Here is a 55,484-nt window from a genome sequence, read left to right on the forward strand (position 1 = left end):
CGATCTTTTCGAACAGCGGCATCTCGTCGGCATAGAGCGGGGCGAAATTCGCGTGATCGCCATCGGCGATCTCTGCCACGCGGGTGGCCAGATCGGCGGAGCCTTCCGAGCCCAACTCCCAATGGCGCGAGAGGATCGCCTCGGCCCCTTGAGCCGCGACATAGTCCTTCACAGCCGCCACTTCGGCGTCGGTATCTGTGACGAAATGGTTGATCGCCACGACCACGGGTACGCCAAAGGATTTCACGTTTTCGATGTGGCGGCCAAGGTTGGCGCAGCCCTGTTGCACGGCCTCGACATTCTCGGCCCCTAGATCGGCTTTCGCCACGCCGCCGTTCATCTTCATCGCGCGCACCGTGGCGACGACGACCACCACCGAAGGCGCCAGCCCCGCCTTGCGGCATTTGATGTTCATAAATTTTTCGGCCCCGAGATCGGCGCCAAAGCCTGCCTCTGTCACCACATAATCTGCCAGTTTCAACGCTGTGGTCGTGGCGATGACCGAGTTGCAGCCATGGGCGATATTGGCGAAGGGCCCGCCGTGGACGAAGGCGGGGTTGTTCTCCAACGTCTGCACGAGGTTCGGCTGCATCGCGTCTTTCAAAAGCACCGTCATGGCCCCATCCGCCTTGATGTCGCGGGCATAGACCGGACTACGGTCGCGGCGGTAGGCGACGATCATCGCGCCAAGGCGCTCTTGCAGATCGGTGAGGTTCTTGGCCAGACAGAGGATCGCCATGACCTCGGAGGCCACGGTGATGTCAAAGCCCGTCTCGCGCGGGAAACCGTTGGGCACACCGCCCAAGGAGGCGGTGATCTGGCGCAGGGCGCGGTCGTTCATGTCGACCACCCGGCGCCATGTGACGCGGCGGGTATCGATCTCCAACTCATTGCCCCAGTAGATGTGATTGTCGATCATCGCCGCCAGCAGGTTGTGGGCGCTTGTGATGGCGTGGAAATCGCCGGTGAAATGCAGGTTCATCTCTTCCATCGGCACCACTTGGGCGTAGCCGCCGCCCGCGGCCCCGCCCTTCATCCCGAAGTTCGGCCCCAGCGAGGCTTCGCGGATGCAGACCGCCGCCTTTTTGCCGATCCGGTTCAGCCCGTCGCCGAGCCCGACGGTGGTGGTGGTCTTGCCCTCCCCCGCCGGGGTTGGGTTGATCGCGGTGACGAGGATCAGCTTGCCGTTCGCGCGCTCCTGCACAGAATCGATGAAGGATTGGCTTACCTTCGCCTTGTCATGGCCATAGGGCAGCAGGTCGTCGCTTGAGATGCCCAGCTTCGCGCCGATCTCTTGAATAGGGCGTTTCGCCGCTTCGCGGGCGATTTGAATGTCGGTTTTGAAAGCCATGAGAATCCCCTGTTGCCGTTGGTGGCGATCTTTATTCTTTAGCCATAGCGCGACAAGCCCCAGACGGGGGGCCGTGTTTCCGACACTCAAAGTTCGCGAAACGGCGCGCGCTTAGCCCAGATGCGGCCAGACCGGCTGGTTCGGCACGAAAAGCCGCAGCGTGTCGCCCAGACTCAACGGCCCCTCCCGCTCGACCCATGCGGTCACGCCGCGTTTGCCTTGGGCGGCGGCTTTGAAGGTTTTGCCATGGCCGGGGGCCTCCACCTCGATCTCACGGGCCGGCAGGTTGCAGGGGCCGTTTTCGATGTCCACGACCAAGGTGGTGCCATGCTCGTTTTGCAGCCGCGACCCCGGCGGGACAAGGGTGAAATCCGGGATCCCTTCAAGGATGATCGAAGCGCCCAGCAGGGTCGGGTCGAGCTTGGGAAGGTCGATGGCGGCGGCGATCTCGGCCATCTCTTCGGCGGAGAGGATGGAGAGTTGACGCGTGTTGCGTATCTCCGTCCCCTTGGCATGCAGGTTGCGCACGCGCACGCAGGCGGGGCGGGTCAGCCCTGCGTGAAAATCACCTTTGATGCCCGCATAGGTCGCAAAGGCCTGCTCCACCGCGACCGAGCGGATGTTTTCGCGGTCCTGAGGGACCATGCCCAGCCAAGTGATCCGGGCGGTATGGTCTGTCTTGCGTAGTTCGGGCATGGGGCGTCCTTTTGGCGTGGTTTGCTATGGCATCCTATGCCTATTGCCGGATCAGATGCACCTTGAAACCGCCCCCGCTCAATGAGGCTTTGGCAAGGGCGCCCGCCGTGTAGACAAGCGCCATCCCGAAAGATTTGAGATAAAAGGGCGAGACATAGCCCGGCCCCATGACAACGCGGTAGGACATATCGCAGACCACCGAAGCCCCCTGCTCTCGGCTGCTTTGCGTCGCGATCTTCACCACGCGGCGCCCATCGTAGAGCGACAGCGGCGCGGGGCAGCTTTTGCCGGTGGCAAGAGCGGCGAAAAGCTCGGGCGGGAAGAGGACGCCGGCAGGCACCGCCTTGGCATCCGACATTTTCGTCATTTCCGATGACGGCGTGATCTTGACCGAGGTGACCTGCCGCCCCGCCCGTTCAATCGCGATATCGCGCGTCTCGCTCCCCCGGTTGGACCCGAGATAGCTCACCGCGGTGCCACGCGACTGGGTGACCGCCTTGAAGCTGCCGTTCTTGATGCCGAAGGGCGCGTTGTCGAGCGACAGCAGGAAGGCCGCGTTCCGGCTTTGCCCGTTGAACTGCAAGGTCCCGAGCTGCCGCCCGCCTAAAGCGACAGCATAGGTCTGCGGCTCGGCCCAGACCGCTCCGGCGGTGAAGGCGAGTAGAAGGGCGAGGGCAGAAAGGATGCGTCGCATAAGACCCGGCTTGTTCCAGAATTCCGTTCCTGTCTAACGCGATGGCGACTGTGAAGCGATAGTGGAATTCCCGGCCCGACCGGAGGGAGTGTCGAAAACGAAAAGACCCCGCCGAAGCGGGGTCTGTCATATGTCGCAGGTCGGATCAGACCGAAGGTTCAGGTTCCATCCCGCCATCCTTCGGCGGGGTCTTCTTGCCCTTCGCCTTGGGGATCGCGGTGACGCTCGGCGCGCTGCCGGTGTCGGAGTTGTCGTCGTCGGAATCCTCTGCCGGCGGCAGGCCGTCCATGACGCGTTTGATCTCATCGCCGGTCAGGGTCTCATATTCCAGCAGACCTTGGGCCAAACGCTCGAACTCCACCTCTTTCTCGGTGATGATCTTCATCGCGCGATCATAGCCGTCTTGGATGAACTGCTGCACCTCTTTCTCGACCAGTTCCTTGGTATTGGCCGAGACGGAGAAACCCGCAGTGTTGCCCTGATAGCCCTGCGCGGCTTCGGAATAGTCGATGTTGCCGACCTTATCCGACATGCCCCATTGGAGCACCATCGCACGCGCCAGCGCCGAGGCTTGCTGGATGTCGCCCGCCGGACCGTTGGAGACCGAGTCCGGCCCGTATTTGTGGATTTCCGCCGCCTTGCCCGCCATGGCCATGGCCAGACGCTGGTGGCATTGGTCCTTAAACATGTTCAGCCGGTCGATCTCAGGCAGGCTCATCACCATGCCAAGCGCGCCGCCGCGCGGGATGATCGTGGCCTTGTAGACCGGGTCGCACTTGGGCAGCGTCATGCCAACCAGCGCGTGACCGGCCTCGTGATAGGCGGTCATTTCCTTCTGCTCGGCGGTCATCACCATCGACCGGCGCTCGGGGCCCATCATCACCTTGTCCTTGGCCTGTTCGAAATCGACCATAGTGACGAAACGCCGGCCGACACGGGCGGCCATCAGCGCGGCCTCGTTCACGAGATTCGCAAGGTCAGCACCCGAGAAGCCCGGCGTGCCGCGCGCGATGATGCGCAGGTCGACGTCCGGCCCCAGCGGGGTCTTGCGGGCATGCACCGAAAGGATCTTCTCGCGGCCTTTGATGTCGGGGTTGGGCACAGTGACCTGACGGTCGAAACGGCCCGGACGCAGCAGCGCGGGGTCGAGCACGTCGCGGCGGTTGGTCGCGGCGAGGATGATGACGCCCTCGTTGCTCTCGAAACCGTCCATCTCGACCAGAAGCTGGTTCAGGGTCTGCTCACGCTCATCGTTGCCGCCGCCATAGCCTGCGCCACGGTGGCGACCGACGGCGTCGATCTCGTCGATGAAGACAATACAGGGGGCGTTCTTTTTGGCCTGTTCGAACATGTCACGCACGCGGCTCGCACCGACACCCACGAACATCTCGACGAAGTCGGAGCCCGAAATGGTGAAGAAGGGCACGCCAGCCTCGCCCGCAATCGCACGGGCCAGCAGCGTCTTACCGGTGCCCGGAGGGCCGACCAGCAGCGCGCCTTTGGGGATCTTGCCGCCGAGGCGGGAGAACTTCTGCGGGTTGCGCAGGAATTCGACGATTTCCTCAAGCTCTTCCTTGGCCTCGTCAATGCCCGCCACGTCGTCAAAGGTCACACGGCCATGCTTTTCGGTCAGCATCTTGGCTTTGGATTTGCCAAAGCCCATGGCCCCGCCCTTACCGCCGCCCTGCATGCGGTTCATGAAGTAGATCCACACGCCGATCAGCAGCGCGATGGGCAAAAGCGACATCAGGAAGGTCTGGAAACCGGATTGTTGCTGGGGGCGCGCTTTGACGGGGATGTCGTTGTCGATCAGAAGCTGGGTCAGCTCGGCATCGCCGGGTTTGATCGTCAGGTAGTCGGCACCATCCGCTTGGCGGAATCGCACTTGCTCACCATCCAATGTCACATTTCGGACATCACCATCCTGTACGGAGGTGACGAATTCGGAATAGCTGACTTCGTTGTTTTGCAGCGACCCGCTGGACCCGCTGAACAGGTTGAACAGCGCCAGCACAAGCAACATCAGGACAACCCAGAAGGCGAGGTTACGAACATTTCCCAAGGGAATTCTCCTAAATTCACATGGCCGCGGGCAAGTCCCGCAACCCAAGGGGCGCCCGTTCGGGCAACCACCATACTAAGATAGACATGATGCGCTCATGTTCAATGCGATAATGGCGCGGTTTTGTTCCATTCCGCGCCGCTTTCGCGCCGGACATGCCATTTCTGGTCCAGCCCGGCAAGGGGCGCGGCAAGCAGCCGCGGGCCCTGCCAGATGGCCGGGGTCGACAGCAAGGCGGCACGGGGTCGCCCAAGGCTGCGCCAATCGGGGCATTGTGCCAGCCCCTCGGGGCCAAGCGCGCGCAATTCGGCCACGGGCGGCAGCCCTTCGGGGGGAATCGCACGCCAACGCCCGTCCCAAAGCTGATCCGCAGGCACGCGCAGATCGCGCACCGCGTTATACTCGCGAAAGATCCAGATTTCACCGCGCCGGAGCAGCGCTTGACAGCCCGCCAGCGTGGCCGCCTGCCCTTCCGCTAGCCCCGCGATCAGGGCGGCCACGGGGCCGCGGCGCGGGGGGTAAGCGCCGCCGTTGATCTGCCCGAGCGCGCGGAGCATCAGGCGGCGGCGGATCTCTTCCGGCTCGGCGAAAAAGGCATCGGCCTGCATCACCTGCGCGCCCGCCTCCATACGCAGGATATCGCCCGCGGCGCGATCGGTTTGGGCGTCCAACGCCGCCCGGGCGGTGGCCATGTTGCGCGCGACCTCGGCCAAAGTCTCTACATCGATGCCAAGCGGCGCGAGGGCATCGAGGCTTTGGCGGGTTTTGATCCGGGCATAGCGCGGGTCATCGTTGCTGGGATCTTCGACCCAGTGCAGCCCCGCCCGCCGCAGATGATCGCGCAGGGCCGCGCGCCGGGCGAAAAGCAGCGGGCGCAGCCATGTGACACCGAACCGTTCGCTGCGCGGTGCCATGGCCGCAAGGCCATCGACCCCCGACCGCCGCGCCAAGCGCATCAGCACCGTCTCGGCCTGATCGTCCGCCGTATGGCCAAGGGCCACGACGGGAAGCCCGCGCCGCACGGCCCAATCGGCCATCAGGCGATAGCGCGCCTCACGCGCGGCGTTTTGAAGATTGCCCTGACCGTCCCAATCGCGCCAGTGCAGGGTCTCATGGGCCAACCCCAGTCGGGCGGCATGGCGCGCGACCATGGCGGCCTCTTCCGCCGCTTCCGGGCGCAGCCCATGGTCGACGGTCACGGTCTCAAGATGGCTGCGCGTCGCCGTCGCCAGCTCATGCAGAAGCGACAGCAGCGCCATGGAATCGCCCCCGCCTGAGACGGCGACGCCAAGGCGGGGCGGCAGCGCGCCGCCCAAGCCCGAAAGCAGCCCCTCGGTCAGCGCTGCATCAGCCGGTGCGGCGGGTGCAGTCATCTGCGGTCAGGAACAACCCAGCGTCTGGCGCTGCGCCTCGGCTTGGCTGACCTGCGGGGCATTCGGGAAGCGCACGGCGACTTCCGAGAGGGTCACGCAGGCCTCTTGGGTCTGCTCCAACACGCCAAGGGCGCGGCCCAGCTCGAAGAGCGACCGCGGGGCCACCGGCCCTTCGGGATCGGTGCTGAAGGCCGCGAGATAGGCGCGCGCTGCTTCGCGGTTGTCGCCCAGACCGGTCAGGGCTTCGCCCCGGCGCATCTCGGCCTCGGCGGCTAGCGGACCGCCGGGGTAGGTCGTATTGAAGGACGCAAAGAGGTCGGCGGCGCTGCGAAAGTCACCCGATGCGAGCGCCTCCTGCGCCCGCTCGAAATCGGCCTTCTCGCTGACCGCCAGCTCTGCTTCGTTGATCGGGGTGATGATGCCGCCGGAAGCGCCCGCATTGCCGTTGCCGGGGGTCACTTCGACCACCTCACGGCCCGCTTCGGGGGCGGGGGACGCTTCGGGGGCGGGGGCTGCCACGGCGGGCGCCTCCCCTCCGCCGAGGGTCGACGTCTCACCCAAAGCGCCCAGATCGCCGCCCTCAAGCTCGACCAAACGGTACTCCAGATCGCCGATCCGGTTGGTGCCATCGGCGACGATCCGGTTGATGCGGTTCTCCATCTCCTCTGTCTTGGAGGTGAGGCGCTGCAACTCGCTCTCCATGGTGCTGACCCGTTCCAGCACCGAATTGCCCCCGGTTTCGACAGAGGCCCCGCCGGTGGTCGACAGCTCGCGGCGCAGCTTTTGCACCTCGACGTTCAGGACGGTCAGTTGCTGGCGGATGTCCGCCAGCGTCTGATCGTTGTCCTGCGCCATAAGCGCGGCGGGGGCGGTCATCAGCCCCATCACGGCCACGAAGATATATCGCTTCAGCACATCAGCCTCCTTGGATTGGTCATTGCTTGGACGGTTGCCGCGATCAGCTGGTCAGCGCGCCGCCAGCCAGCACGGTCACCGCGCGGCGGTTCTTGGCATAGCAGGCCTCGGCCGAGCAGATCTCGATCGGGCGTTCTTTGCCGTAGCTGATGGTCTTGAGCCGCGACGCCGAGATCCCGCGCGAGATCATATATTCGCGCACCGCATTGGCGCGGCGGCCACCAAGCGCGATGTTGTATTCGCGCGTGCCCTGCTCATCGGCATGGCCTTCGATCACGGCTTGGTAATCGGAATTGGCTTGCAGCCATGCGACCTGCCCGTCAAGCGTGGCGCGGCCTTCGTCGGTCAGGGTGGATTGGTCGACCAAGAACAGCACCCGGTCGCCGACGGCCTGCTGGAAATAAGCGGTGGAGGTCGGGTCATTCGCGCTGCCCGGCACCACGCCGGCGTTGACCCCGGCCCCTGCATTTGCCCCGCCCATGCCATCGGCACCAAAGCGGTCAGGGTTGGTACAGGCCGACACGGCCAATGCGGAAATCAAAAGCGTGCTGGTCAGAATGCGTTTCATGGGGTCTGCCTTCTATGTGGTGGCGTTATCGTTGCTGGTATTAACACAGGCGCGGGATCATTGGAATTGCCCGCACCCGTGGGTGGCATGGGGAAACCTTAGTCTTGCAGCGGTGACCACGAGGGGTCAGAACCGCCTTCGGGCGTGCGCACAGGCTTGAGGTTGCGCCCCGAAATATCGACGGAATAGAGCGAGGAGGACCCGCCCGCCCCTTGGGTTTCGCGCGCGAACATGATCACCCGCCCATTGGGGGCCCAAGTCGGCCCCTCATCGAGGAAAGAGGCGGTCAGCAGACGCTCTTCCGAGCCATCCAGCCGCATGACACCGATGTGGAAGCGGCCCTTGTTCTGCTTGGTGAAGGCCACCAAATCCCCGCGCGGCGACCAGACGGGCGTGCCGTAGCGCCCCTCGCCAAAGGAAATCCGCGTCGCCTCGCCCCCGGTGGCGGGCATGACGTAAAGCTGCGGGCTGCCGGAACGGTCACTCTCAAAGACAATCCGGCTGCCATCGGGCGAGAAGCTCGGCGCCGTCTCAATCGCAGGCGTGTTCGTCAGGCGCACCGACTGGCCGCTGTTGATGTCCATCGAATAGATATCCGTGTTGCCGCCTTGGCTCAGCGAATAGACCACCGTCTGACCGCTGGGCGAGAAACGTGGGGCAAAGGCCATGGAGCCTTCGGCGCTTTGCAGCGCGCGGCGTTGGACGGTGCCGATGTCGAGCACATAAATGCGCGGGAAGCCGCTTTCATAGCTGGTGTAGAGCACACGGTCCCCGCTGGGCGAAAAACGCGGCGCCAGCACGATGGAGCCGGAGTCGGTGAGGTATTTCAGGTTCGCCCCGTCATAGTCCATCACGGCCAGACGTTTCTGGCGATTGTCCTTCGGCCCGGTCTCGGAGACGAACACCACGCGGCTGTCGAAATAGCCACCCTCGCCGGTGATCCGGCTGTAAACCGCATCGGCCACCTTATGCGCCATGCGCCGCCAGCCGTCGACGGTGCCGCTGAATTGCAGACCGCCCTGCCCGCTGGCATCCAGCAACTCCTCACCCGAGAAGACGTCATAGACGCGGAACTTCACGTTCACGCTATTGCCGGTGACATTGACAGCCCCGGTGATCAGCGCCTGCGCGTTGATCGCCTTCCAGTCGGCATATTCGACCGGCGCGTTGAAGTCGCTCACGGTGGAGATATAGGCGCTGGCCGGAATCTCGCGGAACAGGCCAGTGCCGGTCAGATCGTCCGAGACGACGCGGGCGATGTCGACGGCCAATTGCCCCGCCTCACCGCTTTCGGGCTGAAAGCTGGGGACGGCAAAGGGCAAGGGTTCGATGGTCGGGTCGTCAATCACGATGCGCAGCGGCTCGGCGCGCGCGGTGTCCGGGGCCGCCGCGAAGACGGTCGCGGCCCCCAGTGCCAGAAGTCCCAGAAGTCTCGTCAGCATGTTATCGGCTCCTCATTGGATCGAATGTCATCTCGATGTCTTGCCACTGGCTGTATTTCTCCTGTGGCAGGTCGTAGCCGCGGCTGCCGCAGCGGATGATTGCACGTTTGGCCGCCTCGAAGGCCTGCCTTGCTGCGGCATCGCCACCGCCCGAAGCGCTGAGCATCCGGATCGACCCGATCACCGGCGTGCCGTCCTGATTCATCTGCAGCCCCACGATCACCGTGGTCCGCGCCGCTTCGGTCGACAGCGCGCCGATGTTCCAGCAGGCCGAGACCGCGACACGCAGGCTCTCGCGCTCGCCCGACGACAGCGGCGGGCCGCTCGGCACCGGGGCTTCGGCCTCCGGCTGGCCCAGGACCTCGCTCAGCGCATCGGCGATGGCGTCGTCGGTCGTGTCCTGCGCGGGTTCCTCGGCGGGCTCCGGCGTGGGCTTCTCCTCAGGTTCCTCCGGGGCCTCGGCCACCTCGACGGGCGGCGGCGGGGCCGGACGGCGACCGGGCGGACGGGCCGAGGCCGCCGGGGCCTGATCGGCCTCGGTCACGATCTCGGTCGTGCTGTCCTCAGGCGTCTGCGCCTCTTGCGGCTCTTCTTCGACGGCAACTTCCGGCTCGGCCTCGGGCTCGGGCGCGACGGCGGGCTGTTCGTCAAGGTCGGGGCGCGCTTCGGGCTCGGGCGGGGCCACGGGCTCGGGCGCCACGCGCGGGGCCTCGCGGGGGCGGGCCTCGGGGGCGATCTCGGGCACCAGAACGGCGGTGTCGCCGATGGGTTCGATAAGCTCGGGCGCGCTGTCGTCCACTTCAGTCTGCGGAGGCAGTTCCAGCTCGGTCACCTCGGGCGGCGTGTCCTCCGGCGGGGTCTCTGTTTGCACCGGCTCGGGCTGTTCGATCTGCGTGTCCGGCTCGGCGGTGACCTCGGGTGCCTCCTCGCTCGGCGCGGGCAACGCGGGCTGAGCCACTTCGGTGGTCGAGGCGGGCGGCTGCTGGGCCGAGACGAGCGCGTCATATTCCGCCGCCGAGATCACCGAGACCTCGGTCATCTCGACCGGGTCCGGCTCGGAAGTGAAGATGTTCCCGAGCAGAAGCCAGCCGATAAGACCCAGATGCCCGGCACCTGATATGTAATGCCCGGTATGCACCGCTCAGCCACCCGACGTGTCGCTGCCGTCCATCGCCGGACCGCCGATGTCGGTCACCAGACCGATGTTGGAAAATCCGCCCGCGTTGAGCGCGCCCATGACCTCCATGACCTGCGCATAGGGCACGGCGCCATCCGCGCGCAGGAAGACCCGGTCGCTGGCCCGCTCCGCCGCGATGGCGCGCAGCTTGGTCACCAGCTGGTCGCGTGGCGTGTCGGTGGTCTGGATCTGCACCGCGCCTTGGGCGGTGACGGTGACGGTCAGCGGCTCTTCCTGCTCGGCTGGCAGGGCCGTGGCGGCGGTCTTGGGCAGTTCCACCGGCACGCCGACGGTGAGGAGCGGGGCCGCGACCATGAAGATGATCAGCAGCACCAGCATCACGTCCACGAAGGGCGTGACGTTGATCTCGGCCATCGGCTGGGCGCGGCCGCGCCGCCGCCCCTTGCCGCCTTGCTTTTTCATGACACCCGCACCCATGGCTTAGCTGTCCAACTGGCGGCTGAGGATGGTCGCGAATTCGTCCGAGAAGGCCTCGTAGGTGCCGAGGATCCGGTCACTGTCGGCGCTCAGCTTGTTGTAAAAGACCACCGCCGGGATCGCAGCGAGAAGGCCGATGCCGGTCGCCAGAAGCGCCTCGGCGATGCCCGGGGCCACGACGGCGAGGTTGGTGTTCTGCTGGGCTGCGATCTCGATGAAGGAGTTCATGATGCCGAAGACGGTGCCGAAGAGGCCAACGAAAGGCGCGGTGGAGCCCACGGTCGCCAGTACCGGCAGGCCCTTCTGCAGGCGCTCCGCCTCCTTGGCGATGGCCACGTCCATAGAGCGGTCGATCCGCGCGGTAGCACCGGGGATGAGCGCGCCATCCTCGCGGTGGGAGCGGCGCCATTCCGACATGCCGGCGGCAAAGATCTTCTCCGATGGCCCATCGGGATCGGCGCCGATGGTGTCAAAGAGACCGTCGAGCGGCTCACCCGACCAGAAGGCCTGATCGAACTGCGCCGCCTCGGCGCGGGCGCGGCGGTATTGGATGGTTTTCTGAATGATGATCGACCACGACCAGAAAGAGGCCCCGATCAGCATGATCATTACAAGTTTGACCGTGACCGTCGCCTTAGCGAACAGACCCCACAGGGAGAAATCGATCCCCTGTGCCAATGCCAGCGTCTCTGCTTCCATTTAACTATGCTCTTTTACTGCCGCCCCTTCGGGGCATTCTGCCTCTGGGTTCTATCTCTGGGCCCTATTTTCCGGCCTCAATTTGGAGCAAAGCTAACGGACTGCAACCGAGATTGCCAGAATTATGGTATCACGCTGCCGGATCGCCGTCCGACAGGCGGAGTTTCGCTGGCAAACGTGTGGGTTTACCGGCTGTCGTCATGCAAACGGCGGTGACCTTGGCGCGAAAGATGACCTTGCCGTCGCGCAGCACGTCTTGGTCGAACACCCAACGCACGGGCCCTTCGGCCTGATGGGTGGTCTGCACCTCCAGCCGGTCGCCAAAGCGCGCAGCGCCGAGGTAATCCGCCTCCACCCGCGTCACGACAAAGACCAGCCCCTCATCGCGCATGGCGCGTTGATCAAGGCCGATCTGTTCGACGATATCAGACCGCGCCCGTTCGATATAGCGCAGGTAGTTGGCGTAATAGACGACACCCGCCATATCGGTGTCTTCATAGAAGATGCGGACCGGGAAGCTATGGCTCATGACGCCACCTGCACCCGCGCGGCAAGGCGCAGCGCGTGGCTAGCATCATTGGCGGCAGGCGGCATCACCGGGTCATAGGCGGCGCGGATCACATCCGCCACCTCGGGGCGCAGCACCAGCGCGTCATCGGCCATCGCCAGCGGGGATTGCTCCTGAAAGGCATCCTCGGACCACAAAAGGATGACCTGCACCGCTTGGCTCAGCGCCAGCACCTGCGCAGACATGTCTTGCAGGCTCTCGTCCATGCGCAGGAAGACGAAAGCCGCCTTGATCGCGCCGTTCTCGTCGAAACGGAAGAAACGGTACTGGTTCGCCCCCGCGGCCTGCAGCCGCTCGACCTGCGCCGCGAGGTCGGGCACCAGCCCATCCATACCCGGCACGTCGAGCAGTTCCGCCCAATCGGCGAAGAAGAACATCATCAGGTTGCTGCCCAACTCCGGGTCGGTTTCGGCCATGTCGTGACCGGCAAGCTTGGCCACCGCTTCGAGCGCGCCTTTCACCACCGGCAGCGCCTCTTCCTCGATCCCAAAGGCCACGGGGGCGATGGGGCGGCCCCAGCGGGCAAAGGCGAACTGCCCGTCGCGGCGGGTGAAAAGGGTCTCGATCTGCTCTGCGGTCATCGTCATCTGGTCTACCTTCGCTCCGAAACGTCAGCCGAAAAGGTCGCTCTGCCCCTTTGGCGCGGCCATGCCAAGATGGCTCCACGCCTTGGCGGCCAACATCCTGCCGCGCGGGGTACGCTGGATCAGCCCCTGCTGCAACAGGAACGGCTCAATGACCTCCTCCAGCGCATCGCGGCTTTCCGAAAGTGCGGCGGAAAGCGTCTCGATCCCCACCGGGCCGCCTTGATAATTCTCAGCCATCAGCCTCAGGTAGCGCCGGTCCGCCCCGTCAAGGCCGAGATGATCGACCCCGAGCCGGGTCAGCGCCATATCGGCCAACTCGCGCGTCACGCGACCATCGCCTTCGACCACGGCGAAATCCACCACCCGGCGCAACAGCCGCCCGGCGATGCGCGGCGTGCCGCGGGCGCGTTTGGCAATCTCGCGCGCGCCGCCTTCGTCCGCCGGGGCGCCGAGCTTGCGGGCGTTGCGGTCGACGATGATGTAAAGCTCGTCCTCAGTGTAGAACTGAAGCCGCGTCGGGATGCCGAACCGGTCGCGCAGCGGCGTGGTCAGAAGCCCCATGCGGGTGGTCGCGCCCACGAGCGTGAAGGGCTGCAATTCGATCCGCACGGTGCGCGCGGCGGGGCCTTCGCCGATCACCAGATCAAGCTCGAAATCCTCCATCGCCGGGTAGAGCACCTCTTCGACCGAGGCGTTCAGTCGGTGGATCTCGTCGATGAAGAGCACGTCGCGGGCCTCAAGATTGGTGAGGATCGCGGCGAGGTCCCCGGCCTTGGCCAGCACCGGGCCGGAGGTCATGCGAAAGCCCACGCCAAGCTCGCGCGCCATGATCTGCGCCAGTGTCGTCTTGCCCAAGCCCGGCGGCCCGTGAAACAGCGTGTGATCCATCGCCTCGCCGCGCTGGCGGGCGGATTGGATGAAGACCGACAGGTTCGCCCGCGCCTCCGCCTGCCCAACGAATTCGCCAAGCATTTGCGGCCGCAGCGCGCGGTCGGTGTCTTCGGGCAGCGGGTCGGGCCGCACGGTGGGGTCGATGTCGGTCATAGGGCCTCGTTATGCCGTAGGCTGCGTGGTTCTTCCAGCGGAAGGTTCACGCACCAACCGCCGCGCGCATTCGTGCTCACCCCTTCGGCGCCAGCAGCTTGAGCGCCGCGCGAATGAGCGCCTTGGTATCGGCCTCGGGCGTCTCGCCTGCCGCCTGCGCCACGGCGCCCGCCGCATCGCCCGGGGCATAGCCAAGGTTACCGAGCGCCGAAAGCGCCTCGGACTGGGCAGAGGCATTGGGGGCGGCAGGTTTCGGCGCGGGGCGCGGGGCAGCGGCTTCGATCACCGCCTCGTCGGCGGCGGCCTCAGTCTCGCCCATGGCGTCGGCCACGGTGCCGGTCATCGCCATGACGCCGGGCGCCTTGTCCTTGAGATCCAGCACCACGCGCTGCGCGATCTTCGGGCCGATGCCCTTCGCGGCCTTCACCGCGTTCCAATCGCCAAGCGCGATGGCGCGGCTCACGCCATCCGGTCCCAGCGTGCCGAGGATCGCGAGCGAGGCCTTGGCACCCACCCCCTGCACCGAGGTCAGTAGCCGGTGCCATTCCTTCTCTACCAGCGTCTGGAAGCCGAAAAGCTGCATCAAGTCCTCGCGCACCACGAGGTCGGTATAAAGCGCGACAGCCTCGCCCACGCCCGGCAGTGCGGCTATGGTCCGGTCGGAGACATAGACGAGGTAACCCACCCCGCGCACGTCGATCAGCACGTGATCGGCAGCGCGGTAGTCGATGCGGCCCGAAAGCTTGCCGATCATGCGCTTGCCCTCGCCACCGCTTGGGCCAAGGTGCTCGCCCCGCCGTGATGCGCGTGACAGATTGCGATGGCCAGTGCATCGGCGGCATCCGGCCCCGCAATCTCGATCCCCGGCATCTGCATCTTAACCATATGCGCCACCTGTCCCTTATCCGCATGGCCGACGCCGACCACGGTTTTCTTGACCTTGTTGGGGGCATATTCGCCCACCGTCAAACCAAACTGCGCGGGCACCAGCATGGCGATGCCCCGCGCCTGCCCCAGTTTCAACGTCCCGGCCCCGTCCTTGTTCACGAAGGTCTGCTCAACCGCTGCCGCTTGGGGCCGCCATGCCGTCAGCACGCGCGTAAGCTGCCCATGCAAGGACAAGAGCCGCGCGCCAAGGTCGTCGCCTTCGGAGTGACAGATGCCATTGGCCACATGGGCGATTCGGCTGCCCGAGACGTCGATCACGCCCCAGCCCAGATTGCGCAGCCCCGGATCTATGCCGATCACCCGTATCATCTCTGCCCCTCGATAAAATTGTTGCTTTTTTGGTGCACTAGCACGAAAGGCGAACATCGCAAAGCCCTGATGCGCGGCGGGCACTTTGCGACAGGCGCTCTGTCGCTTTTAAACCGCGGTGTCGAATTGCGCCTCTCCATGGTTCAAAACCGACATGCCGGGCGGTGAATTTTTCCCGTAATGAGAGTGGGTTAACCCTGTTTTCGACCCATGCAAAAAACGCAAGCCTCACTGTCGTTTTTGAGGGATTGCGCGGGGCGAATTTCGGGCATACTTGCCGAAAATTCCGTTCGGTAAGGAAGGCCACCCGCCCCCCCTGCCGACGCAACCTGAGATCAAACAAAGGACGGCCCCATGGCAGCTTTCGACACCACCCGCACCGCTTACGGCTCCCCCTCGGCCGTCACCCGCATCCTTGGCTTTTTCGGCGCCTTCTTCGCCGCGGTTGAGGCTTGGCAAGACAGCCGCGCCACCCGCAAGGCGCTGTCGGACCTGACCGATCTCGAATTGCAGGACATCGGCTTGATCCGGGGCGACATCGACCTTGTGGCGCAGAACCACTTCGTGCGTTGACCCTACGGGATAGGCACCAGCCCAATTAGAAAAGCCGTAGCGGAGAGCCTCCGCTACGGCTTTTTCTTTACGCAAGAGGCGATGCCCCGTTACCGCATGATCGGGCCGGTCAGCTCGGCCAATGTCTGGGTCACCGGGTCGATGGCCATCATCTTGGCGCCGATCTGCTCAAGGTTCGACCCATTGGCGAGGCGCGAGAGACGTTCGTTATAGGTCACCGGGCCGATCGCGGCGAGGGTGAAGGCTTTAAAGCCGAAAAACACCAGTACGATCAGGAAAAGCCCTGTCATCGGGAACCCCCGGCGGGCGCGTTTCGGCAAGACGGAGATCAACCCGTCGCGTCCGACGCGGGTAACATATCCTCGTTCAAGCTTCCGATGCTTGCGCCCCAGAAGTTCGATCCGTTTCGCGAATTGAGCGTGTCCTTCAGCCATCACAGCCTCCGTAGCAATCCGGCCCCCACCGTTTGCTGCCAATTTGAATAAAGTCCAAATGTGGCAACAAAGCGGCAAAAGGGTCGAATGCAACGAAAATGAGGTGTGAATTATACTTTCGTTTGAAGCGTTAGTGTCGTCCAGTCACCAATGCTCTCGCGGTGGGTCAGATTGATGCCGGATCGTGCATAAACCTCGATCACCTCTTCCGCCTGTTCGTTCAAAATGCCGGAGAGAATCGCATAGCCGCCGGGTTGCAGCGCCCCGGCCATATCGGGCGCCAAAGCGACCAAAGGGCCTTTGAGGATATTGGCGAAGACCAGATCGAAGGGCGCGGCTTCGGACAGCGCGGGATGGTCAAAGCCCGCCGCCTCCACGCAGGCCACGCGGCCCGACAGGTTGTTCGCATCGACATTGGCCTGCGCCACCTCGACCGCGACTTCGTCGATATCGCTCGCCAACACGGTTTCCGGCCAGATGCGGGCGGCAGCCATCGCCAGCACGGCAGTGCCGCAGCCGATGTCGGCCACGTTCTTGCCGTGGAACCCCTCGCCCGCGAGACGGTCCAGCGCGCGCAGGCAGCCCAAGGTCGTGCCGTGATGCCCGGTGCCGAAGGCCATGGCGGCCTCGATCAGCAGCGGCTCGCAGTCCTCGGGCACCTTGTCCGCGTCATGGCTGCCGTAGACGAAGAAGCGGCCCGCCTCCACCGGTGCCAATTCGCGCCGGACATGGGCGACCCAGTCGGTCTCGGGCAGTTCGGAGACGGTGAACTCCTTGGCGCCCATGGCCTTGGCCAGCACGGCAAGTGCTGCGGTATCGGGCGCTTCTTCGAAATAGCCGCCGACTTCCCACAGGCCCGAGCCGTCCTCGACCTCGAAAACACCCACGCCGGTGGGCTCAGGGGTCAGCCGCTCCATCGCCTCGCCCAGAGCATAGGCGGGGTCGCGGCCTTGAAGGGTGGTGAGGGCGGTGAAAGTGGGCATGGCGCGGTCCTTTGCTGCGGTGCGGTTGCGTTTCGCCTAGGGCCGCGCGCGCGCCGGGTCAAGCCATGCTGGGTTTTGCGCCTTATTCGGCGGCCTGAGGCACGACACGTTGAAAGATCGTCTCATGCCCCGGCGCGGGGTGGCGCGGGATCAGCAGCGACAGCATCAGCGACACAGCCGCCATGCCCGCCGCGAGGAAGAACACCGCCGCCGGAGAGGCCAGCCACAAGAGCCCCAAGAGCACCGGCAGGAAGACCGCGGCGATATGGTTGATGGTGAAAGCCACCGCCGCCGTGGGTGCGATATCCGCAGGGTCCGCGATCTTCTGGAAGTAGGTCTTCAGCGCCAATGCGAGGGCAAAGAACATATGGTCGATGACATAGAGCGCCGCCGCGATCACCACGCCCCAGCCGAGGTAATAGACCCCGCCGTAGGCCAGAAAGACCAAGATCAGCCCGATGTATTCCACTGCCAAGGTCCGGCGTTCGCCGAAATGACCCACCGCGCGGCCCATCAGCGGCGCAAAGAGCATATTGGCGACAAGGTTGATGAGGTAGAGCATGGTGATCTCATGCACTTCAAAGCCGAAGCGTTCGACCATCATGAAGCCCGCGAAGACCACGAAGATCTGCCGCCGCGCGCCGGACATGAATTGCAGCGCGTAATAAAGCCAGTAGCGGCGGCGCAGCACCATCTTCTTGTTCTGCACCGTTGGTGCCTCGAACTGCGGATAGGCCAGCATGGCGGTGAGTGCGATGGCGACGGTGACACCGCCGCCGATCATATAGACGATGCTGTAGCTCAGGCTCAGCGTCTCCCACAGCGCCATGATCGCGAGATAGGCCACCAACGTGGCCAGCGAGCCCGCGGCCATGAGCCAGCCGATCATCCGCGGCGCGTCCTCGATCTTCAGCCATTGCAGTTGCAGCGACTGGTTCACCGTCTCGTAGTAGTGGAACCCGATGGAGCTGAGCATGGTGATCGTCAGGATGCCGCCCATGGAGGGGAAATAGGCCGTGACCGCCGTGGCCGCGCCCAGAAGCGCGAGCGAGACCAGCCCCAGCACCTGTTCGCGCATGAAGAGCAGAATGGCGATGACGCCGATGGCGAAAAACCCCGGGATCTCGCGCACCGTATGCAACAGCCCGATGTCAGACCCGTCGAAATCGGCGACCTCGATGACGAAGTTGTTGAGCAGCGCCGACCATGTGTTGAAGGCAATCGGCATGGCCAGCGCCATGAGAAACAGCAGGGCCACGGGACGGCGCCAGAACGGCAGGCGCTTGGCCTCTTCGAGGGTGATAAAACGGGTCATGGCAGATCAATACGCCGCAGTATTCGGGTTGGCGAGAGAAAACGAGCGGAGCCGGTCAGCGCCAGACCGGGGGCTGGCGCTCAAGAGCTCTCAGTCGGGCACTTTATGGAAGCAACTCATATAGAACGGTGGTCAGCCGCCACTCCGTTAGCGAAAGCGCCAGCCCGAGGGCCGGTCTGGCGCTGCCCGGCGGCCTTACGGCCTTGATTCCGGGCTGTTGCGATCACCGCAGTTGTCATGCCAGCCAGCCTAGTAAAAACTCTGCGGGTCGATATCCACCGCCAGACGCAAATCCCCCTTAAGCCGCAGCCCACCGACCCAGCGGCCCAGCGCCTCCTGCAGCGCCACGCCCTTGTCCGCCTTCACCAACAACCGCACACGATGCCGCCCGCGCACCCGGGCGATTGGCGCGGGGGCGGGGCCGAAAACCTGCGCCCCTACCGCACGCAAAGGCCCGTCATGCCGCGCCAGATGGTTGCCCAGATCGAACACCGCCGCCGCATCGCTGCCGCTCAGGATGATCCCCGCCATACGCCCGTAGGGCGGCACCCCGGCTTGGCGCCGCTCTCCGGCCTCGGCGGCCCAGAAGGCCTCCTCCTCGCCCGCCAGAATGGCCCGGATCACCGGATGCTCGGGCTGATAGGTCTGCAACAGGGCCGCGCCCGGCGCCTCGGCCCGGCCCGCACGCCCCGCGACCTGCCGCATCAGTTGGAAGGTCCGCTCCGCCGCGCGCAGGTCCGACCCGGTGAGTCCGAGATCGGCGTCGATCACCCCCACCAACGTCAGCTTGGGAAAGTTATGCCCCTTAGCCACCAGCTGCGTGCCGATAATGATATCCGCCGCCCCCTCGGCGATGCCTGCGATCTCGGCCTTGAGCGCGCGGGCCGAGCCGTACATGTCAGAACTCAGCGTCGCGATCCGCGCCTCGGGCCAGAGCGCTGCCGCTTCTTCGCCCAGACGCTCCACCCCCGGCCCCACGGGCGCGAGCTTGCCTTCGACCCCGCAGGAGGGGCACGCCTCGGGCATCGGTTTACTCTCGCCGCATTGATGGCAGACGAGGCGCTTGAGAAAGCGGTGTTCGACCATCCGCGCATCGCATTGGTCGCAGCCGATCTGCTCGCCACAGGCACGGCAAAGCGTGACCGGCGCATAGCCGCGGCGGTTGATGAAGAGCATCGCCTGTTCGCCGCGCGCCAGCCGCGCGTCGACCTCGCGCTTCATCTCGCCCGAAATCCATTTATCCCCCGGCAGCCCCGCCTGCCGCATGTCGATCGCGCCCATCTGCGGCATCACCGCCGGGCCGAAACGCGAGGTCAGTTCCAGCCGCCGGTACTTCCCGGCCTCGGCATTGGCCCATGTCTCGAGGCTCGGCGTGGCGCTTGCGAGCACCACCTGCGCGCCGCAGATCGAGGCCCGCAGCACCGCCATGTCCCGCGCATTGTAGAGCACGCCGTCCTCCTGCTTGTAGGAGGTGTCATGTTCCTCGTCCACGACGATCAGCCCGAGGTTCTGAAACGGCAGAAACAGGGCCGAGCGCGCGCCGATCACCAGCTGCGCGTTGCCCTGCCCCACCATGCGCCAGATGCGGCGGCGTTCCGTCATCGTGACGCCGGAATGCCACTCGGCGGGCTTGGCGCCGAAACGCTCTTCGACACGCTCCAAAAACTGCTCGGTCAGCGCGATCTCGGGCAGCAGCACTAATGCCTGCCGCCCCGCTTGCACCGCAGCTGCCACGGCTTCGAGATAGACCTCCGTCTTGCCCGAGCCGGTGACCCCGCGCAAAAGCGTCGTGCCGTAGGTCTCGGACTTGATCCCCTCGCGCAGCACCGCCGCCGCCTTGGCCTGATCCTCGGTCAGCGCCTTGCCCGGCAGCGAGGGATCAAGCGGGCGGAACGGCAGGTCGCGGGGGCTTTCCTCCTCGCGCACGGCGCCTTGGTCGACGAGGCCCTTCACGACCGAGGACGTCACCCCGGCCATCTCCGACAACTCCTTCAGCGTGAAAGCCAGATCGCCATATTCCTCCAGCACCGCCATGACCCTTTGCCGCGCATCGGTCATGCGCGACGGCACGCCCTCACCGGCCCGGTAGATTTTGCGCATCGAGGGCGGATCGCCCAGCCCCGGCGCACGGGTTGCCAACCGCAGCATGGCGGGCAGCGGGGTCAGCGTATAGGCTGCGGACCGTAGCAGAAACTCGCGCATCTCCTCGCGCATCGGCGGCGCGTCGAGCACCCGGATCACATGGCGCACCTTGTTGATGTCGTAATCCCCGGCCCCCGGCCCCCAGACCACACCCATCACCTTGCGCGGCCCCAGCGGCACCTCAACAAAGGCCCCTGCATGGCAACCGCCCTCGGGCGCGCGATAATCCAGCGCGCGGCCCAAAGGCTGGGTGGTCATCACCGACAACAACTCACCATGGTGGTAGAATTCAGCCATACCTGCTGCATGCTCCGTGTCGCTTGGGGGAATTGAGGCTTTAAGCATCGCAGATCATGCGGTAAAGCCAAGGCAACGAATTGACCCGATAGCGATCACATTCCAACCCGGAAGGAAAGCCCATGAAATTCTTCGTAGATACAGCCGAGATCGACGCCATCGCCGAACTCAACGACCTTGGCATGGTCGACGGCGTGACCACCAATCCCTCTCTGATCCTGAAATCGGGCCGTAACATCCTTGAAGTCACCAAAGAGATTTGTGACCTCGTCGATGGCCCCGTTTCCGCCGAAGTCGTGGCGCTGGAAGCCGACGCGATGATCGCCGAGGGCCGCAAACTGGCCGAGATCGCCGACAACATCACAATCAAATTGCCGCTGACATGGGACGGGCTGAAAGCCTGTAAGGTTCTGTCGGGCGAAGGTCACATGATCAACGTGACGCTCTGCTTCTCGGCGAACCAAGCGCTGATCGCGGCCAAGGCGGGCGCGACCTTCATCTCGCCCTTCATCGGGCGTCTCGACGACATCAACCTCGATGGCATGGACCTGATCCAAGACATCCGCATCATCTATGACAACTACGGGTTTGAGACGCAGATCCTCGCCGCCTCCATCCGCAGCGTGAACCACATTCTGGACGCCGCACGCATCGGTGCCGACGTGATGACCGCGCCGCCCGAGGTGATCAAGAAACTGGCCGCGCATCCGCTGACCGACAAGGGGCTGGAGCAGTTCATGGCCGATTGGAAAAAGACCGGTCAGAACATCCTCTGATCCAGCCTTAACGCGCGAACATCAAACCCCTTCCGCCCGTGGCGGAGGGGGTTTTTCTTTGCCTTAGGCCGCACTGCCTTCGACAGTCAGGTGATCGCCCGACCACAGGCCCGGACGCACCTCGGCCTCGGCCGCGCCTGCGCGGATGCGGCGGCATTGCCCCACGGGGATCGCCGGGGCTTGCAAGACCAGATCCATGCCCTGCGCCGCCGTCTGGGGCGGCAGGGCCGCATGCATCCCGTCCAATGCCACCGACACATCGCAGGGCAGATAGACGCTCGCCCCGCCCACGCCGGTATCCTCTTGCCAGGGGGTCAGCGGCGCGCCGACGGCGCCGACACAGCAGACGGCGGTTTGCAATTCGATCGCCCGCGCCCGCGCACAGCTGAACACACGGTTATAGCCGGTGATCATGTCGGTCTTGGCCGGAATGATCACCAGATCAAGGTTCAATTCCCCCAGCTTCGACCAAAGCGCGGTATATTCCGCATCGAGACAGATCGCGATGACACAGCGCAAACCGTTCCACTCGAACAGGTTGATCCCCGTGCCCGCGATGGTCACGCCGCTGGCGCCATTCGCCTCAAGCGGGGTCAGGCTCAGCTTGTTCTGCACTTGCAGCCCGCCATCGGGGGTCAGGAACCACGCTTGATTGAGGTAACCTTCGGGCGCATCGACCGAAGGGAAGGCCACGGGAAAGGTGCCGGGCAGCAGGGCCACGCCGGTTTGCTCAACCATGCGCCGCATCGGGTCGAGCGCCAGCGTGGCGGTCTGCGCGAGCCAGCCAAGCTGCTCTTCCGCAGGCAAGTCGGCGGGGGCGAAACTCAGCCACTGCGCGCAGCAGAACTCGGGCATCACCAAAAGCTGCGCCTCACGCGCGGCGGCCTGTTGCAGGCGCGCCTCGACACTGGCGAGCCAGCTTTGCAGCGAGTCCGGCGCGACCTGAAGGTTGGCGGCCCAAAGATCGACAGAGACATGTTCCATGTAAGATTTCCTCTCCCGGCAAAGACCTGTTCCACCGCATCCGGGGATATGCGGCAGGCTTCGATCAGCTACGCGTGGCCCTACGGCTGAAATCCGCGCGTCGACCGGGGCCAACACGTCTGCGCCGCTTTTGTTCCGCCGGGCTTCGTTCTACATCCCGGCCTGACGCAAGGCGGCAACAAAGACCGCAGGCGGCAGGACCCGTGACCAATTGGGGGGCAGATCTTGACGCCCCAGCATGCTATGACACTGCAAACCAAAAAGAGACGCCCATGAGCAGCAGCCCCAAAATCGACGACGCCCTGCGGGAGGCGATCATCTCAGCGCCCGATGTCATTCTTGACGACAGCGACGTGATGCAGGCGCTGATCGCGGCGAATGAAAAGGCCATGGGCGGCAATATCGTCGATCTGCGCGGCATCGCGATGGAGCGGCTGGAAACCCGTCTCGACCGGCTGGAGGACACCCACCGCAGCGTCATCGCGGCGGCCTATGAAAACCTTGCCGGGACCAATCAGATCCACCGCGCCATCCTGCGCATGCTCGACCCGGTGGAGTTCGAGGCTTTCCTGCGCGATCTCGGCGGCGAAGTGGCCGATATCCTGCGCGTCGATGCGGTGCGGCTGGTGTTGGAATCCACCCAAAACGACAATGACCCTGCGGTGCAGCGCTTGGGCGATGTGCTGAGCGTGGCCGAACCGGGGTTTATCGACGACTACCTTAGCCAAGGGCGCGGCGGCATGGTGCGGCAGGTGACCCTGCGCGCGCTGCAAGACGGATCCGAAGCGCTCTATGGCAGCAAGGCGGGGTGGATCCGGTCCGAGGCCTGCCTCAAGCTTGATTTCGGCCCCGGTCGGCTGCCCGGCCTGTTGGTCATGGGCGCCGAAGACCCGCATATGTTCGGCCCGCAACAGGGCACCGATCTGCTCACCTTCTTTACCGGCGTGCTGGAGCGTTCCATGCGCCGCTGGCTGTCTTGAGCGAGAAGGCAAATCCGCTGCTGATCAGCCCCGCTGCGCGGGACGCGCTTCAGACGTGGTTGGAACACCAAAGCGCGCTGAAGGATGCGGCGGAGAATACGATCATCGCCTACCGGGGCGATGTGACCGAATTCCTCACCTTCATGACGCTGCATAAGGGCGACACCCAAGGTCTGGGAGCGCTGGCGAAAATCACCATCAGCGATATGCGCGCATGGATGGCCCGCACCCGCAGCGGCGGGGCGGGGTCACGGTCAGTCGCGCGCAAGCTCTCGGCGGTGAAAGCCTTTTACCGCTGGCTGGCCGAGCGGGAGGGGTTCGAGCCCACTGCCGTTCTGCTCGCCCGGTCGCCGAAGTTCACCAAGAAACTGCCCCGCCCGCTGGCCGAAGACGCCGCCCGCGCGCTGATCGACTGTGTCGAGACCCAAGCCCGCGCGCCATGGGTGGCGGCGCGTGACGTGGCGGTGCTGACCCTGCTTTGGGGCTGCGGGTTGCGGATTTCCGAGGCGCTGGCGCTTAAGGGCGGCGATGCCCCCCTGCCCGCCAGCCTGCGCATCCTTGGCAAAGGCGGGAAGGAACGTGTCGTGCCTGTCTTGCCCGCCGCCCGCGCCGCGGTCGAAGACTACCTCGCCCTCTGCCCGCACCCGCGTGAGGCGCAGGCCCCGCTGTTTCGCGCCATCCGCGGCGGTGGCTTGGGCGCGCGCGCCGTGGCGCAGGTGATGGCCGATGCGCGGATGCAACTGGGCCTGCCCGCCAGCGCCACGCCCCACGCCATGCGCCACAGCTTTGCCACCCATCTACTGGACGCGGGCGGCGATCTGCGCGCCATTCAAGAGCTTCTGGGCCATGCCTCCCTCTCGACCACGCAGGCCTATACCGCCGTCGATACCGCGCGGCTGATGGAGGTCTATAACAACGCCCATCCCAAGGGGGGCCGCTGAGCCCCTTGCACCCCGCGCGTCAATCGCCATATTGGGGCCAAGCGAGGACGACCTCCCCCATTTGGGCAGCCACTCGGGACGACCCGACCAATACCGGGACCACCCCATGCGCAGCACCGCAGACCGCATCCGCCACGCCCTTAGTTTTGAGATCATCGCCCTGCTGATCGTCACCCCCGCCAGTGCTTGGCTCTTTGACAAGCCCATCGGCCATATCGGCGTCGTCGCCGTGGTCAGCGCCAGCATCGCGACGGGGTGGAACTATGTCTACAACCTCGGCTTCGACCACGCCCTGCGTCGGTTGCGCGGCACGGTGAAAAAGACGGTGCCGATCCGCGCGCTTCATGCCGTGAGTTTCGAAATCGGGCTGCTCTTCGTGCTCTTGCCCTTCATCGCGTGGTATCTTGAGATTTCCCTGCGCGAAGCCTTCTTGATCGACGTGTCCTTGGCGGTGTTTTACCTGATCTACGCCTTCGTCTTTAACTGGATCTACGACGTGCTCTTCCCCGTCTCGGAACCCGCAAACGCGTCTTAATCTGCCCTGAGGCGGCGGACGAATTCCGCCGCCGCTTCCGCAGGATCACGCGCCCCATCGGCCACGGCATCGCTGAGCCGCGTCAGATCGTCCTTGGCCTGCGGGGTCTCAAGCTGGGCCAGAAGCCGCTGCTTCACGTCCTGCTCGAACCAATAACGCGCCTGTGCGGCGCGGGTGCGGTCCCAGAACCCGTTTTCCCGGCGCCAGTCGGTCAGTTCCTGCAAAGCGACCCAAGTCTCCTCCAGCCCGTTTTCCTCCAACGCGGAGACGGCGGTGGCACGCGGAAAACCCTCGGGGTCCTGCGGGCGCTTGCGCAGAAGGCGCAGGGCACCGGCATAGTCGGCGCGGGTGCGCGCGGCGGTGGATTTCAGATCGCCGTCGGCCTTGTTGATGACGATGAGGTCGGCAATCTCCATGATGCCGCGTTTGACGCCCTGCAACTCGTCCCCGCCCGCCGGCGCCAGAAGCAGCACGAAGGCGTCCGACATCTCGGCCACCACGGTTTCCGACTGGCCGACGCCCACGGTCTCGATCAGCACCACGTCGAAGCCCGCCGCCTCGCAGAGCCGCACCGCCTCGCGCGAGCGGCGCGCGACGCCGCCGAGATGCGTTTGGCTGGGTGAGGGCCGGATGAAGGCATTGGGATCACGGCTCAGCCGGTCCATCCGCGTCTTGTCACCGAGGATCGAGCCGCCGGTGCGCGCCGAACTGGGGTCCACCGCAAGCACCGCCACGCGTTTGCCCTGCCCCGTCAGCATCATGCCGAAGCTTTCGATGAAGGTGGATTTGCCCACACCGGGCGTGCCCGAAAGGCCAATGCGCAGCGCCTGCCGGTCGGTGGGCAGCTTCGCCAACAGCTCCGCCGCCGCCGCGCGGTGATCGGCGCGGCCTGATTCCACCAAGGTGATCGCCCGCGCCAATGCGCGGCGCTCTCCTGCTATGATGCCTTCGGCCAGATCGTCGATATCCATGGGGCAACTTTTGCGGGGGCAGCGTGGAATTGTCCATCCCCACCCTTGGCGCGGCGACGGCTTTGCCCGATAACCGCGCCATGTCCAACGCTGATTTCGCCCTGCCCATCGACGCCGTTTTGCCGGATGTAGTCGCCGCCCTGCGCGACACGGGCCGCGTCGTGCTGCAAGCGCCCCCCGGCGCGGGCAAGACGACGCGGGTGCCGCTGGCGATGCTGGAGGCCGGGCTGACCCCAGGCCGCATCCTGATGCTAGAGCCGCGCCGCCTTGCCGCCCGCGCCGCTGCCGCGCGCATGGCAGAAAGCCTTGGCGAGGAGACCGGGCAGACCGTCGGTTTTCGCGTGCGCGGCGCCTCGGCAGTGTCCAAGGCCACGCGCATCGAAGTCGTCACCGAGGGCATCCTGACCCGCATGTTGCAGGACAACCCCGACCTGCCGGGCGTCGGCGCGGTGATCTTCGACGAATTTCACGAGCGCTCGCTCAACGCCGATCTCGGCCTCGCACTGGCGCTCGAAGTCGCGGGCGCGCTGCGCGACGACCTGATGCTGGTGGCCATGTCCGCCACGCTCGACGCCGCCCCGGTGGCCGCGCTGATGGAGGCGCCGATCGTGACCTCCGAGGGGCGCAGTTTCGAGGTTGAACCGCGCTGGCTCGACAAGCCCATGGGCAAACAACGGCTAGAGAACGCCGTGGCTGACCTCACGCTGAAGGCGCTGTCGGAATCGCCCGGCTCCGCGCTGGTCTTCCTGCCCGGCGAGGGGGAGATTCGCCGGGTCGAGGCGCTTTTGCGCCCCGCCCTGCCAGCAGATTGCACTCTCGCCCCGCTTTTTGGCGCGCTTGATTTCAAGGCGCAGCAGACCGCCATCGCGCCCGCGCCCTCGGGCCGCAAGGTGGTGCTGGCGACCTCCATCGCCGAGACCTCCCTGACCATCGAAGGCATCCGCATCGTCGTCGACGCGGGCCGCGCGCGGCGCGCGCTCTTCGATCCGGCCTCGGGCATGTCCCGGCTGGTGACCGAGCGGGTGACCCGCGCCGAGGCGACGCAGCGCGCGGGCCGGGCCGGACGCCTCAACACCGGGGTGGCCTACAAGCTCTGGACCCGGGGCGAGGAAGGCGCGCTGGCGGCCTTCCCCCCGGCCGAGATCGAGGCCGGCGACCTCACCGGTTTCGCGCTGGAACTGGCGCTCTGGGGCGCGCAGGCGAGCGAGTTGAGCTTCGTCACCCCGCCCCACGCGGGCCGTCTGGCCGAGGCGCAATCGGTGCTCCAGATGCTGGGCGCGCTCGACGGCAGCGGGCGCATCACCGAACATGGCCGCGCCTTGGCGAAACTCCCCCTTCACCCTCGACTGGCGCATATGGTGGCGCGCGGCGGCCCTCGCGCGCCGATGCTGGCGGCCCTTCTGGCCGAACGGGACCCCATGCGCGGCGCACCCGTCGACCTTGCGCTGCGGATGGACGCGCTGGCCGGAAAACGCACCGCCACGCCGCCCCATGCGCCCACGCTAGCGCGCATCAAGGCCGAGGCGAAACGTCTGGCACGCGGCGCGAAAGGCGACGGGCCGGACTCCTTGGGCGTGCTAGCGGCCCTCGCCTACCCCGACCGCGTCGGGCTGCGCCGCAAGGGCGAGGCACCACGCTATGTACTCTCGGGCGGCAAGGGCGCCGTGCTGCCAGAGGCCGACCCGATGGCGGGCGCGCGGTTCTTGGTGGCCACCGACCTTGACGGCGACCCGCGCGAGGCGCGTATCCGGCAGGCGGCGCTGATCTCGGACGCCGAGTTGCGCGCTACCTTCGCCGATCAAATCCGCTGGCAGGATGTCTGCCTATGGTCGCGCCGTGAGGGGCGTGTGCTGACCCGCAAGCAGGAGGTCTTCGGTGCGCTGGTTCTGGAGGACCGCACATGGCCCGATGCGCCCGCCGATGCTGTGGCGGTCGCGATGCTGGACGGTGTGCGGCAATTGGGGCTGAACCCCGGCAAGTCGGCGGCGCTGTTTCTGGCCCGCGCCCGGCTGATGCCCGCGCCCTTCCCCGATTTCACCGAAGCGCATCTGATGGAGACGCTGGAAGACTGGCTGCTGCCGCATCTGACGGGCGTGCGAAGCAGCGCCGATTGGAAAGGGTTCGACATCACCCCGGCGCTCAAAGCCCGGCTGAGTTGGGAACAGCAACAAGAGTTGGACCGCTCGGCCCCTGCCCATTTTGAAACCCCGCTCGGGCGGCGCGTGGCCATCGACTACAACGGTGAGACCCCCGGCATCGCGCTGCGTTTGCAAGAGATGTTCGGCGTAACACGGCACCCGACGGTGGGCGGTCAGCCATTGCAGGTCACCCTGCTGTCGCCCGCGCAGCGCCCGGTGCAGGTCACGATGGATATCCCCGGCTTTTGGGCAAGCTCCTATGCCGATGTGCGAAAGGACATGCGCGGGCGGTATCCGCGTCACCCGTGGCCCGACGACCCCACGGTGGCGGACCCGACCCTGCGCGCCAAACCGCGCGGCACCTGACAGGGCAACACGCGCCGAAAGCGGCGCGCGATCCGTTCGGGTGAGACCTATCTGTTAAGCCGCGACGAACTTCAGCGAGACGCCGTTGATGCAATGCCGCTTGCCCGTGGGCTCTGGCCCGTCATCAAAGATATGGCCCAGATGGCTGCCACAACGGTCGCAATGCACCTCGGTCCGGCGCATGAAGAAACTGTTGTCGGCCATGGTCTCAACCGCATTGTCGAGCGGCTGATAGAAGCTCGGCCAGCCGGTGCCGCTTTTGAACTTGGTCGCCGCATCGTAAAGCGGCTGATCACAGCCCTTGCAGATGAAGGTGCCGGGGCGTTTCTCGTCGTTCAGCGGGCTGGTATAGGCCCGCTCCGTATCGCCTTCGCGCATGACCGCATATTCCAAATCGCTCAACATCGCGCGCCATTCGGCCTCAGTGCGGGTAATCTCGAAATCGCCCTCGACATAAGCGGCCAAAGCGCCGCGCGCGCCGAACCCGATGGCGGTGGCGCCCAGAAAGGTCGATGTCAGAAAATGACGTCTGTTCATGGTGTTACTCCTCGCGTTCGGGTGGGATAGCGCCGGGCCAGCATGGGGGTACTGGCCCGGCAACAGGCCTAAGGGTTGCCTCTTATTTGGGAACCAACACGCTGTTTACAACGTGAATCACCCCGTTGGACTGGTTCACATCTGCGATAGTCACGCGCGAGGCATTGCCGCTTTCGTCGATGATATAGACGTTGCGGCCCTTCACCTGCGCCGAAAGCGCATCGCCGGACACGGCGTTGAAGTGGTAGAACCCATCGCTGGAGGCGCGTGCCTTGGCGGCGATGTCGGCGGCGGACCATTTACCGGCCACCACATGGGCGGTCAGCACTTTGGTCAGCATGTCCTTGTTCTCGGGCTTGAGCAGGGTCTCGACAGTGCCCGCAGGCAGCGCGTCAAAGGCGGAGTTGACCGGGGCGAAAACGGTGAACGGCCCTTCGGAGGCCAGCGTATCGACCAGACCGGCAGCCTTGACGGCGGCGACCAGCGTGGTGTGATCGGCGGAGTTCACGGCGTTTTCGACGATGTTCTTATTCTCGAACATGGGCGCGCCGCCCACTTCGGGATTGGCGGCGATGGCACCGGTGGCCAGCAGAGCGGCAGTGGCGGTGGCGGCGGCGAATGTCTTGAGCGTCTTCATTGGATTTCCTCCCTCGAATGCCCCCCGTTGTGGGCGGCGATACTGGACCCACGGGGCAGACGTGAGAGGAGTTTCAGAATGGTTCAGAAAATTCGCAACAAAATCATAACGCGTTGTAAGGGATGTGAAAAATGAAACGCCCTGCTCGGTCAAAGCAGGGCGTTTCGGGGGTTTAGAGTTCCGCTACAGCACCAGCGGCCATGACCTCCCCAGTGGGGACACCGCCGGGTGCGCCGCCGGGCGGCTCATCGGTGATGGCCAGCGTGATCTGCGCCGCCTCGGGCGCCAGATCGGCGGGCAAGGTCACGCGGTTAACCTCCCCCTCAGGCAGCACGCCCAGAGAGATCGGCGCACGATCCGGCAGGATTGCCCAAAGCTCCAGCACGCGGCCCGCGGGCGCGTCGCCCGAGACGCGGCGCAGCGCGATATCGCCGCGCGACATGTCCATGACGGCCAGCAATTCCAGCGCGCTGTCCTCGGCGGCCATGCGGGTGGCATAGACCTCGGCCGGGGGCTGCATCGGCGGCTCGCGCAGCATCGGCAGGGCAAGGAAGGCCACGGTGGCCAAAGCCGCCACCGAAATCCCCTGCCACAGCCAGAGCCGCTGCAACAGCGGCACCTGCCGCGCGAGGAACAGCCGAGACATCAACGCGCGGCGCAGCTTTGCAGGCGGGGCGACAGGGGCGATATCGTCGGTCATCGCCACGAAACGCTCCTGCCAATCGGCCACCCTGCGGGCAAATTCACGGTCTTGCATCAGGCGGGCGCGTGCCGCGGCACGGTCTTCGCCTTCCAAAAGGCCCAAGGCCATTTCGGCGGCCAGCAGGTCGTCGTCTTCGGGCGGGGTGATGGGGGTGTCGCTCATACGCTCATACACTCCCGCAGGGCCATCAAACCACGGCGCAGCCATGTGCGCATGGTGTTGAGCGGCACGTTGAAACGCTGCGCAAGCTCGGCATAGCTATCGCCATCAAGGTACGCCCCGCGCACCGCAGCACCGCGATCCGCTTCGAGATCATCCAGACAGTTGGTCAGGCGCTTGGCCTCTGACGCGGCAACGGCGGATTGTTCGGGGCTCGGCCCCGGCGCGGCAAGCTCCAACCCCGGTGTGTCGATATCCTGATGCCCCTTGCGGGTGGCGCGCAAACGGTCGATCGCGGTGTTGCGCGCAATGGTGATCAGCCACGTCATCGGCGACAGGCCATTGGCCTGATAGCGGTCGGAATTATTCCAGATTTTGACGAAACTGTCCTGCATGGCATCCTCTGCTGCGGCGCGTGTATCCAACACACGCAGGCAGACCCCGAATAGTTTCGCCGACACCCGATCATAAAGCGCCTCAAAGGCGGCACGGTCCCCCAATGCGACCTTTGCAATCAGACGTTCAATCTCTTCACGGTCGCTGTCCAAGGGCCACTCCTTTGGGCGGTCATCTGTGTTGCGGCATTGCGCTCATGGTGCGACAGCCGCAGTAAAAGTCAACCCTGCCTCATTCATGGGCACAGGCGCAACCCATCGCCGCTAAACGAAAATTCGCGCCACCGTTCACAAAGATTGCAGGCTCTGGATGCTTAGGCTACCCACGATTCAGAGGGGAATGCGCAAAGGGAGACTGTGCATGCAAAACGCGCTTGAGACGTCCTATGACGTGGTGATCGTGGGCGGGGCCATCTATGGCTCGGCTTTGGCTTGGTGGCTGACCAACACGCCGGGGTTCGACGGCGAGGTGCTGGTGGTCGAGCGTGATCCGACCTATGAATTCGCCTCGACCAGCCATACGAATTCCTGCATCCGCCAGCAGTTCAGCGCCCCCGTGAACATCCAGATTTCGCAATTCGGGGCCGAGTTCATCAAAAACTTCCGCCACTTCATGCATGACGATCCCGAGGTGCCTGAACTGGCGCTGCAAAGCTTTGGCTACCTCTATCTTGCCGACACGCCCGAGTTTGCCCAGACCCTGCGCGAGGCGCAGGGCATCCAGACCTCCATGGGCGCGCATACCCAGCATATGACCAAGGATGAGATCGCCGCGCGCTATCCCTTCTACATGCTCGACGATGTGATCGCCGCCAATCACAATACGGTGAATGAGGGCTATTTCGACGGCGGCACGATGTTCGACTGGTTCAAACGCATGGCCACTCGCCGCGGCGTGACCTTTGTGCATGACGAGGTGACAGGCATGGTGCTGAACCCTGCGGGCAGCGCGGTGGATGCGGTGACGCTGAAGTCCGGCGCGACGGTCTCCTGCGGGACGGTGGTCAATGCCTCCGGCCCCCGCGCGGCGGCGACGGCGCAGATGGCCGGGATCACCCTGCCCGTGGTGCCGCGCAAACGCTACACCTTCATCTTCGACGCCGCCGAGCCGCTTGAGATGGACCTGCCGCTGACCATCGACCCCAGCGGCGTGCATATGCGCCAAGAAGGCAAATATTACATGGCCGGCTGCCCGCCAGAGGATGACTATGACGCGGCCTATGATGATTTCACCTTCGACCATTCGATCTGGGAAGAGAAGGTCTGGCCCACCATCGCCACCCGCGTTCCGGCCTTTGAGCGGGTCAAGGTGATCAATGAATGGGTCGGCCATTACGCCTATAACACTGTCGACCAGAACGCGATTTTGGGGCGGCACGACAAGGTCGCGAACTTCGTCTTCATGAACGGCTTTTCCGGCCACGGCTTGCAACAGGCCCCCGCCATCGGGCGCGGCACGGCAGAGTTGATCACCCATGGCGGCTACCGCACGCTCGACCTCACGCCGCTCGACTACGCGCGGATCGTGCGCTCCGAGAAATTCGTCGAAAGGGCCGTGATATGAAACTGCGCGAGAACAGCTTCCTCAAGGCCATCCGCGCCGGGCAAAAGCAGCTTGGCCTCTGGGTCTCCCTCTCCAACGGCTATGCGGCCGAGGTGGTGGCCCATGCGGGCTATGACTGGGTGATGCTGGATATGGAGCATGCGCCCAGCGACATGGCCTCGGTGCTGGGGCAGTTGCAGGCGTTCTCGGGCAGTGAGACCACGGCGATGGTGCGGCCCGACTGGAACGATGCGGTCAAGGTCAAACGGCTGATGGACCTCGGCGCACCGGGGCTGCTGTTTCCCATGGTGCAGACACCCGATGAAGCCCGCGTCGCCGTGGCCGCCTGCCGTTATCCGCCCCGCGGCATTCGGGGCGTGGCCGGGCTGAACCGCGCCAACCAATTTGGCCGGGTCGCGGATTACAATACCGAGGTCGAGAACCAGACCGCCATCCTGATCCAGCTTGAAACCCGCGCCGCCGTCGAAAACGCCGCCGCCTTTGCCGAGGTTGAGGGGATCGACGGCATCTTCTTTGGCCCTGCCGATATCGCCGCCGACATGGGCCATCTGGGCCAGACCCTGCACCCCGAGGTCTGGGAGGTCATCCGCCCCGCTGCCAAACTCTTGATGGACAAGGGCATTCCCGTCGGCACGCTGGTCACCGACCCCGAGTTCGCCGCCCAACTGCTGAACGAAGGCTTCACCTTTGTCGCCTGCGGCACGGATGTGGGCCTTTTGGCCCAAGGCGCCGATGCCCTGCGTGCGAAGGTGCGCGATAAGATTTCTGAGACGTGAAAGGAAGATGTTATGAAATTTAAGAAACTGGTCCTGACAGGCGCCGCCGGTCGGCTTGGCTCCTACCTGCGCGAGCCGCTGGCCGCGATGTGCGAAGAACTGGTCAGCTCCGACATCGCCGAGGACATCGGCAAGCTTTACGACGGTGAGCGTTATCAAAAGGCCGATCTGGCGAGCTACGACCAAGTCGCGGCCCTGATGGAGGGCGCTGACATGGTGGTGCATTTCGGGGCCATCGTGGATGAAAAACCCTTCATGGAACTGCTCGGCCCGAACTTCGTCGGCTCTTACAACGTCTGGGAATCGGCCTATCAGGCCGGGGTGCGCCGCGTGGTCTATGCCTCTTCGATCCATGCGGTGGGGATGCACAAGAAGGCCGATTTCATCGGTATCGACGCGGCCCACAAGCCCGATACTTTCTACGGCCTCGCCAAATGCTTCACCGAAGACCTCGGCTCCATGTATTGGGATAAGCGCCAGCTTGAATCCGTGCATCTGCGCATCCTGAGCGCGGCACAGGTCAACAACTCCCGCGCGCTCGGCTCTTGGCTGTCCTATGACGACCTGATCCAATTGGTGACCCGCGCTGTCGATACGCCTTCGGTCGGCTTCTCGGTGATCTACGGCGTGTCGAACAACGACCGCGCCCCAGTGGACAACTCGAAAGCCTCCTTCCTCGGCTACCGCCCGAAGGACAACGCCGAGCAATTCGCCGAAAAAGTGCTGGCCGAAGAAGGCCCCGTCGACATCACCGACCCCGGCCAGATGTGCCACGGCGGCCCCTTCGCCAAGGTCGATCTGGGCGAAAGCGGCATCGCGCAGATGACCATCGTCGACGACAAGAAAGAGACCTAAACGGCCAAATGAAAGGGACCGTCATGAAACTGCAAGACCTCGATATCATCGTGACGGCCCCGCCCGCCCCCGGCTGGGGCGGGCGCTATTGGATATTGGTCAAACTGACCACCGACACCGGCATAACCGGCTGGGGCGAATGCTATGCCGCCAGCGTCGGGCCCGACGCGATGCGCGCGGTGATCGAAGATGTCTTTGCCCGCCATATGCAGGGCGAAAACCCCGAGAATATCGAGTTGATGTTCCGCCGTGCCTATTCCGCGGGCTTTACCCAGCGGCCAGACCTGACCGTCATGGGTGCCTTTTCAGGGCTTGAGATCGCCTGTTGGGACATTCTGGGCAAGGACCGTGACCGCCCGGTGCATGCGCTGATCGGCGGGCGCACCAATGACCGGGTGCGCGGCTATACCTACCTCTACCCGCTGCCGCATCACAGCATGGCGGATTTCTGGACCTCGCCCGAGATGGCGGCGGAATCGGCGGCGGATTGCGTGGCGCGCGGCTATACGGCGGTGAAATTCGACCCCGCTGGCCCCTATACGCTGCGCGGCGGGCATATGCCTGCAATGTCGGACATCAGCACCTCGGCGGCGTTCTGCAAGGCCATCCGCGAGGCGGTGGGCGACCGCGCCGACCTGCTGTTTGGCACTCACGGGCAGTTCACCACCGCGGGCGCAATCCGGCTGGGCCAAGCGATCGAACCCTATAGCCCACTGTGGTACGAAGAGCCGATCCCGCCAGACGCGCCTGAGCAGATGGCCAAGGTCGCGCGCGGCGTGCGCGTCCCTGTGGCCACGGGCGAGCGGCTGACCACCAAGGCCGAATTCGCGCCTTTGTTGCGGGCGGGCGCGGCGGAGATCCTGCAACCGGCCCTTGGCCGCGTGGGCGGCATCGCGGAGGCCAAAAAGATCGCCACCATGGCCGAGGTGTACAACGCGCAAGTGGCGCCGCATCTCTATGCCGGACCGGTGGAATGGGCCGCGAATGTGCAGCTTGCCACCGCGATCCCGAACATCCTGATGTGCGAATGTATTGAGACCCCGTTCCATGACCAATTGATCAAAGGGTCGATCCGGGTGGAGGACGGCTTCATCACCGCCCCCAAAGCGCCCGGTTTGGGGATCGAAGTGGATGAGGCGCTGGCCCGCGCGCATCCTTACACAGGCGATGGCCTGCATCTGGAGATGCGCGAAGAGCCTTGCGATTATGTGAATGGGAATAATTTCCAAGGCGGCGCACCCGCGGATAGCCACTAAGGGCCATCGCCTGCGGCTTGTTCCGGGCCGGGTGGCAAAAGCTAACCCTACCTCAGCAAGTCCCGCGCCGCAGCGACAATCCCCTCGCGCGAAGGCAGCGTCGCCGCGTAGGCTGGCCCCGTGGCGATGAAACTGTCCTCCGCCGTGAGCCGCGCAAACCGCTCAATCCCACGCTCCGCCATCAGCGCCATCAGCGCCTCGGCCTGCCCGCCCGTCCGACGACACTCGTCCACGATCAACACCGGACGATCCCCGATCGCCTCGATCAAAGCCTCCTCCGGCAAAGGCGCCAACCAACGCAGGTCGATTACCCGCGCATCGACACCCGCCCCGGCGAGATCCCGCGCCGCTTGCTGGCTCAGGTAATGCCCGTTGCCGTAGCTCACGATCGCCAGATCGCTGCCCGCGCCCGTGACGCCGACCTCGTCCAGCCCGATCCGCCGGTCAGGCGCCGGATAGGTCCGCATCCAGCCGCCATCCCCGGCCTCCATCAGATCGCGCATCGGGTAAAGCGCGATGGGCTCGACAAAGACCACCACCCGCTGCTCCTCACGCGCCAAGCGGTGCGCCTCGCGCAGCATCATCGCCGCGTCGTCCCCTGCCGAGGGGCAGGCAATGACGATGCCCGGAATGTCGCGCAGCACGGCCAGCGAGTTGTCGTTGTGGAAATGCCCGCCAAAGCCCTTCTGATAGCCCAGCCCCGCGATGCGCAGCACCATCGGGTTGCTCCACTGCCCGTCCGAGAAGAAGGGCAAAGTCGCCGCCTCGCCGCGCAGCTGGTCCTCGGCGTTGTGCAGATAGGCGAGGAACTGGATCTCCGGCATCGGCACGAAACCGTTGTGCGCCATGCCGATGGCGAGGCCGAGGATGCTCTGCTCATCCAGCAGCGTGTCGATCACCCGACCGGGGCCAAAACGGTTCTGCAGCTTCTGGGTGACGCCATAGACCCCGCCCTTGCGACCTACATCCTCGCCCATCAGCATGGTCTCGGGGTGCGAAAGCATCAGGTCGTGCAGCGCCCAGTTGATCAGCCGCGACATCGGCTGGGGATTGTCCATCTGCCCCATGTCGCTGCCAAAGGTGTCGGCCCGCGCCTCCGCGCTCGGCCCGTTGCTGGGCGCGCAGTCGCGCTTGGGCGGCACGATGCTGGCCATGACATCCGATGCCGTTTTCAGGCGAGGGCGTTTCACGACCTCGTCAGCCGCCCTCGCGACCGCCTCTTGCGTATCGCGGTAGATCGCCAGCGCCTCCTCGGCAGACGCCCCAGCCTCCACCAGCAGCCGCGCGGAATGCAGCAGCGGATCGTTGGCCTCATCCGCCTCCACCTCGGCGCGGGGCAGATAGGAGGTCGCCACATCCGCCCCGGCATGGCCATAGAGCCGCACGGTGCGCAGATGCAGGAAGGCAGGCTTGCGATGCACCCGCACCCAATCCGCCGCTTCCTTCGCCGCCGCATAGGCCGCATGCAGGTCAAGCCCGTCACCCTCGAAATACTTCAACCCCGGCCGCGCCGACATGGAGGCCTTGATCCAGCCCGTGGGCGTCTTGGTCGAAATGCCGATGCCGTTGTCCTCACAGACAAACAGCAGCGGCAGCGGCACGCCCTGCACAGCGGTCCAGCAGGCGGCATTGATCGCGCCCTGCGCGGTGGAGTGATTGGCCGAGGCGTCGCCGAAGCTGCACATGGCAATGCCGTCGCGCGGCAGGATCGCATGCTCGGGCCGGTGCCGCCGCGCCATGCCGATGGAATGCGCAGCCCCTACCGCTTTCGGCAAATGGCTCGCGATGGTCGAGGTCTGCGGCGGGATCATCAGTGGGCGCGAGCCCAGCACCTTGTGCCGCCCGCCGCTGGTCGGATCCTCCGCCGAACAGGCAAAACTGAGCAGCATGTCGCGCATCATGTCCTGCCCGCCCGCCTGATCGGCGCGGGCGATTTGGAAGGCCGCATCGCGGTAATGCAGGAAAGCGATGTCATCGACGCGCAGCGCCGCCGCCACAGCTGCCATCCCCTCGTGGCCGGAGGAACCGATGGTGTAGAACCCCTGCCCCTCCTTCTGCATGACGCGGCTTTGCAGGTCGAGCGCCCGGCTCAGCACCTGTGCGCGGTAGAGCTGCTCCAACTGGTCGCGCGCCAGCGCCTTTTCGGAATGGGTGGAATCGGGAAAATCCCCCGCCGCAACGCGACGGAGGAAGTTCTCATGAACGATGGCAACGCGGTCCATGGGGCCTCTTGAAATAGAGATTAATCGCTCTCGGCGAAAGCATTTCGGCCAGAAAGAAAGGCGCCGCCCCTCTTTCTGGCCATAAGTATTTTCGGTGGCCGGGGGAGTGCCCCCCGAAGCCAGTGTTTAGAAGAACGCCTGCAGGCCGGTCTGGGCGCGGCCCAGGATCAGCGCATGCACGTCATGGGTGCCCTCGTAGGTGTTCACCGTCTCAAGGTTCATCATGTGGCGGATCACTTGGAATTCGCCCGAGATGCCGTTGCCGCCGTGCATGTCACGCGACATGCGGGCGACGTCGAGCGCCTTGCCGCAGTTGTTGCGCTTCACGATTGAGATCATCTCAGGCGCGGCGTTGGCGGCATCCATCAAACGACCCACTTGCAGCGAGCCCTGAAGGCCGAGCGAGATTTCGGTCATCATGTCCGCGAGTTTCTTCTGGAACAACTGGGTCTGGGCCAGCGGCTTGTTGAACTGTTTGCGGTCGAGACCGTATTGCAGCGCGGCGTGCCAGCAGAATTCGGCGGCGCCCATCGCGCCCCAGGAGATGCCGTAGCGGGCGCGGTTGAGGCAGCCGAAGGGGCCTTTCAGACCCTGTACATTCGGCAGCAGCGCGTCTTCGCCAACTTCGACACCGTCCATGACGATCTCGCCGGTGATCGAGGCGCGCAAGGAAAGCTTGTTGCCGACCTTCGGCGCGCTCAGACCCTTCATGCCTTTTTCCAGCACAAAGCCGCGGATCTTGCCGTCATGCGCCTCGGACTTGGCCCAAACCACAAAGACATCGGCGATGGGGGAGTTCGAGATCCACATCTTGGAGCCGGTCAGCTTGTAACCATTCTCGGTCTTCACGGCGCGGGTCTTCATGCCCGCAGGGTCGGAGCCCGCATCGGGCTCGGTCAGACCAAAGCAGCCGATCCATTCGCCCGAGCAGAGCTTGGGCAGGTACTTCTGGCGCTGCTCTTCGGAGCCATAGGCATAGATGGGGTACATGACGAGGCTCGCCTGAACCGACATCATCGAGCGGTAGCCGCTGTCGACACGCTCAACCTCACGCGCGACGAGACCGTAGGACACATAGCTGCCGCCGAGACCGCCGTATTCCTCGGGGATGGTGACGCCGAGAAGGCCCATCTCGCCCATCTCGCGGAAGATCTCCGGGTCGGTCTTTTCCTTAGCAAAGGCTTCGATGACGCGCGGTTGCAGCTTTTCCTGCGCATAGGCGCGGGCGCTGTCACGGATCATCCGCTCGTCTTCGGTCAACTGGCTGTCGAGGCGGAAGGGATCCTGCCAGTCGAAGGTTCCAAGATCGGGTTTGTCCTTGGCGCGCAGCTTGGGGGCGTCAGCGGTCATGATGCATCCTTTCGGGTGATGTGATTTGCGGCAGTATTGCAAATCGGCGGCGCGAACTCTATCGCTGCTTTGTCCTGAGTTCATGAGAAAAAGTCATATGATTGCGCCGCGCCGCTTCCTGCCTTCGATCTCGGCCCTGCTGTCTTTCGAGGCGGTCGTGCGGCTCGGCACCGCCACGGCGGCGGCGCAGGAATTGAACCTGACGCAGAGCGCGGTGAGCCGTCAGATCAAGACGCTGGAGGAACAGCTGGGCGTGACGCTGATGATCCGTCAGGGGCGCCGTCTGACCCCGACGCAGGCGGGATTGGATTATGTAACGCAGGTGCGCGACATCCTGAACCGGCTGGCGCAGGCCTCGGTCTCGGCCCGGACGAACCCCACGGGGGGCACGCTTAATCTGGCGATCCTGCCTGCCTTCGGGATGCATTGGCTGGCCCCGCGCCTGCGCGATTTCGCGCGGGACCACCCGGAGGTGACGGTGAACCTATCGACCCGGCTGCGGCCCTTCGCCTTCGCGGGCAGCCGATTCGACGCCGCCATTCATTTTGGTCATGAAGATTGGCCCGGCGTGCGCTACCTGCCGCTTTTGCCGGAAACGGTGGTGGCGGTCTGCGCGCCCGATCTGCTGCCCGCACCCTTGGAGGATGCACGCGACGTGCGCCATCTGCCGCTGCTTCATCTGGAGACCCGCCCGCGCGGATGGGCGCGCTGGCTGTCCTCGCTCGGCGTGACGGATGAGCCGCCGGGCGGCATGATGTTCGACCAATTCTCGACCATGGCGCAGGCGGCGATTCACGGGCTGGGGGTGGCGCTGCTGCCGACCTTTTTCGCCCGCCCCTACCTGCGCGACGGGCAATTGGTGCTGGCCGCTTCACCCACCACGCAAAGCATCGGGAACTACTACCTCGTCTGGCCCGACGACCGCGATGAGACGGCGGCGCTTGCGTCATTCCGTGGCTGGCTCGCCCAGCAGGCGGAGCCTGCGACGGCGGGGTGAGCCGCGCAAGGCTGGCCCAAGTTATGCCGCATTTACCTTGTATGAAACCGGCTAACCCGCCCGCATCGGGCGTTCCAAAGGAGCAGATGATGCTAAGTTCATACCGCAAAAGCACCGGCGCTCTGGCCCTTGCCCTGAGCCTCTGTGCCGCTGGCGCCATGGCCGAAAGCCGCAACGTGCTGATCGTCGACGGCGCCTATTTCCCATCGCTGTCCCATGTGCAGCCAGGCGATCAAGTGGTCTTCACCAATAACGCCACCGGCAGCCATACGATCACCGGCGAGGATGAGGTTTGGACCAGCGGCCCGATCCCCGTGAACGGCAGCTACACGCTCGACATCACCGCACAGACTCCGACGCGTTTCAGCGGGCAGACTTTGGAAGAGCCTGCTTTCGAAGGGGCGATCAGCTTCGACTGAGCCCGCACCAGCATGAGCTACTCAAAGCCCCGCTTGCGACAGCGGGGCTTTGTCGTTTCAGCGCTTGGCTTTACTGGGCAAAAACGCGGTCCATATCAGCGAAACCCTTGACTTCGATCGGATTGCCCGACGGGTCGCGGAAGAACATGGTCGCTTGCTCGCCCGGCTCCCCTTCGAAACGCAGCGAGGGTTCGATCACGAAGTCGACCTCTGCGCCCTTCAGCCGCTCCGCCAGCGCCTTCCAATCCTCCATCCGCAGGACGACGCCCAGATGCGGCATCGGCACCATATGCTCACCGACCTTGCCGGTGGCCTCTGTCTTGAAAGGCTCGCCCAGATGCATGGAGATCTGGTGGCCGAAGAAGGAATAATCGACCCAAGTCTCGGTCGAACGGCCTTCGGTGCAGCCCAGCACATCGCCGTAGAAGGCGCGGGTCTCATCAAGGTCGCGGACGTTATAGGCAAGGTGGAAGGGGGTGAGCATAGCGGTCTCCTGTTTGGTTACCGCATGTGTATCCCTTGGCGGGAAAGGTGCAAGGGGCTGGCTTGCGGGGGGACGCGCAGCTTAGGCAACAGCCCGGAAACAAGGGCGTAGGCCCGGCAACTCGTAAACAAAAAGGGCGCGCTCCGCTGGACGCGCCCTCCCGCTTAGGCCCGAGGCCCTTACTTCATTTTGATGCGGCCATCGGTGTAGGGCTTGTAGCTGCCGTTCTTCGCCAGATACTCTGCCGTCACATCCGCCAGATCGGGGCCGAAGTCATAGGCATTCTCGGCGTCCTTGAACATCGCGTAGCCGTCGCCGCCATTGCGGACATAGTTGTTGGACACGGCGCCATAGGTCTTTTCGGGATCAATCGGTTCGCCACCCACCATCACATTGCTGATGCGGCTGCCGGGCTCGGCCTTGGGATCAAAGGTATAAGACATGCCCGCCACCTGCGGGAAACGGCCCGCGCCGTCTTCCAACTGGCTCACCCCGTTTTCCAAGGCTTCGATCAGGGTCGCACCGCTGATCTGGAAGGTCGAGAGCGTGTTCTGGAACGGCAGCACGGTCAGCACCTCGCCCATGGTCACCTCACCCGCGTCGATGGAGGCACGCAAGCCGCCCGCGTTGGAGATCGCCACGTCGATGCCCTGATCCTTAACCCGGTCCAGCATCGCGTCAGAGACAAGGTTGCCCATGGCGCACTCCTGCGCACGGCAGATGTCACGGCTGCCTTCGATGGTTTCCGACGTCTCGGCCACGACCTTCTGGCGCAACTCCTCCAGCGGGGCGGCGCGTTCGGCCACCAGATCGACCGTCGCCTGATCCTCTTCGACAGAAGCGTCAAGCAGGATTGGATCGCCGGAGATCGAGGTCACCTCGCCCGCATCGTCGAAGGTGACATTCACCTCGCCCAGATATTTGCTGTAGGCATAGGCCTGCACGATCGGCACGTCGTTGACCATGGTCGGGTAAGCGCCCTCGGCCCGTTCCTCGCTGTTGCTCAGAAGCGTATGAGAATGGCCGCCGACGATCAGGTCGACGCCGGTCAACTCCTCGGCCAGCCGCTTGTCGGCGGCAAGCCCCACATGTGTGAGCAGGATGATCTTGTTAACCCCGTCCTCAGTCAGCGCGTCGATCTCGGCCTGTGCCGCATCCGCTGCGGGAGAGAAGATCACCTCCGCCCCGGGCGAAGAGGTTTCGGGCGTGTCCTCGGCCAGCACCGAGACGATGCCGATCTTCTCACCGCCGACCTCAAGCACCGTGGACTTCTCGATCTCGCCGGTCAGCCCCTCGACACCGCTCACGTCGATATTGGCCGAGACAACGGGGAAATCGACCTGTGCCACGAAATCGGCCAACCCCTCGGGGCCGTCGTCAAACTCGTGGTTGCCCACGGCCATCACGTCATAGTCGAGCTTCGACATGAACTCAGCCGCCATGTCACCCTTGTAGCGCGTGTAGAAAAGCGAGCCTTGGAACCAGTCGCCCGCATCCAGCAGCAGGTGGTTCTCGCCCGCGCGTTCGCGGGCGGCTTCGATGGCGGTAACCATCCGCGCGACACCGCCAAAGCATTTGCCCTCGGCATTGTCCTCGGCGCTGCAGGGGCCGTCATATTTGCTGATCGGCTCGAACCGGTCATGGAAATCATTGGTATGCAGAATGGTCAGATTATACTCTGCCGCCGCCATGCCGCTGGTCAAAGCCAGCGCGGCGGTCGCGGTCAGGAATCGTTTCATGATAGTTCCCCTGTTGCTTGTTATGCCGGTATCGTGGCGCGGGGTTTGGCCCGTGTCAAAGGTCATATGACCTGCCCTATGGTCACCCGCGGGTCTTGACCCCGCCCCGCCCGGCGGGCATCAGAAGCCATGCTGATTTTCAAAATATTCCGCGCGGACGAATGGGCTGCGCTGCGCAAGAACGGGGTCTCGGACGGGGCGCCTATCGATGTTACCGATGGCTATGTGCACATCTCCACCGCCGAACAGGCCGCTGAGACTGCCGCCAAACATTTCAAGGGGGAGGACGGTCTGTTCCTTCTCGCGCTTGAGACCGACGATCTGGGTGATGCGCTGAAATGGGAACCCTCGCGCGGCGGTGCGCTTTTCCCCCATCTCTACCGCCCGCTCAAGATCGAAGACGTGGTCTGGGCGCAGCCTTTGCCGTTGATCGACGGCGTGCATGAATTCCCCGCCGGATTGGACGAGGCGAGCGCGTGACGCCGCTGCTGGAAAGGCTGGGCCTGCGGGCGCTGCACCGGGTCGATCCCGAAGCGGCCCATGGTCTGGCGATCCGCGCGCTGCGAGCGGGGCTTGCGCCCGCGCCGGGGCCGCAGACTTCGGCGCGGCTGCACACCACGCTTGCCGGGCTGGACCTGCCGAACCCTGTCGGGTTGGCGGCGGGGTTTGACAAGAATGCCACCGCGATCGCCCCCCTCTCCCGCGCCGGTTTCGGCTTTGTCGAAGTGGGGGCCGCCACGCCCCTGCCCCAACCCGGCAATCCGCGCCCGCGTCTCTTTCGCCTGACCAAGGATCGCGCCGCGATCAACCGTTTCGGCTTTAACAACGAGGGGATGGAGGCGATCTGCGCCCGGCTTTCGCGCCGGGGTGCGGGGGTGCCGGTGGGGCTGAACCTTGGTGCGAACAAGACCAGCAAAGACCGCGCCGCCGACTTTGCCCGCGTGATGACCGCCGCGCGCAATCACGTGGATTTCGCGACGGTCAATGTCTCGTCCCCCAATACCGAAAAGCTGCGCGACCTTCAGGGTAAAGCGGCACTCTCGGCCCTGCTCGAAGGGGTGATGGACGTGCGCGGCGCCACGCCGGTTTTCCTGAAAATCGCCCCCGACCTTAGCGAAGCCGAGATTGAGGATGTGGCCGAGGTTGCCCAAAATTCGGGCGTTGCTGCCATCATCGCGACCAATACCACGCTTGACCGGACCGGCCTTGCCAGCGCCCATGCAGGCGAAGCGGGTGGTCTGTCGGGTGCGCCGCTGTTCGACCGCTCGACCCGCGTCTTGGCGCGGCTGGCGGGGCTGACGGATATTCCGCTGATCGGCGTCGGCGGGGTGTCGGACGCGCAGACCGCCTATGCCAAGATCTGCGCCGGAGCCTCTGCCCTGCAACTTTACACCGCGCTGGTCTTCGGCGGTCTCGGACTGGTGCGAGAGATCACCACCGGGCTGGATGCACTCTTGGCCCGCGATGGTTTTGCCAGCGTGGCCGAGGCCGTGGGCAGCAAACGCGAGGACTGGCTATGATCACCCTATGGCACAACCCGCGCTGTTCGAAATCGCGGCAGACGCTGGCGCTGATCGAAGCGGCGGGAATGGAGGCAACTCTCCGCCGCTACCTCGAAGACGCGCCGACGCAGGCTGAGATCATTGCCGCCCGCGACGCCCTTGGCCTGGCCGCGATCGAGATGATGCGGACGGGCGAAAAGCTGTTCAAAGAGTTGGACCTGACCAAGGACAGCCCCGAAGAGACGCTGATCGATGCCATGGCCGCCCATCCGATCCTGATCGAGCGCCCCATTGCCTTTGCCCAGAACCGCGCCGTGATCGGCCGCCCGCCCGAAGCGGTGCAGGCGCTGCTCTAGCCCGCCGCGCGTTCCAACGCCGGGTAGCGCAGCGCCAGCGTGATGCCGCGCACCACGAAGGACACCAAAAGCGATATCCAAAGCCCGTGATTGCCCAGGCTCGGCACCAATGCCTGCGCGGTCACGGCATAGATCAGAAACGACACAAGCATCATATTGCGCATGTCGCGCGACCGCGTGGCGCCGATGAAGATGCCGTCGAACATATAGGCCGCACAGCCCAGCAGCGGTGCCGCGACCATATAGGGCAAATAGACCCGGGCAAGCTCTTGCACCTGCGGGGCCTTGGCCATCAGGTCGATAATCGCGCCGCCGCTGGCGGCAAAGACCACCGCCAACAGCAGGCTGACCAACAGCGCCCAAGCGGAAGTCAGCACCGCCCCGCGCCGCAGCACATCACGCTGCCCCGCCCCGTAGGCCCGGCCAATGATCGCCTCGGCGGCGAAGGCGAAACCGTCCAGCCCGTAGGAGGTGATCATCAGGAATTGCAGCAGCACCTGATTGGCCGCCAAGGTCACATCGCCCAAGCCCGACCCCATGAAGAGAAAGGAGACAAAGATCGCCTGCAACAAAAGCGAGCGGATCAGGATATCGGTGTTCACCTGCATCATGCGCGTCCAGCGCGGCCCGTCAAAGACCTGTGCCCAATCGCGCCACGCCACCCCCGCGAAAGCCGCGCGGCAGAACCACAGGCCCAAGGCCGCCCCGCTCCACTCCGCGAGGAAGGTGGCGATGGCCACGCCCTCCACGCCCCAGCCGAGACCCAGCACGAACCACAGATCCAGCAGAATGTTCAGCCCGTTCATCCAGACCTGCAACACCAGCACGGCGCGGCTGCGCTCCTGCGCGATGAGCCAGCCGGTGATCGCATAGATCGAGATGGCGGCGGGCGCAGACCAGATGCGGATCGCCATATATTGCCGCGCCAGCCCCTCGACCTCGGGCGATCCAGGAGCGATTTGGAACGAGGCCCAGAAAAGCGGCCATTGCAATGCCATCAAGGCCAGCCCCGCCCCCGCGCCGATCAAAAGCCCGCGCGTCAGCAATGCGGCGACCTCGCCCTCTTCGCCATTGCCCGCCGCCTGCGCGGTGAGGCCCACGGTGCCCATCCGCAGAAAGCCGAAAATCCAGTAAAGCGCCGAGAGGATGATCGCCCCCAGCCCCACCGCGCCGATGGGGGCGGCGGCGCCCATCTGCCCCACCACGCCGGTATCGACCGCGCCGAGGATCGGCACGGTGGCGTTGGAGATGACAATGGGAACGGCGATCTTGAGCACGCGGCGGTGGGTCACCACATCACGCGCCGCCAGCGTGCCACGCTCAACCGCGCGCACCTCTGCCTCGGTCAGCGGCTCGGTCTCTGATTGCGGCTCAGCCACGCCGTTGCGGCATCAGGAAATGGCCCGTGGCCTGCGCGAAAATACGGCTGCGGTTGTCCTGCCACGCTTCGACATGGACACTTGCGTAACGCCGCCCCGACCGGTTGATCCGCGCCCGCGCATAGGCATCGCGCGGCAGACCCGAGCGCAGGTAGTCCACGGTGAAATCGATCGTCTTGGGCAGCCGGGGCAGGTGGTCGGCATCCAGATTGTCCAGATCAAGCGCGCCGCTCTCCATATCCTCCCAGATCAGCCCCCAGCTGAGGGTGATGATCGCGGTCGCCTCAAGAAAGGCCGCCGTGGCCCCGCCGTGCAGGGCAGGCAGGATCGGGTTGCCGATCAGTTGCTCGGAAAACGGCATGATGCCGGTCAGCTCATCGCCACAGCGCTCGAACTCGATGCTCAGAAAACGGATATAGGGCACGCCTTCGACCATGGCGCGCAGCACCCCGTCGCGGCGTTGCTTGATGACCTGAACCGGCTCCGGCTTGCGACGTGTGGTCATGTGTGCCCCTCCACGGTGAAAGTGCCGGTCGCTGTGGCGACAAGGTTGTCGGCGTCCTCATCCGTCGTCGTGGCCCGCACGAAGGCCACCGAACGGGTGACGTGATAGCAGGTCGCGCGGGTGATGATCGTCTGCCCCGGGGTGGCCGCGCGCAGATATTCGATCCTGAGATCCATCGTGGCAGTGGCCGCGGGGTTGCTGGGGTGGCTCATCACCGCGGCCCCGCAGCAAGTGTCCATCAGCGCCGAGACCGCCCCGCCGCTGATCACCCCGGTCTGCGGGTCGCCGATCAGTTTGTCGTCATAGGGCATGGTGATCACGGCAGAGCCATCGCCCAACTCCTGCAACTCCATCCCCAGTGCCATGGAATGGGGCAGCGCCTGAATGAACTGTCGCGCCAGCTTTAATTTGTCGGACATGCAACCCAACCCTCTGCCTCTGGTTTTGTCCTTTATCAGGGCGAGATAGCCAAAGGGCAAGACCGCCTGTTGCGCATCCCCGCGCGTGACCATAGTTTGCCGGAAGGGAGAAGATGCTTTGGACGATGAACGCCTGACATTCAAAGAGATGTGCGCGGCATTTGACGTGACGCCACGCACGTTGCGCTATTACGAGTATATCGAATTGCTGCAACCGCACCGTGAGGGGCGCTCGCGTTTCTATGGCCCGCGCGAACGGGCGCGGATGAAGCTGATCCTACGTGGCCGCAAGTTCGGCTTCGCGCTGGAAGATATCCGACAGTGGCTGTTGATCTATGAAAAAGAGGGGACCGAGGCGCAGATGCGCACTTGGGTCACCATGGCCGATGGGCAGTTGGAAGAACTGGCCGAGCAGCGCCGCCAGTTGGACGAAGCCATGGCGGAATTGCAAAAACTGCGCGACGAAACCGCCGCGGCCATCGCCTCGGACAAGAGCTGAGCGGCGGGCTCAGCGGCTGTTGCGCTGCGCCAACTGCCCGATGAGCATCTGCAAATCCGCCGTGATCCGGATGAGATCGGACACCACATCCGCGCTCGCGTCTCCGGCCAGATCGAATGCGCCGTTTTCGATGGTCTCGGACGCGCCTTTCAGTTCTGCAACCACGCGCGCGCGCGTTTCTGCCACAGAACCGCTTTCAGCCCCGCTACCTGTCTGCTCTTGTTTTTCTGACATGCCTGGTGCCTCTTTAGGTCGAGCGCCCGCACCTACAGCCCCCACGACGTGGGGTCATGTCACGCAGTCACGCGACAGCGACGCGAGGTCAACCTTGCCCTAGGGCGCGCCCTCTTTCGGGCGGCGCAGCAGCCCCGCCCCCAGCCCGCGAATGGCCGCGGTCGTGCGGTCATTCACCTCAAGTTTGGAGAAAATCCGCCGCACAATCGTATCGACCGTATGGGGCGAAATCCCAAGTATCTCTGCAATGACCCCGTTACTTTTGCCCGTGGCAATCCACTCCAACACCTCGACCTCGCGCGGGGACAGGCCGAAGTCCCGCGGCGATTGGCTTTCGGCCAAGACGCAATAGCGCAGATGCGCGATCTGGGCGGCGCTGAGAAGTTTGTACAACGCCTCCGGCGACAGACGCGCCTGTTTGGCGGCAAACCCCAGTCCTACCACGGCGGAATCCCTGCCCGGGCCATGCACCCTAAGCGAAATGCCGTCATTCGGGTAGCGCCGCATCAATCCTTTCATGTAGAGGCCTTCCGCAGAGGTAAGCCGCGCCGTGCGGGCCACATCCGACCAGTAAATCGGCATCACCTGCTGCCGGGCCAGCGCCTCGACCGGGCTTTCGCGCAATTTCTCCACATCCAGAAATTGCGAATGCCACTGCGCCCCCACCGCGCCCGTTCCGTCGAACTTATAAAGGATCGCAGGCGCGCCGGGGCTGTCGCCATGATAGCTGACCAGATCAATTCCAAGACCTTGATAATAGGCAAGGCCGCAAGCCAGAAGACGCGCCGCGGAGGTGGCGTTCTGCGCACAGTGAACCAATCCGTCCAACGTCTCCGGCCCATTTTGATTTAGGTTTGCCATCTCCCACCTGTTCTAATGCCCAGCGCCATGGCGGCGGCGCACGCCCATCATCCTTTCAAACCTAAAGGAAATTACCCTGCGCATAAAGTGACGCAACGTATCACTTACGTCAACGTCAACTCCCATTGTATCAGAAATGACAGCCCCCAACTGAAGTCATGAAACGACGATTGGAGAGTGATGAGATGACTGCCGACACGCTGACCATTCGCCAGATGTGCGACGCTTTCGAAGTGACCCCGCGGACCCTGCGGTTCTACGAAGCGAAAGAGCTGCTCTTCCCATTGCGCGAGGGCCAGAAACGCCTGTTCACCAAAAGCGATCGCGCCCGGCTCAAGCTGATCCTGCGCGGCAAGCGCTTTGGCTTCAGCCTCGAAGAAATTCGCCAGTTGCTCGACCTTTATCATATGGGCGACCAGCAACAGACGCAGATCGCCGCGGCCTATGAGATCGCCCGCGCCCGTCTGGCCGACCTCGAGTCGCGCCGCGAAGAGCTGAACGAGGCCATCGAAGACCTCAAGGACCAGTTGAAATGGGGGGAAAAGATGATCGCCTCCATGAACCAACCCCGCCGCGCCGCCGAATAACCCCGGCGACGCCGCCCCTCACATCCATAAAAAGACGACCCGGAGAGCAAAGATGCCCAGTTACACAGCCCCCACCAAAGACCTGCAATTCGTTCTGCACGACGTGCTGAAGGTGACCGAAAGCAAGACCCCCGGCTATGATGAGCTGGAGCCTGATTTCACCTCCGCCATCCTAGAAGAGGCGGGCAAGCTCACCTCCGAAGTGCTCGCCCCGCTGAACGTCGTGGGCGACAAGGAAGGCTGCCGTTTGGAAAACGGCGTCGTCTACACGCCCAAGGGGTTCAAGGAAGCCTTTGAAAAGGTGAAAGAAGGCGGCTGGCCCGGCCTTGACATGCCCGAAGCCTACGGCGGGCAGAACATGCCTTACGTCCTCGGCACCGCCGTGGGCGAGATGTTCTCGGCGGCGAACCAAGCCTTCACCATGTACCAAGGTCTGACCCATGGCGCGGCCTCGGCGATCCTTGCCCATGGCACCGACGCGCAGAAGGACACCTACCTGCCCAAGATGGTCTCCTGCGAATGGACCGGCACCATGAACCTGACTGAGCCGCATTGCGGCACCGATCTGGGCCTGATGCGCACCAAGGCGGCCCCGCAGGACGATGGCAGCTACAAGATCTCTGGCCAGAAGATCTTCATCTCCTCGGGTGAGCATGACATGGCCGACAACATCATCCACCTCGTGCTGGCCAAAATCGAAGGCGGGCCTGAGGGCATCAAGGGCGTGTCGCTCTTCATCGTGCCCAAGTTCATGGTCAACGAAGATGGGTCTTTGGGGGAGCGTAACGGCGTCTCCGTCGGCTCCATCGAAGAGAAAATGGGCATCCATGGCAACTCGACCTGCGTGATGAACTACGACGGCGCCACTGGCTATCTGCTGGGGACCGAACACAAGGGCATGCGCGCCATGTTCACCATGATGAACGAAGCCCGCGTCGGCGTCGGCATGCAGGGTCTGGCTCAGGCCGAGGTGGCCTATCAAAACGCGCTGGAATACGCCAAGGACCGCCTGCAGGGCCGTGCCGTCACCGGTGCCGTCGCCCCCGAAAAACCCGCCGATCCGCTGATCGTGCACCCCGACATCCGCCGTTCGCTGATGGACCAGAAAAGCTTTGTCGAAGCCGCCCGTGCCTTCATCCTCTGGGGGGCCACGATGATCGACGCGGCGCACCGCGCCGAGGATAAGGACGCCGATGGCCTCGTCTCGCTGCTCACCCCGGTCATCAAGGGCTTCCTGACCGACCAAGGCTACGACATGACCGTGAAGGCGCAGCAGGTCTACGGCGGCCACGGCTATATCGAGGAATGGGGCATGTCCCAATTTACTCGCGACGCCCGCATCGCCCAGATCTACGAAGGCGCCAACGGCGTGCAAGCGCTCGACCTCGTCGGCCGCAAGCTGGCGCAGGACGGTGGCAAGCACGTGATGGCCTTCTTCGACCTGGTAAAGGGCTTCATCAAGGAGAACGCCGGTCAGGATGCCGAGTTCGACGCCGCCTTCCTCGACCCGCTCAAAGCGGCCAGCAAGGACCTGCAATCGGCGGGCATGTACTTCATGCAGAACGGCGTGAAGAACCCCAACAACGCGCTCGCGGGGTCCAACGACTTCATGCACATGTTCGGCCATGTCTGCCTTGGCCTGATGTGGGCAAAGATGGGTCTGGCAGCGAAAGAAGCGCTGAAGAACGGCAACGGCGACGCCGCCTTCTACGAGACCAAGCTGGCCACCGGGCGCTACTATATGGCGCGCCAACTGCCCGCCACGGCCTTGCACCTGACCCGCATCCAATCGGGCGCGGATACGGTCATGGCGCTGGAGGCCGCAAACTTCTAAAACGGGGGGTGGGGGCAAGCCCCCCACCCTGCCCAACACCCGGAGAGACCATGCCCAAACGCTTCCGCCTGACCCGCCGCTTCCCCGTCGCCATGACCGAGGAGGGCTACCGCAGGCTAAAGAAGTTCAGCACCGACGCAGGTCTTGATGAGGGGGAAGCGCTGTCGTTCCTGTTCGAGAATTTCAACTCGGTCATGAACGAGGAAAACCTGATTGCGCGGCTGCGCCTGTTCAACGCCGAACTGGACGCCCGCAAACGCTGAACCCTTGGGGAGGGGGCCAGAAGATGCAGACCAAAACATCCAGCTGGATGACCGAAGAACACCAGATGATCGCCGACATGACGGCGCAGTTCATCAACACCGAATGGGCGCCGCATTTCGAAAAATGGCGCAAGCAGGGCCAGATGGACCGCGACACATGGGCGCAAGCCGGTGAACTCGGCCTGCTCTGCCCCTCGGTGCCCGAAGAATACGGCGGCGCTGGTGGCGACTTCGGCCATGAGGCCGCGATCCTGATCGAAGGCTCGCGCGCCAACCTCGCCTCTTGGGGCCACGGCATCCACTCCGGCATCGTGGCGCATTACATCCTCGCCTATGGCACCGAGGACCAGAAAAAACGCTGGCTGCCTAAGATGGTCTCGGGCGAGCTGGTCGGCGCACTGGCGATGACTGAACCCTCGACCGGCTCGGACGTGCAGCGCATCAAGACCAAGGCGATCCGCGAGGGCAACGCCTACAAACTCTCGGGTCAAAAGACCTTCATCACCAACGGCCAGCACGCCAATCTGATCATCGTGGCGGCCAAGACCGACCCCAAGGAAGGCTCCAAGGGCGTGTCGCTCGTCGTCGTGGAAACCGACAAGGCCGAAGGCTTCCAACGCGGCCGCAACCTCGACAAGATCGGCCTGCATGCGGCGGATACTTCCGAGCTTTTCTTCGACAACGTCGAAATCCCGCCCGAAAACATCCTCGGCCAGAACGAGGGCCAAGGCTTCTACCAAATGATGCAGCAACTGCCGCAGGAACGGCTGATCATCGGCTGCGGCGCGGTGGGCGCGATGGAAGGCGCAGTGGCGCGCACGGTACAATACTGCAAGGAACGCGAGGCCTTCGGCGGCCCGCTGACCCAGTTCCAGAACACCCGCTTTCAACTCGCCGAGGTCAAAACCAAGACCGCGGTGGCCCGCGCCTTCCTCGATGAATGTATCGCGGAACACCTGCGCGGCGAACTCAGCGTCGACAAGGCGGCGATGCAGAAATACTGGCTCACCGACACTCAAGGCGAGGTGCTGGATGTCTGCTTGCAGATGCACGGCGGCTACGGCTTCATGCAGGAATATGCCGTGGGCGAAATGTGGGCCGACGCGCGGGTGCAGCGCATTTACGGCGGTACCAACGAGATCATGAAGGAACTGATCGCGCGCAACCTCTGACCGCGCGCGGGTTGAAACACCGGCGCAGAGGTATTTGAAAAAGGATGAAGATAAGGCGCCCCCTGCCCCCTTCATCCTTTCACAAATACCTTCCGACATTTCAGCGGGCGCCGACAGAAGAGGAGGAATGACAGGTGACCATACAGCTTTATTGCTTTGGCGAATCGGGCAACGCCTACAAGGCGGCGCTGGCGCTCGAATTGTCGGGGCTCGACTGGGAGCCGGTGAAGGTGGACTTCTTCGGTGGCCAGACGCGTCAGCCCGATTACCGCGCGCAGATCAACAACATGGGCGAGGCACCGGTGATGATCGACGGCGATCTTCGGCTCACCCAATCGGGCGTAATTCAGGATTACGTCGCGGAAAAGACGGGCAAATTCGGCGGGCGCGACGCGACGGAACGGCGCGAAATCCTGCGGTGGGTGCTATGGGATAACCACAAGCTTAGCTCCGTTGCCGGGATGACCCGTTTTCTGATGAACTTCCTGCCCGAAGACAAACGCCCCGCCGAGGTCATCGCCTTCAACCAGGGCCGGCTCAAGGCGGCCTACGGCGTGCTGAACGACCATCTCGACGGCCGCGATTGGATCGCGGGCGACGACATCACCAACGCGGACCTCAGCTGCTGCGGGTATCTTTATTACCCCGAGCCTTTCGGTTTCGACCGCAGGGACTGGCCCCATATCGACGCGTGGCTTACGCGTCTGAGCGAAACACCGGGCTGGAAAGCCCCCTATGATTTGATGCCCGGCAGCCCTGCTGACCGCGCCTGACCCGGAGGACATGACATGACCCAAGACGTATACATCTACGACGCCCTGCGCACCCCGCGCGGCAAGGGCCGCAAGGACGGCGCCCTGCACGAGGTGACCTCGCTGCGGCTCTCGGCCCAGACCCTGAACGCCGTGAAGGAGCGCAACAACCTCGAAGGCCATGCCGTCGAGGACGTGATCTGGGGCAACGTCACCCAGGTGATGGAACAGGGCGGCTGCTTGGCACGCTCGGCGGTGCTGGCCTCGGACCTTGATGAGCGCATCCCGGGTCTGGCCATCAACCGTTTCTGCGCCTCCGGGATGGAGGCCGTGAACCTCGCGGCGAACCAAGTGAAGGGCGGCGCTGGCAATGGCTATATCGCCGGTGGTGTCGAGATGATGGGCCGCGTCGCCATGGGCAGCGATGGTGCCGCGATCGCCGTGGACCCGACGCTGGCGATGGAGAAATACTTCGTGCCGCAGGGCATCTCGGCGGATATCATCGCCACCGAGTTCGGCTTTTCGCGGGACGAGGCCGACCAACTGGCCATGCAGTCCCAGCAGCGCGCCGCGCGGGCCTGGGAAGAGGGGCGCTTCGACAAATCCGTCATCACCGTGCGCGACCAGAACGGTCTCGCGATCCTCGACCGTGACGAATACATGCGCCCGCAGACCGATATGCAGAGCCTTGGTGGTCTGAACCCCGCCTTCCAGCAGATGGGTGAGGTCATGCCCGGCTTCGACAAGGTCGCGCTGATGAAATACCCGCATCTGGAGAGGATCAACCACATCCATCATGCGGGCAACTCGTCGGGCATCGTCGATGGTGCCGCCGCTGTCTTGATCGGCAACAAGGAGTTCGGCGAGCAGCATGGGCTGAAGCCCCGCGCCCGCATCCGCGCCACCGCCAAGATCGGCACCGATCCCACCATCATGCTGACCGGCCCGGTGCCGGTGACCGAGAAAATCCTCAAGGACAACGGCATGACCATCGGCGACATCGATCTGTTCGAGGTCAACGAGGCTTTCGCCGCCGTGGTGCTGCGCTTCATGCAGGCCTTCGACGTGGATGACAGCAAGGTCAACGTGAACGGCGGCGGCATCGCCATGGGCCACCCCCTGGGCGCCACCGGCGCCATGATCATCGGCATCCTGCTCGATGAGATGGAGCGCGCCGACAAAGAAGTGGGGCTGGCCACGCTCTGCATCGCGTCCGGCATGGGTGCCGCCACCATCATCGAGCGCGTGTGAGCCGCGAAGGGAGCAAGAGAATGACCGATTTCACAATGAACAAGGATGCCGAAGGCATCGCCACCATCACTTGGGACGTGCCGGGCAAGAGCATGAACGTCATGTCCTTCGACGGCCTGCGCGATCTGGAAAAGCATATCGACGACGCGCTGGCCGATGACGCCGTGAAGGGCATCGTCATCACCTCCGGCAAGGAAGGCTCCTTTGCCGGGGGCATGGACCTGAACCTGCTGGCCAAGATGAAGGAAGACGCGGGCGACGATCCGGCCAAGGGTCTCTTCGAGGGCACGATGCAGATGCACGCCCTGCTGCGCAAGATCGAGCGCGCGGGCATGGACCCCAAGACCAACAAGGGCGGCAAGCCCGTGGCCTGCGTAATCCCCGGCACCGCCGCGGGCATCGGGCTGGAACTGCCGCTGGCCACGCACCGCACCTTTGCCGCCGACAACCCCAAGGCGCGCATCGGTCTGCCGGAGATCCTCGTGGGCATCTTCCCGGGCGCCGGTGGCACCACGCGGATGGTGCGCAAGCTAGGTGCCATGGCGGCCTCGCCCTTCCTCTTGGAAGGCAAAATGGTCGCCCCTGCCGCCGCGCAAAAGGCTGGGATCATTGATGAGGTTAGCGAAGACCCGATGGCCGCGGCCCGCGACTGGGTGCTGAACGCCAAGGATGCCGATTTGGTCAAACCTTGGGATGCCAAGGGCTATAAAATGCCCGGCGGCGCGCCCTATCATCCGGCGGGTTTCATGACCTTTGTGGGTGCCAATGCGATGGTCAACGGCAAGACGCAGGGCGTCTATCCGGCGGCCAAGGCGCTTTTGTCGGCGGTCTATGAAGGGGCGCTGGTGCCCTTCGACACGGCCCTGAAAATCGAGGCGCGCTGGTTCACCAACGTGCTCATGAACCCGTCCTCGGGCAATATGATCCGCTCGCTCTTCCTCAACAAGGAAGCGCTGGAGAAAGGCGCGGTGCGGCCCGAAGGCGTGCCGGACCAGCGCGTGAAGAAGCTGGGCGTTCTGGGCGCGGGCATGATGGGTGCCGGCATCACTTTGGTCTCGGTTCAGGCCGGGATTGAGGTTGTGTTGATCGACCAGACGCAGGAGGCGGCCGACAAGGGCAAGGCCTATTCCGCGAGCTATTTCGACAAGGGCATCGCCCGCAAGAAATCGACCGAGGAGAAGAAGGCCAAGGCGCTCGATCTGATCACCGCGACCACCGATCTCGATGCGCTCAAGGACTGCGATCTGATCATCGAAGCGGTCTTCGAAGACCCCAAGGTGAAGGCCGAGATGACCCAGAAGGTCGAAGCGGTGATCCCCGAGGAATGCATCTTTGCCTCCAACACCTCGACCCTGCCAATTACTGATCTGGCGAAAGCGTCGAGCCGTTCCGAGCAGTTCATCGGCATCCACTTCTTCTCACCCGTTGAGAAGATGCTGCTGGTGGAGATCATCAAAGGCAAGGAGACCGG

58 protein-coding genes (2 of these 58 cut by a window edge) are annotated in these 55,484 nt (G+C 64.4%); 23 read left to right on the plus strand and 35 right to left on the minus strand.

Going from position 1 to position 55,484, the window contains the following annotated elements:
* The 16 genes from ACGYLI_RS02195 to ruvC form a co-directional block, all read right to left on the minus strand.
* On the minus strand, positions 1-1,351 hold the 5' portion of the coding sequence (locus tag ACGYLI_RS02195; RefSeq protein WP_394416752.1) for a formate--tetrahydrofolate ligase. The gene continues 326 nt to the left of window position 1, outside the view; the window shows 1,351 of its 1,677 coding nt (coding positions 1-1,351); it begins with the start codon at positions 1,349-1,351; the stop codon falls past the left edge of the window.
* 111 nt (positions 1,352-1,462) lie between these two features.
* A complete protein-coding gene (locus tag ACGYLI_RS02200; RefSeq protein ID WP_394416754.1) occupies positions 1,463-2,047 on the minus strand; it encodes an MOSC domain-containing protein in 585 nt (194 codons plus the stop codon).
* 40 nt (positions 2,048-2,087) lie between these two features.
* Positions 2,088-2,741, minus strand: coding sequence for a hypothetical protein (locus ACGYLI_RS02205; protein ID WP_394416756.1), 654 nt, complete (start codon positions 2,739-2,741; stop codon positions 2,088-2,090).
* Positions 2,742-2,886: 145 nt separating this feature from the next.
* Positions 2,887-4,803, minus strand: a complete 1,917-nt coding sequence (ftsH, locus tag ACGYLI_RS02210; protein ID WP_394416758.1) for an ATP-dependent zinc metalloprotease FtsH — start codon at positions 4,801-4,803, stop codon at positions 2,887-2,889.
* A gap of 101 nt (positions 4,804-4,904) precedes the next feature.
* The gene (gene tilS, locus ACGYLI_RS02215; RefSeq protein WP_394416760.1) at positions 4,905-6,176 is read right to left on the minus strand and encodes a tRNA lysidine(34) synthetase TilS; all 1,272 of its coding nucleotides are present in this window, start codon (positions 6,174-6,176) and stop codon (positions 4,905-4,907) included.
* 6 nt (positions 6,177-6,182) lie between these two features.
* Positions 6,183-7,061 (minus strand): tol-pal system protein YbgF, encoded by an 879-nt coding sequence (ybgF, locus tag ACGYLI_RS02220; protein ID WP_394417131.1) that lies wholly within the window; start codon positions 7,059-7,061, stop codon positions 6,183-6,185.
* A 73-nt stretch (positions 7,062-7,134) separates the two neighbouring features.
* On the minus strand, positions 7,135-7,659 hold the full coding sequence (gene pal, locus ACGYLI_RS02225) for a peptidoglycan-associated lipoprotein Pal (protein ID WP_394416762.1): 525 nt from the start codon (positions 7,657-7,659) through the stop codon (positions 7,135-7,137).
* Between the two features lie 98 nt (positions 7,660-7,757).
* Positions 7,758-9,101 (minus strand): Tol-Pal system beta propeller repeat protein TolB, encoded by a 1,344-nt coding sequence (gene tolB / locus ACGYLI_RS02230; protein ID WP_394416764.1) that lies wholly within the window; start codon positions 9,099-9,101, stop codon positions 7,758-7,760.
* A gap of 1 nt (position 9,102) precedes the next feature.
* Positions 9,103-10,239 (minus strand): energy transducer TonB, encoded by a 1,137-nt coding sequence (locus ACGYLI_RS02235; protein WP_394416766.1) that lies wholly within the window; start codon positions 10,237-10,239, stop codon positions 9,103-9,105.
* A 3-nt stretch (positions 10,240-10,242) separates the two neighbouring features.
* Positions 10,243-10,716: a protein TolR gene (gene tolR / locus ACGYLI_RS02240; protein WP_209218187.1), complete on the minus strand. Its 474-nt coding sequence runs from the start codon at positions 10,714-10,716 to the stop codon at positions 10,243-10,245.
* Positions 10,717-10,719: 3 nt separating this feature from the next.
* Positions 10,720-11,415, minus strand: a complete 696-nt coding sequence (gene tolQ, locus ACGYLI_RS02245; RefSeq protein WP_394416768.1) for a protein TolQ — start codon at positions 11,413-11,415, stop codon at positions 10,720-10,722.
* Between the two features lie 130 nt (positions 11,416-11,545).
* Positions 11,546-11,944, minus strand: a complete 399-nt coding sequence (locus ACGYLI_RS02250; protein WP_322345035.1) for a YbgC/FadM family acyl-CoA thioesterase — start codon at positions 11,942-11,944, stop codon at positions 11,546-11,548.
* Complete coding sequence (locus ACGYLI_RS02255) at positions 11,941-12,564, minus strand: hypothetical protein (RefSeq protein ID WP_394417133.1); 624 nt, start codon at positions 12,562-12,564, stop codon at positions 11,941-11,943. The genes ACGYLI_RS02250 and ACGYLI_RS02255 overlap by 4 nt, the downstream gene beginning before the upstream one ends.
* Positions 12,565-12,594: 30 nt before the next feature.
* On the minus strand, positions 12,595-13,614 hold the full coding sequence (gene ruvB, locus ACGYLI_RS02260; RefSeq protein WP_394416770.1) for a Holliday junction branch migration DNA helicase RuvB: 1,020 nt from the start codon (positions 13,612-13,614) through the stop codon (positions 12,595-12,597).
* A gap of 76 nt (positions 13,615-13,690) precedes the next feature.
* Complete coding sequence (gene ruvA / locus ACGYLI_RS02265; protein WP_394416772.1) at positions 13,691-14,368, minus strand: Holliday junction branch migration protein RuvA; 678 nt, start codon at positions 14,366-14,368, stop codon at positions 13,691-13,693.
* Positions 14,365-14,871: a crossover junction endodeoxyribonuclease RuvC gene (ruvC, locus tag ACGYLI_RS02270; RefSeq protein WP_067263543.1), complete on the minus strand. Its 507-nt coding sequence runs from the start codon at positions 14,869-14,871 to the stop codon at positions 14,365-14,367. The genes ruvA and ruvC overlap by 4 nt, the downstream gene beginning before the upstream one ends.
* Before the next feature lie 354 nt (positions 14,872-15,225).
* Here ruvC and ACGYLI_RS02275 point away from each other — a divergent pair, with 354 nt between their 5' ends.
* Positions 15,226-15,444, plus strand: coding sequence for a DUF1127 domain-containing protein (locus tag ACGYLI_RS02275; protein WP_209218191.1), 219 nt, complete (start codon positions 15,226-15,228; stop codon positions 15,442-15,444).
* 89 nt (positions 15,445-15,533) lie between these two features.
* On the opposite strand, the gene ACGYLI_RS02280 is transcribed toward ACGYLI_RS02275, so the two are convergent.
* The 4 genes from ACGYLI_RS02280 to ACGYLI_RS02295 form a co-directional block, all read right to left on the minus strand.
* Positions 15,534-15,878 carry a hypothetical protein gene (locus ACGYLI_RS02280; protein WP_271688065.1) on the minus strand — a complete coding sequence of 115 codons (345 nt, stop codon included), beginning with the start codon at positions 15,876-15,878 and terminating at the stop codon, positions 15,534-15,536.
* Positions 15,879-15,988: 110 nt separating this feature from the next.
* Positions 15,989-16,861, minus strand: coding sequence for a 50S ribosomal protein L11 methyltransferase (locus ACGYLI_RS02285; RefSeq protein WP_394416774.1), 873 nt, complete (start codon positions 16,859-16,861; stop codon positions 15,989-15,991).
* Positions 16,862-16,943: 82 nt separating this feature from the next.
* A complete protein-coding gene (locus ACGYLI_RS02290) occupies positions 16,944-18,176 on the minus strand; it encodes an MFS transporter (RefSeq protein WP_394416776.1) in 1,233 nt (410 codons plus the stop codon).
* A 249-nt stretch (positions 18,177-18,425) separates the two neighbouring features.
* Entirely contained in the window at positions 18,426-20,615 is a 2,190-nt protein-coding gene (locus tag ACGYLI_RS02295; RefSeq protein WP_394416778.1) for a primosomal protein N', read from the minus strand.
* A gap of 122 nt (positions 20,616-20,737) precedes the next feature.
* Here ACGYLI_RS02295 and fsa point away from each other — a divergent pair, with 122 nt between their 5' ends.
* The gene (gene fsa / locus ACGYLI_RS02300) at positions 20,738-21,391 is read left to right on the plus strand and encodes a fructose-6-phosphate aldolase (protein ID WP_394416779.1); all 654 of its coding nucleotides are present in this window, start codon (positions 20,738-20,740) and stop codon (positions 21,389-21,391) included.
* Between the two features lie 63 nt (positions 21,392-21,454).
* On the opposite strand, the gene ACGYLI_RS02305 is transcribed toward fsa, so the two are convergent.
* Complete coding sequence (locus tag ACGYLI_RS02305; protein ID WP_394416781.1) at positions 21,455-22,375, minus strand: nitrilase-related carbon-nitrogen hydrolase; 921 nt, start codon at positions 22,373-22,375, stop codon at positions 21,455-21,457.
* 272 nt (positions 22,376-22,647) lie between these two features.
* On the opposite strand from ACGYLI_RS02305, the gene ACGYLI_RS02310 reads away from it, so the two are divergent.
* The 3 genes from ACGYLI_RS02310 to ACGYLI_RS02320 all read left to right on the plus strand — a co-directional run bounded on the left by ACGYLI_RS02310 (position 22,648) and on the right by ACGYLI_RS02320 (position 24,831).
* On the plus strand, positions 22,648-23,355 hold the full coding sequence (locus tag ACGYLI_RS02310; protein WP_394416783.1) for a DUF484 family protein: 708 nt from the start codon (positions 22,648-22,650) through the stop codon (positions 23,353-23,355).
* Positions 23,352-24,296 carry a tyrosine recombinase XerC gene (locus tag ACGYLI_RS02315; RefSeq protein WP_394416785.1) on the plus strand — a complete coding sequence of 315 codons (945 nt, stop codon included), beginning with the start codon at positions 23,352-23,354 and terminating at the stop codon, positions 24,294-24,296. The genes ACGYLI_RS02310 and ACGYLI_RS02315 overlap by 4 nt, the downstream gene beginning before the upstream one ends.
* A 106-nt stretch (positions 24,297-24,402) precedes the next feature.
* Positions 24,403-24,831 carry a PACE efflux transporter gene (locus ACGYLI_RS02320; protein ID WP_394416787.1) on the plus strand — a complete coding sequence of 143 codons (429 nt, stop codon included), beginning with the start codon at positions 24,403-24,405 and terminating at the stop codon, positions 24,829-24,831.
* On the opposite strand, the gene meaB is transcribed toward ACGYLI_RS02320, so the two are convergent.
* The gene (gene meaB / locus ACGYLI_RS02325) at positions 24,828-25,802 is read right to left on the minus strand and encodes a methylmalonyl Co-A mutase-associated GTPase MeaB (protein WP_394416789.1); all 975 of its coding nucleotides are present in this window, start codon (positions 25,800-25,802) and stop codon (positions 24,828-24,830) included. The two genes, ACGYLI_RS02320 and meaB, sit on opposite strands and share 4 nt — an antisense overlap.
* Before the next feature lie 80 nt (positions 25,803-25,882).
* On the opposite strand from meaB, the gene hrpB reads away from it, so the two are divergent.
* Positions 25,883-28,306: an ATP-dependent helicase HrpB gene (gene hrpB, locus ACGYLI_RS02330; protein ID WP_394417135.1), complete on the plus strand. Its 2,424-nt coding sequence runs from the start codon at positions 25,883-25,885 to the stop codon at positions 28,304-28,306.
* A gap of 54 nt (positions 28,307-28,360) precedes the next feature.
* On the opposite strand, the gene msrB is transcribed toward hrpB, so the two are convergent.
* From msrB to ACGYLI_RS02350, 4 genes are all read right to left on the minus strand, one after another.
* Positions 28,361-28,843, minus strand: a complete 483-nt coding sequence (msrB, locus tag ACGYLI_RS02335; RefSeq protein ID WP_394416791.1) for a peptide-methionine (R)-S-oxide reductase MsrB — start codon at positions 28,841-28,843, stop codon at positions 28,361-28,363.
* A gap of 82 nt (positions 28,844-28,925) precedes the next feature.
* Complete coding sequence (locus ACGYLI_RS02340; RefSeq protein WP_067268384.1) at positions 28,926-29,480, minus strand: fasciclin domain-containing protein; 555 nt, start codon at positions 29,478-29,480, stop codon at positions 28,926-28,928.
* Between the two features lie 172 nt (positions 29,481-29,652).
* Entirely contained in the window at positions 29,653-30,345 is a 693-nt protein-coding gene (locus ACGYLI_RS02345; RefSeq protein WP_394416793.1) for an anti-sigma factor domain-containing protein, read from the minus strand.
* Complete coding sequence (locus ACGYLI_RS02350) at positions 30,342-30,890, minus strand: sigma-70 family RNA polymerase sigma factor (protein ID WP_394416795.1); 549 nt, start codon at positions 30,888-30,890, stop codon at positions 30,342-30,344. Before ACGYLI_RS02350 ends, ACGYLI_RS02345 begins: the two co-directional genes overlap by 4 nt.
* 208 nt (positions 30,891-31,098) lie before the next feature.
* Between ACGYLI_RS02350 and ACGYLI_RS02355 the strand changes: the two genes are divergently transcribed.
* From ACGYLI_RS02355 to ACGYLI_RS02370, 4 genes are read left to right on the plus strand one after another with little or no spacing between them, the layout of a single operon-like run.
* Positions 31,099-32,301 (plus strand): NAD(P)/FAD-dependent oxidoreductase, encoded by a 1,203-nt coding sequence (locus ACGYLI_RS02355; RefSeq protein WP_394416797.1) that lies wholly within the window; start codon positions 31,099-31,101, stop codon positions 32,299-32,301.
* Positions 32,298-33,077 carry an HpcH/HpaI aldolase/citrate lyase family protein gene (locus tag ACGYLI_RS02360; RefSeq protein ID WP_394416799.1) on the plus strand — a complete coding sequence of 260 codons (780 nt, stop codon included), beginning with the start codon at positions 32,298-32,300 and terminating at the stop codon, positions 33,075-33,077. The genes ACGYLI_RS02355 and ACGYLI_RS02360 overlap by 4 nt, the downstream gene beginning before the upstream one ends.
* A 12-nt stretch (positions 33,078-33,089) precedes the next feature.
* Complete coding sequence (locus ACGYLI_RS02365; RefSeq protein WP_394416801.1) at positions 33,090-33,932, plus strand: NAD-dependent epimerase/dehydratase family protein; 843 nt, start codon at positions 33,090-33,092, stop codon at positions 33,930-33,932.
* A 23-nt stretch (positions 33,933-33,955) separates the two neighbouring features.
* On the plus strand, positions 33,956-35,188 hold the full coding sequence (locus ACGYLI_RS02370; protein WP_394411345.1) for a mandelate racemase/muconate lactonizing enzyme family protein: 1,233 nt from the start codon (positions 33,956-33,958) through the stop codon (positions 35,186-35,188).
* Positions 35,189-35,235: 47 nt separating this feature from the next.
* Here the strand turns inward: ACGYLI_RS02370 and ACGYLI_RS02375 are convergent, their stop codons facing one another.
* Positions 35,236-37,410 (minus strand): thiamine pyrophosphate-dependent enzyme, encoded by a 2,175-nt coding sequence (locus ACGYLI_RS02375; protein WP_394416804.1) that lies wholly within the window; start codon positions 37,408-37,410, stop codon positions 35,236-35,238.
* 126 nt (positions 37,411-37,536) lie between these two features.
* Positions 37,537-38,760, minus strand: coding sequence for an acyl-CoA dehydrogenase (locus ACGYLI_RS02380; protein ID WP_394416806.1), 1,224 nt, complete (start codon positions 38,758-38,760; stop codon positions 37,537-37,539).
* A gap of 97 nt (positions 38,761-38,857) precedes the next feature.
* On the opposite strand from ACGYLI_RS02380, the gene ACGYLI_RS02385 reads away from it, so the two are divergent.
* Both ACGYLI_RS02385 and ACGYLI_RS02390 read left to right on the plus strand, forming a co-directional pair.
* Positions 38,858-39,757 carry a LysR substrate-binding domain-containing protein gene (locus tag ACGYLI_RS02385; RefSeq protein WP_067263618.1) on the plus strand — a complete coding sequence of 300 codons (900 nt, stop codon included), beginning with the start codon at positions 38,858-38,860 and terminating at the stop codon, positions 39,755-39,757.
* An 89-nt stretch (positions 39,758-39,846) separates the two neighbouring features.
* Positions 39,847-40,176 carry a hypothetical protein gene (locus tag ACGYLI_RS02390; protein ID WP_394416808.1) on the plus strand — a complete coding sequence of 110 codons (330 nt, stop codon included), beginning with the start codon at positions 39,847-39,849 and terminating at the stop codon, positions 40,174-40,176.
* A gap of 70 nt (positions 40,177-40,246) precedes the next feature.
* Here the strand turns inward: ACGYLI_RS02390 and ACGYLI_RS02395 are convergent, their stop codons facing one another.
* Entirely contained in the window at positions 40,247-40,660 is a 414-nt protein-coding gene (locus tag ACGYLI_RS02395) for a VOC family protein (RefSeq protein ID WP_271688085.1), read from the minus strand.
* A gap of 179 nt (positions 40,661-40,839) precedes the next feature.
* Positions 40,840-42,399 (minus strand): bifunctional metallophosphatase/5'-nucleotidase, encoded by a 1,560-nt coding sequence (locus ACGYLI_RS02400; protein WP_394416810.1) that lies wholly within the window; start codon positions 42,397-42,399, stop codon positions 40,840-40,842.
* A 129-nt stretch (positions 42,400-42,528) separates the two neighbouring features.
* On the opposite strand from ACGYLI_RS02400, the gene ACGYLI_RS02405 reads away from it, so the two are divergent.
* The 3 genes from ACGYLI_RS02405 to arsC are packed head-to-tail and all read left to right on the plus strand — an operon-like array spanning position 42,529 to position 44,257.
* A complete protein-coding gene (locus ACGYLI_RS02405; RefSeq protein ID WP_394416812.1) occupies positions 42,529-42,879 on the plus strand; it encodes a DUF952 domain-containing protein in 351 nt (116 codons plus the stop codon).
* A gap of 5 nt (positions 42,880-42,884) precedes the next feature.
* Positions 42,885-43,919 carry a quinone-dependent dihydroorotate dehydrogenase gene (locus ACGYLI_RS02410; RefSeq protein WP_394417137.1) on the plus strand — a complete coding sequence of 345 codons (1,035 nt, stop codon included), beginning with the start codon at positions 42,885-42,887 and terminating at the stop codon, positions 43,917-43,919.
* Entirely contained in the window at positions 43,916-44,257 is a 342-nt protein-coding gene (arsC, locus tag ACGYLI_RS02415; RefSeq protein WP_394416814.1) for an arsenate reductase (glutaredoxin), read from the plus strand. Before ACGYLI_RS02410 ends, arsC begins: the two co-directional genes overlap by 4 nt.
* Here the strand turns inward: arsC and ACGYLI_RS02420 are convergent.
* From ACGYLI_RS02420 to ACGYLI_RS02430, 3 genes are read right to left on the minus strand one after another with little or no spacing between them, the layout of a single operon-like run.
* A complete protein-coding gene (locus ACGYLI_RS02420) occupies positions 44,254-45,606 on the minus strand; it encodes an MATE family efflux transporter (RefSeq protein WP_394417139.1) in 1,353 nt (450 codons plus the stop codon). The genes arsC and ACGYLI_RS02420 overlap by 4 nt on opposite strands.
* Positions 45,607-45,628: 22 nt before the next feature.
* On the minus strand, positions 45,629-46,141 hold the full coding sequence (locus ACGYLI_RS02425) for a PaaI family thioesterase (RefSeq protein WP_394416816.1): 513 nt from the start codon (positions 46,139-46,141) through the stop codon (positions 45,629-45,631).
* The gene (locus ACGYLI_RS02430; RefSeq protein WP_067261213.1) at positions 46,138-46,560 is read right to left on the minus strand and encodes a PaaI family thioesterase; all 423 of its coding nucleotides are present in this window, start codon (positions 46,558-46,560) and stop codon (positions 46,138-46,140) included. Before ACGYLI_RS02430 ends, ACGYLI_RS02425 begins: the two co-directional genes overlap by 4 nt.
* Before the next feature lie 118 nt (positions 46,561-46,678).
* Here ACGYLI_RS02430 and ACGYLI_RS02435 point away from each other — a divergent pair, with 118 nt between their 5' ends.
* Positions 46,679-47,059: a MerR family DNA-binding transcriptional regulator gene (locus tag ACGYLI_RS02435; protein ID WP_394416818.1), complete on the plus strand. Its 381-nt coding sequence runs from the start codon at positions 46,679-46,681 to the stop codon at positions 47,057-47,059.
* Between the two features lie 9 nt (positions 47,060-47,068).
* On the opposite strand, the gene ACGYLI_RS02440 is transcribed toward ACGYLI_RS02435, so the two are convergent.
* Both ACGYLI_RS02440 and ACGYLI_RS02445 read right to left on the minus strand, forming a co-directional pair.
* Entirely contained in the window at positions 47,069-47,293 is a 225-nt protein-coding gene (locus ACGYLI_RS02440; protein WP_394410299.1) for a hypothetical protein, read from the minus strand.
* A gap of 99 nt (positions 47,294-47,392) precedes the next feature.
* Positions 47,393-48,154, minus strand: coding sequence for a LuxR C-terminal-related transcriptional regulator (locus ACGYLI_RS02445; protein WP_394416820.1), 762 nt, complete (start codon positions 48,152-48,154; stop codon positions 47,393-47,395).
* Positions 48,155-48,339: 185 nt separating this feature from the next.
* On the opposite strand from ACGYLI_RS02445, the gene ACGYLI_RS02450 reads away from it, so the two are divergent.
* The 7 genes from ACGYLI_RS02450 to ACGYLI_RS02480 form a co-directional block, all read left to right on the plus strand.
* The gene (locus tag ACGYLI_RS02450) at positions 48,340-48,741 is read left to right on the plus strand and encodes a MerR family DNA-binding transcriptional regulator (RefSeq protein ID WP_067261195.1); all 402 of its coding nucleotides are present in this window, start codon (positions 48,340-48,342) and stop codon (positions 48,739-48,741) included.
* Between the two features lie 52 nt (positions 48,742-48,793).
* Positions 48,794-50,575, plus strand: a complete 1,782-nt coding sequence (locus ACGYLI_RS02455; protein ID WP_394416822.1) for an acyl-CoA dehydrogenase C-terminal domain-containing protein — start codon at positions 48,794-48,796, stop codon at positions 50,573-50,575.
* A 50-nt stretch (positions 50,576-50,625) separates the two neighbouring features.
* Positions 50,626-50,838 (plus strand): hypothetical protein, encoded by a 213-nt coding sequence (locus tag ACGYLI_RS02460; protein ID WP_067261198.1) that lies wholly within the window; start codon positions 50,626-50,628, stop codon positions 50,836-50,838.
* A gap of 23 nt (positions 50,839-50,861) precedes the next feature.
* Positions 50,862-52,010 (plus strand): acyl-CoA dehydrogenase family protein, encoded by a 1,149-nt coding sequence (locus ACGYLI_RS02465; protein WP_394416824.1) that lies wholly within the window; start codon positions 50,862-50,864, stop codon positions 52,008-52,010.
* A 134-nt stretch (positions 52,011-52,144) separates the two neighbouring features.
* Positions 52,145-52,783 carry a glutathione S-transferase family protein gene (locus ACGYLI_RS02470; protein WP_394416826.1) on the plus strand — a complete coding sequence of 213 codons (639 nt, stop codon included), beginning with the start codon at positions 52,145-52,147 and terminating at the stop codon, positions 52,781-52,783.
* Positions 52,784-52,798: 15 nt separating this feature from the next.
* Positions 52,799-54,013, plus strand: a complete 1,215-nt coding sequence (locus tag ACGYLI_RS02475; RefSeq protein WP_209218222.1) for an acetyl-CoA C-acetyltransferase — start codon at positions 52,799-52,801, stop codon at positions 54,011-54,013.
* A 20-nt stretch (positions 54,014-54,033) separates the two neighbouring features.
* Positions 54,034-55,484: the 5' portion of a 3-hydroxyacyl-CoA dehydrogenase NAD-binding domain-containing protein gene (locus ACGYLI_RS02480; RefSeq protein ID WP_394416828.1), read on the plus strand. Its footprint extends 751 nt past the window's final position; the window shows 1,451 of its 2,202 coding nt (coding positions 1-1,451); its start codon is at positions 54,034-54,036; the stop codon falls past the right edge of the window.

It is taken from the genome of Sulfitobacter sp. 1A13421 (assembly GCF_043557285.1).
In the GTDB taxonomy this organism is placed as follows: Bacteria; Pseudomonadota; Alphaproteobacteria; order Rhodobacterales; family Rhodobacteraceae; genus Sulfitobacter; species Sulfitobacter faviae.

Coding starts and splice junctions, on each gene's coding strand:
- ACGYLI_RS02255 (WP_394417133.1), bottom strand. CDS start 12,564: ATGACCGCAGAGCAGATCGAGACCCTTTTCACCCGCCGCGACGGGCAG.
- ACGYLI_RS02310 (WP_394416783.1), top strand. CDS start 22,648: ATGAGCAGCAGCCCCAAAATCGACGACGCCCTGCGGGAGGCGATCATC.
- ACGYLI_RS02320 (WP_394416787.1), top strand. CDS start 24,403: ATGCGCAGCACCGCAGACCGCATCCGCCACGCCCTTAGTTTTGAGATC.
- ACGYLI_RS02475 (WP_209218222.1), top strand. CDS start 52,799: ATGACCCAAGACGTATACATCTACGACGCCCTGCGCACCCCGCGCGGC.
- ACGYLI_RS02250 (WP_322345035.1), bottom strand. CDS start 11,944: ATGAGCCATAGCTTCCCGGTCCGCATCTTCTATGAAGACACCGATATG.
- ruvA (WP_394416772.1), bottom strand. CDS start 14,368: ATGATCGGCAAGCTTTCGGGCCGCATCGACTACCGCGCTGCCGATCAC.
- tilS (WP_394416760.1), bottom strand. CDS start 6,176: ATGACTGCACCCGCCGCACCGGCTGATGCAGCGCTGACCGAGGGGCTG.
- ACGYLI_RS02380 (WP_394416806.1), bottom strand. CDS start 38,760: ATGACCGCTGACGCCCCCAAGCTGCGCGCCAAGGACAAACCCGATCTT.
- ACGYLI_RS02345 (WP_394416793.1), bottom strand. CDS start 30,345: ATGAGCGACACCCCCATCACCCCGCCCGAAGACGACGACCTGCTGGCC.
- ACGYLI_RS02375 (WP_394416804.1), bottom strand. CDS start 37,410: ATGGACCGCGTTGCCATCGTTCATGAGAACTTCCTCCGTCGCGTTGCG.
- tolB (WP_394416764.1), bottom strand. CDS start 9,101: ATGCTGACGAGACTTCTGGGACTTCTGGCACTGGGGGCCGCGACCGTC.
- ACGYLI_RS02440 (WP_394410299.1), bottom strand. CDS start 47,293: ATGTCAGAAAAACAAGAGCAGACAGGTAGCGGGGCTGAAAGCGGTTCT.
- pal (WP_394416762.1), bottom strand. CDS start 7,659: ATGAAACGCATTCTGACCAGCACGCTTTTGATTTCCGCATTGGCCGTG.
- ACGYLI_RS02385 (WP_067263618.1), top strand. CDS start 38,858: ATGATTGCGCCGCGCCGCTTCCTGCCTTCGATCTCGGCCCTGCTGTCT.
- ACGYLI_RS02295 (WP_394416778.1), bottom strand. CDS start 20,615: ATGGCTGAATTCTACCACCATGGTGAGTTGTTGTCGGTGATGACCACC.
- ACGYLI_RS02340 (WP_067268384.1), bottom strand. CDS start 29,480: ATGAAGACGCTCAAGACATTCGCCGCCGCCACCGCCACTGCCGCTCTG.
- tolQ (WP_394416768.1), bottom strand. CDS start 11,415: ATGGAAGCAGAGACGCTGGCATTGGCACAGGGGATCGATTTCTCCCTG.
- ybgF (WP_394417131.1), bottom strand. CDS start 7,061: ATGGGGCTGATGACCGCCCCCGCCGCGCTTATGGCGCAGGACAACGAT.
- ACGYLI_RS02395 (WP_271688085.1), bottom strand. CDS start 40,660: ATGCTCACCCCCTTCCACCTTGCCTATAACGTCCGCGACCTTGATGAG.
- arsC (WP_394416814.1), top strand. CDS start 43,916: ATGATCACCCTATGGCACAACCCGCGCTGTTCGAAATCGCGGCAGACG.
- ACGYLI_RS02460 (WP_067261198.1), top strand. CDS start 50,626: ATGCCCAAACGCTTCCGCCTGACCCGCCGCTTCCCCGTCGCCATGACC.
- ACGYLI_RS02290 (WP_394416776.1), bottom strand. CDS start 18,176: ATGACCCGTTTTATCACCCTCGAAGAGGCCAAGCGCCTGCCGTTCTGG.
- ACGYLI_RS02305 (WP_394416781.1), bottom strand. CDS start 22,375: ATGGAACATGTCTCTGTCGATCTTTGGGCCGCCAACCTTCAGGTCGCG.
- ACGYLI_RS02430 (WP_067261213.1), bottom strand. CDS start 46,560: ATGTCCGACAAATTAAAGCTGGCGCGACAGTTCATTCAGGCGCTGCCC.
- ACGYLI_RS02450 (WP_067261195.1), top strand. CDS start 48,340: ATGACTGCCGACACGCTGACCATTCGCCAGATGTGCGACGCTTTCGAA.
- ACGYLI_RS02360 (WP_394416799.1), top strand. CDS start 32,298: ATGAAACTGCGCGAGAACAGCTTCCTCAAGGCCATCCGCGCCGGGCAA.
- ACGYLI_RS02445 (WP_394416820.1), bottom strand. CDS start 48,154: ATGGCAAACCTAAATCAAAATGGGCCGGAGACGTTGGACGGATTGGTT.
- ACGYLI_RS02280 (WP_271688065.1), bottom strand. CDS start 15,878: ATGGCTGAAGGACACGCTCAATTCGCGAAACGGATCGAACTTCTGGGG.
- fsa (WP_394416779.1), top strand. CDS start 20,738: ATGAAATTCTTCGTAGATACAGCCGAGATCGACGCCATCGCCGAACTC.
- ACGYLI_RS02390 (WP_394416808.1), top strand. CDS start 39,847: ATGCTAAGTTCATACCGCAAAAGCACCGGCGCTCTGGCCCTTGCCCTG.
- ruvC (WP_067263543.1), bottom strand. CDS start 14,871: ATGATACGGGTGATCGGCATAGATCCGGGGCTGCGCAATCTGGGCTGG.
- ACGYLI_RS02455 (WP_394416822.1), top strand. CDS start 48,794: ATGCCCAGTTACACAGCCCCCACCAAAGACCTGCAATTCGTTCTGCAC.
- ACGYLI_RS02200 (WP_394416754.1), bottom strand. CDS start 2,047: ATGCCCGAACTACGCAAGACAGACCATACCGCCCGGATCACTTGGCTG.
- ACGYLI_RS02355 (WP_394416797.1), top strand. CDS start 31,099: ATGCAAAACGCGCTTGAGACGTCCTATGACGTGGTGATCGTGGGCGGG.
- ruvB (WP_394416770.1), bottom strand. CDS start 13,614: ATGACCGACATCGACCCCACCGTGCGGCCCGACCCGCTGCCCGAAGAC.
- meaB (WP_394416789.1), bottom strand. CDS start 25,802: ATGGATATCGACGATCTGGCCGAAGGCATCATAGCAGGAGAGCGCCGC.
- ACGYLI_RS02285 (WP_394416774.1), bottom strand. CDS start 16,861: ATGCCCACTTTCACCGCCCTCACCACCCTTCAAGGCCGCGACCCCGCC.
- msrB (WP_394416791.1), bottom strand. CDS start 28,843: ATGAACAGACGTCATTTTCTGACATCGACCTTTCTGGGCGCCACCGCC.
- ACGYLI_RS02405 (WP_394416812.1), top strand. CDS start 42,529: ATGCTGATTTTCAAAATATTCCGCGCGGACGAATGGGCTGCGCTGCGC.
- tolR (WP_209218187.1), bottom strand. CDS start 10,716: ATGGGTGCGGGTGTCATGAAAAAGCAAGGCGGCAAGGGGCGGCGGCGC.
- ACGYLI_RS02370 (WP_394411345.1), top strand. CDS start 33,956: ATGAAACTGCAAGACCTCGATATCATCGTGACGGCCCCGCCCGCCCCC.
- ACGYLI_RS02465 (WP_394416824.1), top strand. CDS start 50,862: ATGCAGACCAAAACATCCAGCTGGATGACCGAAGAACACCAGATGATC.
- ACGYLI_RS02205 (WP_394416756.1), bottom strand. CDS start 2,741: ATGCGACGCATCCTTTCTGCCCTCGCCCTTCTACTCGCCTTCACCGCC.
- ACGYLI_RS02400 (WP_394416810.1), bottom strand. CDS start 42,399: ATGAAACGATTCCTGACCGCGACCGCCGCGCTGGCTTTGACCAGCGGC.
- hrpB (WP_394417135.1), top strand. CDS start 25,883: ATGTCCAACGCTGATTTCGCCCTGCCCATCGACGCCGTTTTGCCGGAT.
- ACGYLI_RS02275 (WP_209218191.1), top strand. CDS start 15,226: ATGGCAGCTTTCGACACCACCCGCACCGCTTACGGCTCCCCCTCGGCC.
- ACGYLI_RS02365 (WP_394416801.1), top strand. CDS start 33,090: ATGAAATTTAAGAAACTGGTCCTGACAGGCGCCGCCGGTCGGCTTGGC.
- ACGYLI_RS02425 (WP_394416816.1), bottom strand. CDS start 46,141: ATGACCACACGTCGCAAGCCGGAGCCGGTTCAGGTCATCAAGCAACGC.